The 55,858-nt window shown below is 62.3% G+C and carries 54 protein-coding genes (2 of these 54 only partly in view); 21 read left to right on the top strand and 33 right to left on the bottom strand.

Annotation, left to right across the window (positions count from 1 at the left end):
• The 13 genes from ACR0LD_RS14125 to ACR0LD_RS14065 form a co-directional block, all read right to left on the bottom strand.
• Positions 1-769 carry the 5' portion of a sulfite exporter TauE/SafE family protein gene (locus tag ACR0LD_RS14125; protein ID WP_170343309.1) on the bottom strand. The gene continues 152 nt to the left of window position 1, outside the view, so the window shows 769 of its 921 coding nt (coding positions 1-769); the start codon lies at positions 767-769; its stop codon lies off the left edge, out of view.
• Positions 770-890: 121 nt separating this feature from the next.
• Positions 891-1,814, bottom strand: coding sequence for a sulfite exporter TauE/SafE family protein (locus ACR0LD_RS14120; protein ID WP_170343308.1), 924 nt, complete (start codon positions 1,812-1,814; stop codon positions 891-893).
• Between the two features lie 90 nt (positions 1,815-1,904).
• Entirely contained in the window at positions 1,905-2,873 is a 969-nt protein-coding gene (locus ACR0LD_RS14115) for an ABC transporter permease (RefSeq protein ID WP_170367643.1), read from the bottom strand.
• Positions 2,873-3,967: an ABC transporter permease gene (locus tag ACR0LD_RS14110; RefSeq protein WP_480637529.1), complete on the bottom strand. Its 1,095-nt coding sequence runs from the start codon at positions 3,965-3,967 to the stop codon at positions 2,873-2,875. Before ACR0LD_RS14110 ends, ACR0LD_RS14115 begins: the two co-directional genes overlap by 1 nt.
• Position 3,968: 1 nt before the next feature.
• The gene (locus ACR0LD_RS14105) at positions 3,969-5,498 is read right to left on the bottom strand and encodes an ABC transporter ATP-binding protein (RefSeq protein ID WP_093963455.1); all 1,530 of its coding nucleotides are present in this window, start codon (positions 5,496-5,498) and stop codon (positions 3,969-3,971) included.
• A 112-nt stretch (positions 5,499-5,610) separates the two neighbouring features.
• Positions 5,611-6,609, bottom strand: coding sequence for a BMP family lipoprotein (locus tag ACR0LD_RS14100; RefSeq protein ID WP_093963454.1), 999 nt, complete (start codon positions 6,607-6,609; stop codon positions 5,611-5,613).
• A 159-nt stretch (positions 6,610-6,768) separates the two neighbouring features.
• Positions 6,769-7,182, bottom strand: a complete 414-nt coding sequence (gene rimI, locus ACR0LD_RS14095) for a ribosomal protein S18-alanine N-acetyltransferase (RefSeq protein WP_480637526.1) — start codon at positions 7,180-7,182, stop codon at positions 6,769-6,771.
• The gene (tsaB, locus tag ACR0LD_RS14090) at positions 7,179-7,769 is read right to left on the bottom strand and encodes a tRNA (adenosine(37)-N6)-threonylcarbamoyltransferase complex dimerization subunit type 1 TsaB (protein ID WP_170436108.1); all 591 of its coding nucleotides are present in this window, start codon (positions 7,767-7,769) and stop codon (positions 7,179-7,181) included. Before tsaB ends, rimI begins: the two co-directional genes overlap by 4 nt.
• Complete coding sequence (locus ACR0LD_RS14085) at positions 7,759-8,322, bottom strand: NifU family protein (RefSeq protein ID WP_093963451.1); 564 nt, start codon at positions 8,320-8,322, stop codon at positions 7,759-7,761. Before ACR0LD_RS14085 ends, tsaB begins: the two co-directional genes overlap by 11 nt.
• 68 nt (positions 8,323-8,390) lie before the next feature.
• On the bottom strand, positions 8,391-8,984 hold the full coding sequence (locus ACR0LD_RS14080) for a DsbA family protein (RefSeq protein ID WP_480637523.1): 594 nt from the start codon (positions 8,982-8,984) through the stop codon (positions 8,391-8,393).
• Complete coding sequence (locus tag ACR0LD_RS14075; RefSeq protein ID WP_170342153.1) at positions 8,984-9,439, bottom strand: universal stress protein; 456 nt, start codon at positions 9,437-9,439, stop codon at positions 8,984-8,986. Before ACR0LD_RS14075 ends, ACR0LD_RS14080 begins: the two co-directional genes overlap by 1 nt.
• Positions 9,440-9,514: 75 nt before the next feature.
• Positions 9,515-10,378 (bottom strand): branched-chain amino acid aminotransferase, encoded by an 864-nt coding sequence (locus ACR0LD_RS14070; protein ID WP_170342152.1) that lies wholly within the window; start codon positions 10,376-10,378, stop codon positions 9,515-9,517.
• Between the two features lie 58 nt (positions 10,379-10,436).
• Entirely contained in the window at positions 10,437-10,898 is a 462-nt protein-coding gene (locus tag ACR0LD_RS14065) for an Lrp/AsnC family transcriptional regulator (protein WP_480637521.1), read from the bottom strand.
• A 129-nt stretch (positions 10,899-11,027) separates the two neighbouring features.
• Here ACR0LD_RS14065 and ACR0LD_RS14060 point away from each other — a divergent pair, with 129 nt between their 5' ends.
• Positions 11,028-12,077 carry a Glu/Leu/Phe/Val family dehydrogenase gene (locus ACR0LD_RS14060; RefSeq protein ID WP_480637519.1) on the top strand — a complete coding sequence of 350 codons (1,050 nt, stop codon included), beginning with the start codon at positions 11,028-11,030 and terminating at the stop codon, positions 12,075-12,077.
• Positions 12,078-12,135: 58 nt separating this feature from the next.
• On the opposite strand, the gene trpS is transcribed toward ACR0LD_RS14060, so the two are convergent.
• Complete coding sequence (gene trpS, locus ACR0LD_RS14055) at positions 12,136-13,164, bottom strand: tryptophan--tRNA ligase (protein ID WP_480637517.1); 1,029 nt, start codon at positions 13,162-13,164, stop codon at positions 12,136-12,138.
• Between the two features lie 86 nt (positions 13,165-13,250).
• On the opposite strand from trpS, the gene ACR0LD_RS14050 reads away from it, so the two are divergent.
• Complete coding sequence (locus tag ACR0LD_RS14050; protein WP_170342144.1) at positions 13,251-13,937, top strand: rhomboid family intramembrane serine protease; 687 nt, start codon at positions 13,251-13,253, stop codon at positions 13,935-13,937.
• 5 nt (positions 13,938-13,942) lie between these two features.
• On the opposite strand, the gene murJ is transcribed toward ACR0LD_RS14050, so the two are convergent.
• From murJ to ACR0LD_RS14035, 3 genes are read right to left on the bottom strand one after another with little or no spacing between them, the layout of a single operon-like run.
• A complete protein-coding gene (murJ, locus tag ACR0LD_RS14045; protein WP_480637515.1) occupies positions 13,943-15,484 on the bottom strand; it encodes a murein biosynthesis integral membrane protein MurJ in 1,542 nt (513 codons plus the stop codon).
• Entirely contained in the window at positions 15,481-18,300 is a 2,820-nt protein-coding gene (locus ACR0LD_RS14040) for a [protein-PII] uridylyltransferase (RefSeq protein WP_170583116.1), read from the bottom strand. Before ACR0LD_RS14040 ends, murJ begins: the two co-directional genes overlap by 4 nt.
• Positions 18,260-19,420, bottom strand: a complete 1,161-nt coding sequence (locus tag ACR0LD_RS14035) for a penicillin-binding protein activator (RefSeq protein WP_480637513.1) — start codon at positions 19,418-19,420, stop codon at positions 18,260-18,262. Before ACR0LD_RS14035 ends, ACR0LD_RS14040 begins: the two co-directional genes overlap by 41 nt.
• A gap of 88 nt (positions 19,421-19,508) precedes the next feature.
• Between ACR0LD_RS14035 and rsmI the strand changes: the two genes are divergently transcribed.
• From rsmI to gshB, 3 genes are all read left to right on the top strand, one after another.
• The gene (gene rsmI, locus ACR0LD_RS14030; RefSeq protein ID WP_170360185.1) at positions 19,509-20,366 is read left to right on the top strand and encodes a 16S rRNA (cytidine(1402)-2'-O)-methyltransferase; all 858 of its coding nucleotides are present in this window, start codon (positions 19,509-19,511) and stop codon (positions 20,364-20,366) included.
• Position 20,367: 1 nt separating this feature from the next.
• Positions 20,368-20,739, top strand: coding sequence for a YraN family protein (locus tag ACR0LD_RS14025; RefSeq protein ID WP_480637511.1), 372 nt, complete (start codon positions 20,368-20,370; stop codon positions 20,737-20,739).
• A 61-nt stretch (positions 20,740-20,800) separates the two neighbouring features.
• Positions 20,801-21,733: a glutathione synthase gene (gshB, locus tag ACR0LD_RS14020; RefSeq protein ID WP_170360189.1), complete on the top strand. Its 933-nt coding sequence runs from the start codon at positions 20,801-20,803 to the stop codon at positions 21,731-21,733.
• Here the strand turns inward: gshB and ACR0LD_RS14015 are convergent.
• The 4 genes from ACR0LD_RS14015 to cobU form a co-directional block, all read right to left on the bottom strand.
• Positions 21,730-23,244 carry a YifB family Mg chelatase-like AAA ATPase gene (locus ACR0LD_RS14015; RefSeq protein ID WP_480637509.1) on the bottom strand — a complete coding sequence of 505 codons (1,515 nt, stop codon included), beginning with the start codon at positions 23,242-23,244 and terminating at the stop codon, positions 21,730-21,732. The genes gshB and ACR0LD_RS14015 overlap by 4 nt on opposite strands.
• Positions 23,245-23,308: 64 nt before the next feature.
• The gene (locus ACR0LD_RS14010; RefSeq protein WP_480637507.1) at positions 23,309-24,187 is read right to left on the bottom strand and encodes a glutathione S-transferase; all 879 of its coding nucleotides are present in this window, start codon (positions 24,185-24,187) and stop codon (positions 23,309-23,311) included.
• Between the two features lie 58 nt (positions 24,188-24,245).
• Positions 24,246-24,824, bottom strand: a complete 579-nt coding sequence (locus tag ACR0LD_RS14005; RefSeq protein WP_170440305.1) for a histidine phosphatase family protein — start codon at positions 24,822-24,824, stop codon at positions 24,246-24,248.
• Entirely contained in the window at positions 24,821-25,342 is a 522-nt protein-coding gene (gene cobU / locus ACR0LD_RS14000; RefSeq protein WP_170360197.1) for a bifunctional adenosylcobinamide kinase/adenosylcobinamide-phosphate guanylyltransferase, read from the bottom strand. Before cobU ends, ACR0LD_RS14005 begins: the two co-directional genes overlap by 4 nt.
• A gap of 101 nt (positions 25,343-25,443) precedes the next feature.
• Between cobU and ACR0LD_RS13995 the strand changes: the two genes are divergently transcribed.
• The 6 genes from ACR0LD_RS13995 (at position 25,444) to ACR0LD_RS13970 (ending at position 32,020) form a co-directional block, all read left to right on the top strand.
• Positions 25,444-26,322 (top strand): RNA polymerase factor sigma-32, encoded by an 879-nt coding sequence (locus ACR0LD_RS13995; protein ID WP_093963433.1) that lies wholly within the window; start codon positions 25,444-25,446, stop codon positions 26,320-26,322.
• The gene (locus ACR0LD_RS13990) at positions 26,319-27,143 is read left to right on the top strand and encodes a ChaN family lipoprotein (RefSeq protein WP_480637505.1); all 825 of its coding nucleotides are present in this window, start codon (positions 26,319-26,321) and stop codon (positions 27,141-27,143) included. Before ACR0LD_RS13995 ends, ACR0LD_RS13990 begins: the two co-directional genes overlap by 4 nt.
• 64 nt (positions 27,144-27,207) lie before the next feature.
• Positions 27,208-28,404 (top strand): bifunctional phosphopantothenoylcysteine decarboxylase/phosphopantothenate--cysteine ligase CoaBC, encoded by a 1,197-nt coding sequence (gene coaBC, locus ACR0LD_RS13985; protein WP_170342599.1) that lies wholly within the window; start codon positions 27,208-27,210, stop codon positions 28,402-28,404.
• Positions 28,405-28,443: 39 nt separating this feature from the next.
• Complete coding sequence (dut, locus tag ACR0LD_RS13980) at positions 28,444-28,899, top strand: dUTP diphosphatase (RefSeq protein ID WP_170342597.1); 456 nt, start codon at positions 28,444-28,446, stop codon at positions 28,897-28,899.
• The gene (locus ACR0LD_RS13975) at positions 28,899-29,945 is read left to right on the top strand and encodes a HesA/MoeB/ThiF family protein (protein WP_480637503.1); all 1,047 of its coding nucleotides are present in this window, start codon (positions 28,899-28,901) and stop codon (positions 29,943-29,945) included. Before dut ends, ACR0LD_RS13975 begins: the two co-directional genes overlap by 1 nt.
• A 59-nt stretch (positions 29,946-30,004) precedes the next feature.
• Positions 30,005-32,020, top strand: coding sequence for a M3 family metallopeptidase (locus ACR0LD_RS13970; protein WP_480637501.1), 2,016 nt, complete (start codon positions 30,005-30,007; stop codon positions 32,018-32,020).
• Positions 32,021-32,067: 47 nt separating this feature from the next.
• On the opposite strand, the gene ACR0LD_RS13965 is transcribed toward ACR0LD_RS13970, so the two are convergent.
• The 6 genes from ACR0LD_RS13965 to ACR0LD_RS13940 all read right to left on the bottom strand — a co-directional run bounded on the left by ACR0LD_RS13965 (position 32,068) and on the right by ACR0LD_RS13940 (position 38,634).
• Positions 32,068-33,000, bottom strand: coding sequence for a 2-hydroxyacid dehydrogenase (locus tag ACR0LD_RS13965; RefSeq protein ID WP_480637499.1), 933 nt, complete (start codon positions 32,998-33,000; stop codon positions 32,068-32,070).
• 15 nt (positions 33,001-33,015) lie between these two features.
• Complete coding sequence (rodA, locus tag ACR0LD_RS13960) at positions 33,016-34,155, bottom strand: rod shape-determining protein RodA (protein WP_170343283.1); 1,140 nt, start codon at positions 34,153-34,155, stop codon at positions 33,016-33,018.
• Positions 34,152-36,098, bottom strand: a complete 1,947-nt coding sequence (mrdA, locus tag ACR0LD_RS13955; RefSeq protein ID WP_480637498.1) for a penicillin-binding protein 2 — start codon at positions 36,096-36,098, stop codon at positions 34,152-34,154. The genes rodA and mrdA overlap by 4 nt, the downstream gene beginning before the upstream one ends.
• Complete coding sequence (locus ACR0LD_RS13950; protein WP_170342115.1) at positions 36,095-36,631, bottom strand: rod shape-determining protein MreD; 537 nt, start codon at positions 36,629-36,631, stop codon at positions 36,095-36,097. Before ACR0LD_RS13950 ends, mrdA begins: the two co-directional genes overlap by 4 nt.
• Positions 36,624-37,526, bottom strand: coding sequence for a rod shape-determining protein MreC (mreC, locus tag ACR0LD_RS13945; RefSeq protein ID WP_480637496.1), 903 nt, complete (start codon positions 37,524-37,526; stop codon positions 36,624-36,626). The genes ACR0LD_RS13950 and mreC overlap by 8 nt, the downstream gene beginning before the upstream one ends.
• A 61-nt stretch (positions 37,527-37,587) precedes the next feature.
• A complete protein-coding gene (locus ACR0LD_RS13940) occupies positions 37,588-38,634 on the bottom strand; it encodes a rod shape-determining protein (protein WP_093963423.1) in 1,047 nt (348 codons plus the stop codon).
• Between the two features lie 156 nt (positions 38,635-38,790).
• On the opposite strand from ACR0LD_RS13940, the gene ACR0LD_RS13935 reads away from it, so the two are divergent.
• Positions 38,791-39,576, top strand: coding sequence for a 23S rRNA (adenine(2030)-N(6))-methyltransferase RlmJ (locus ACR0LD_RS13935; RefSeq protein ID WP_480637494.1), 786 nt, complete (start codon positions 38,791-38,793; stop codon positions 39,574-39,576).
• A gap of 170 nt (positions 39,577-39,746) precedes the next feature.
• Here the strand turns inward: ACR0LD_RS13935 and ACR0LD_RS13930 are convergent, their stop codons facing one another.
• The gene (locus ACR0LD_RS13930; RefSeq protein ID WP_480637492.1) at positions 39,747-41,318 is read right to left on the bottom strand and encodes a 2-isopropylmalate synthase; all 1,572 of its coding nucleotides are present in this window, start codon (positions 41,316-41,318) and stop codon (positions 39,747-39,749) included.
• Between the two features lie 287 nt (positions 41,319-41,605).
• Between ACR0LD_RS13930 and ACR0LD_RS13925 the strand changes: the two genes are divergently transcribed.
• On the top strand, positions 41,606-42,271 hold the full coding sequence (locus ACR0LD_RS13925) for an SDR family NAD(P)-dependent oxidoreductase (RefSeq protein ID WP_480637490.1): 666 nt from the start codon (positions 41,606-41,608) through the stop codon (positions 42,269-42,271).
• A 4-nt stretch (positions 42,272-42,275) separates the two neighbouring features.
• Here the strand turns inward: ACR0LD_RS13925 and ACR0LD_RS13920 are convergent, their stop codons facing one another.
• Positions 42,276-43,748: an MORN repeat-containing protein gene (locus ACR0LD_RS13920; protein WP_480637488.1), complete on the bottom strand. Its 1,473-nt coding sequence runs from the start codon at positions 43,746-43,748 to the stop codon at positions 42,276-42,278.
• Positions 43,749-43,904: 156 nt separating this feature from the next.
• Here ACR0LD_RS13920 and ACR0LD_RS13915 point away from each other — a divergent pair, with 156 nt between their 5' ends.
• The 3 genes from ACR0LD_RS13915 to ACR0LD_RS13905 all read left to right on the top strand — a co-directional run bounded on the left by ACR0LD_RS13915 (position 43,905) and on the right by ACR0LD_RS13905 (position 47,615).
• Entirely contained in the window at positions 43,905-45,563 is a 1,659-nt protein-coding gene (locus ACR0LD_RS13915) for an NAD+ synthase (protein WP_170438447.1), read from the top strand.
• Between the two features lie 300 nt (positions 45,564-45,863).
• The gene (locus ACR0LD_RS13910; RefSeq protein ID WP_170343276.1) at positions 45,864-46,139 is read left to right on the top strand and encodes a hypothetical protein; all 276 of its coding nucleotides are present in this window, start codon (positions 45,864-45,866) and stop codon (positions 46,137-46,139) included.
• Positions 46,140-46,283: 144 nt separating this feature from the next.
• Entirely contained in the window at positions 46,284-47,615 is a 1,332-nt protein-coding gene (locus ACR0LD_RS13905) for an NAD(P)/FAD-dependent oxidoreductase (RefSeq protein WP_480637486.1), read from the top strand.
• On the opposite strand, the gene ACR0LD_RS13900 is transcribed toward ACR0LD_RS13905, so the two are convergent.
• Complete coding sequence (locus ACR0LD_RS13900; protein ID WP_093963417.1) at positions 47,616-48,548, bottom strand: MBL fold metallo-hydrolase; 933 nt, start codon at positions 48,546-48,548, stop codon at positions 47,616-47,618. It lies immediately after the preceding gene.
• Positions 48,549-48,663: 115 nt separating this feature from the next.
• Between ACR0LD_RS13900 and ACR0LD_RS13895 the strand changes: the two genes are divergently transcribed.
• Together ACR0LD_RS13895 and gltX are read left to right on the top strand one after the other, a co-directional pair.
• The gene (locus tag ACR0LD_RS13895) at positions 48,664-49,098 is read left to right on the top strand and encodes a DUF1801 domain-containing protein (RefSeq protein ID WP_480637484.1); all 435 of its coding nucleotides are present in this window, start codon (positions 48,664-48,666) and stop codon (positions 49,096-49,098) included.
• A 74-nt stretch (positions 49,099-49,172) separates the two neighbouring features.
• Complete coding sequence (gene gltX / locus ACR0LD_RS13890) at positions 49,173-50,498, top strand: glutamate--tRNA ligase (protein ID WP_170406631.1); 1,326 nt, start codon at positions 49,173-49,175, stop codon at positions 50,496-50,498.
• Positions 50,499-50,569: 71 nt separating this feature from the next.
• Here the strand turns inward: gltX and ACR0LD_RS13885 are convergent, their stop codons facing one another.
• The gene (locus tag ACR0LD_RS13885) at positions 50,570-51,139 is read right to left on the bottom strand and encodes a gamma-glutamylcyclotransferase family protein (RefSeq protein ID WP_480637482.1); all 570 of its coding nucleotides are present in this window, start codon (positions 51,137-51,139) and stop codon (positions 50,570-50,572) included.
• 97 nt (positions 51,140-51,236) lie between these two features.
• Here ACR0LD_RS13885 and ACR0LD_RS13880 point away from each other — a divergent pair, with 97 nt between their 5' ends.
• Positions 51,237-51,683 (top strand): RrF2 family transcriptional regulator, encoded by a 447-nt coding sequence (locus ACR0LD_RS13880; RefSeq protein WP_170360231.1) that lies wholly within the window; start codon positions 51,237-51,239, stop codon positions 51,681-51,683.
• Between the two features lie 2 nt (positions 51,684-51,685).
• On the opposite strand, the gene ACR0LD_RS13875 is transcribed toward ACR0LD_RS13880, so the two are convergent.
• Positions 51,686-54,211, bottom strand: a complete 2,526-nt coding sequence (locus ACR0LD_RS13875; protein WP_480637480.1) for an ABC transporter permease — start codon at positions 54,209-54,211, stop codon at positions 51,686-51,688.
• The gene (locus ACR0LD_RS13870) at positions 54,208-54,903 is read right to left on the bottom strand and encodes an ABC transporter ATP-binding protein (protein ID WP_480637478.1); all 696 of its coding nucleotides are present in this window, start codon (positions 54,901-54,903) and stop codon (positions 54,208-54,210) included. Before ACR0LD_RS13870 ends, ACR0LD_RS13875 begins: the two co-directional genes overlap by 4 nt.
• A 49-nt stretch (positions 54,904-54,952) precedes the next feature.
• Between ACR0LD_RS13870 and ACR0LD_RS13865 the strand changes: the two genes are divergently transcribed.
• Together ACR0LD_RS13865 and ACR0LD_RS13860 are read left to right on the top strand one after the other, a co-directional pair.
• Complete coding sequence (locus ACR0LD_RS13865) at positions 54,953-55,594, top strand: arylesterase (RefSeq protein WP_480637477.1); 642 nt, start codon at positions 54,953-54,955, stop codon at positions 55,592-55,594.
• A gap of 3 nt (positions 55,595-55,597) precedes the next feature.
• A protein-coding gene (locus ACR0LD_RS13860; RefSeq protein ID WP_480637475.1) for an SOS response-associated peptidase crosses the window boundary here: on the top strand, positions 55,598-55,858 show its start. 354 nt of this gene lie beyond the right edge of the window; 261 of the gene's 615 nt are visible here — the first part of the coding sequence; it begins with the start codon at positions 55,598-55,600; its stop codon lies beyond the right edge, outside the window.

Here is a 55,858-nt window from a genome sequence, read left to right as displayed (position 1 = left end):
GAGCCCCGATCACCCCGCCAACCAACAGTAGGACAGCCAGCACGATATCGACCGTAAAGTTGGTCGTGGCGTGCAGCATGGTGGTGAAGCCAGTGACGAAAATAATCTGGAAAAGGGATGTCCCCACAACCACTTTGGTTGGCATTCCCAGCAGATAGATCATGGCGGGCACCATGATGAACCCGCCGCCCACACCCATGATCGCCGACAACACGCCGACGAACAGCCCAACAAGCACCGGCGGAATGACCGAGATATACAGCCCCGAGGTCCGGAACCGCATCTTGAACGGCAGGGCGTGGATCCACCCCCTCTGGCGCCGTTTGACAGGGACCCCACCGGCCTTGCGGGACCTGCGCAGCGCATTGAGGCTTTCAAAGAACATCAGCCCGCCAATGACGCCCAGAAAGACGACATAGCAGAGCTTGACCAGCAGATCGACCTGACCCAGGCTTTTGAGATAGTTGAAGAAGACAACGCCTACGGCAGCGCCGATCAGACCACCTACAAGAAGGACCGTGCCCATCTTCAGGTCGACCGTCTTTCTTCGGAAATGCGCCAGCACCCCCGAGAATGACGAGGCAACGATCTGGTTCGCCTCGGTTGCCACGGCAACGGCGGGTGGGATGCCGATAAAGAACAGCAGCGGGGTCATCAAAAAGCCGCCACCGACACCGAACATGCCGGACAGGATTCCCACCATGCCGCCGAGGCCAAGCAGCAGAAAGGCGTTTACGGAAACTTCGGCGATAGGCAGGTAGATATGCATGTGGTCTAGCCGATCCGTACTGCGGTGGACTGGTAAAAACGATCAAAGGCAGGCGCGCTGCGTTGGGCGAAGGAACGGACTGGCGAGTACATGGCGGTTTCGAAGGAAAAACTGGTCACGATCAAACCCCCGCCAATTCAGAAAGCGAATAGAATTCTGTCGGAGCCACGATCAGTTCCAGCCCGACTTTTCCGGCCACGATCATGACCAGTACCGCCAGCAAAACCCGCAGCTGCTCAGCCTTCAGCCGGGCGCCGACCATGCTGCCGAACTGGGCCCCAACGACACCTCCGATCAACAGGAACAAGGCCAGCACGATGTCCACGCTAAAGTTGGTCGAAGCGTGGATCATCGTCGTAAACCCGGCCACGAAAATGATCTGAAACAGCGAGGTTCCGATCACCACCTTTGTCGGCATTCCCAGGATATAGATCATTGCCGGAACCATGATGAACCCGCCGCCAACGCCCATGATGGCCGACAGGATTCCGACGCCAAAGCCGACCAGGATGGGTGGAATGACCGAGATGTACAGGTTTGACTCGCGGAACCGCATTTTGAACGGCAGTGCATGAACCCAGGTGCGTTGGCGGCGTGCGGTCGGTGCGGTGCCGCCCGCTGCCCGTGACCGGCGAATTGCACGCAGGCTCTCAATGAACATCAAGGTGCCGATGAGGCCTAGAAACACGACGTAACACAGCTGGACCGCCAGATCGACCTGCCCCAAATGCTTGAGATAATTGAAGACGAGCATTCCCAGCGTCGCGCCCAGCAGGCCGCCGCCCAGCAGAACCGATCCCATCTTCAGGTCTACGGTCCTGCGCTTGAGATGTGCCATCAGCCCGGAAAACGAGGATGCCACCACCTGGTTGGCCGATGTCGCCACGGCGACTGCAGGTGGAATGCCAATCAGAAACAGCAGTGGCGTGATCAGAAAGCCGCCTCCCACTCCGAACATGCCGGACAGAACGCCCACGGAAACACCAATCGCCAGCAGGACAAACGGGCTAACGGATACTTCGGCTATGGGAAGGTAGACGTGCATACCCTCTTAGAGCGCTTGCGGCATGCAAAATCAACTCTACATGCCGCTTTGCAGCAAACAGGACTGAAAAGCAGTCCTGAACTGGCCTTATCAACGCTCTTTCACATAAGGCTCGCCACCGGCCCTTGGCGGGACCGCTTTGCCGACGAAACCTGCCAGGATCACCACGGTCAGGATATAGGGCAGCGCGTCCATGACCTGAACGGGGATTATGATGCCGCCCAGGTCGATATTCTGGAACCGCAGAGCGACAGCCTGCAGCAGCCCGAACAGTAAACACGCCCACATGGCGTGCCATGGCCGCCACTTGGCAAAGATCAGTGCGGCCAGAGCGATGAAGCCCCGGCCGGCCGTCATGTCTTTGACGAACCCTGCCTGCAACGCAGTAGCCAAATAGGCCCCGGCGATGCCACACAGCACGCCACAGATGGCGACGGCCGCGTAGCGAAGCCCCACCACCGAGACGCCCGCAGTGTCCACTGCCGCCGGGTTTTCACCCACGGCGCGCAGGCGCAGGCCAAAGCGGGTGCGGAACAGCACCCACCAGGTGGCGGGCACCATCAGGAACGCCACGTAAACAAGAATCGAGTGGCCTGAGAGCAGTTCGGCGTAGATGGGACCGATGATCGGCACACCGCTCAAAGCTTCTGCGAAGGGGAAGTTGATCGGCTCAAACCGGCCACCCCCGAACAACGACGGAGTGCGGCCGCCTTGCTGGAACCAGTCCTGGGCCACCAGCACTGTCAAGCCGGCAGCCAGGAAGTTGATGGCGACACCGGAAATCAGCTGGTTCCCCCGGAACGTGATCGAGGCAAGCCCGTGCAGGCCAGACAGCACCAAGGACGATGCGATGCCGGCCAGCAGGCCCAGCCATACCGACCCGGTGACGGCGGCAACGGCGGCCGAGAAGAATGCGGCCATCAGCATCTTGCCTTCCAGGCCGATGTCGAAAATGCCAGCGCGTTCCGAATACAAGCCGGCCAGACAGGCCAGAAGCAGCGGCGTGGCCAGGCGAATGGTCGAGTCCAGAACCTGGACGATCGTCAGGAACAACTCCATCAGTTCGCCTCCTTCCGCAGAGCCAGGAACAGCTTTTCAAGCGGCATGCGCACCATGTTGTCCAGCGCTCCGGTGAACAGGATTACCAGCGCCTGGATCACCACGATCAGCTCGCGCGGGATCGACGTCCACAGGGCCAGTTCCGCGCCCCCCTGATAGAGGAAACCAAACAGGATGGCCGCCAGGAACACGCCGAACGGGTGCGAGCGGCCCATCAGGGCCACCGCGATGCCGATAAAACCCGCGCCCTCGGTCGAGTTAAGAACCAGCCGCTCGGCCTCACCCATGACGTTGTTGATAGCCATCAGGCCCGCCAAAGCGCCCGAGATCAGCATCGCCACGATGGTGATACGCACAGGCGAGATACCGGCATAGACCGCACCGGTTTCCGAATGCCCATAGGCCCGGATTTCATAGCCCAGGCGGGTGCGCCAGATCAGCGCCCAGACGACGATGCAGGCGATGACCGCGATGATCAGCGAGATGTTGGCCGGAGCCGCCTTGGAGAAGGTGATCCCGATCGGGGCCAGCATCTCGTGCAGGGTGGGCAGATGTACCGCCTCGGCAAAGCGGGCGGTGGCCGGGTCTTGCGAGCCGGCCGGTCGCATTACGTTGACCAGCATGTAGTTCAGCAGCGCCGCGGCGATGAAGTTGAACATGATCGTGGTGATCACGATATGGCTGCCGCGCTTGGCCTGCAGATAGGCCGGTATCGCAGCCCAGGCCGCGCCGAACAGCATGCCGGCGGCCATCGCAGCCAGCAGAGCGATGCTCCAATGCGGCCAAGGCACATAGAGGCACACCATGGCAACGCCCAGTCCGCCCAACATGGCCTGACCCTCGCCGCCGATGTTGAACAGACGTGCGTGGAAGGCCACCGCAACCGCCAGACCGGTGAACATGAAGTTGGTGGCATAATACAGGGTATAACCCCAGCCATAGGTCGACCCCAGCGCGCCGGTGACCATCAGGTTCACCGCCTCGACCGGGTTTTCGCCAATGGCCAGAATGACCAGTGTCGACAGGATTGCGGCCAGGACCAGACTGATGAGCGGGATCAGAATGACGTCGGCCCATTTGGGCATCTTATCCATGTTACGCGGCCTCCCCCGCAACACCGGCCATCAACAGGCCCAGTTCTTTTTCATCCGTTTCATGGGGCAGGCGCTCGCCCATGATATGTCCGTCGAACATCACTGCAATCCGGTCGGACAGAGAGAAGATCTCTTCCAACTCGACCGAGACCAGCAGGATCGCCTTGCCCTGATCGCGCAGGGCGACGATCTGCTTGTGAATGAACTCGATCGCGCCGATGTCCACGCCGCGGGTCGGCTGGCCCACCAAAAGCAAATCGGGGTTCCGCTCGATTTCGCGAGCAACCACGATCTTCTGCTGGTTTCCACCCGAAAAGTTCTTGGCCGACAGCCAGCCATTGGGCGGACGCACGTCGAATTTCTCGATCTTGCGTTCTGTGTCGGCGCGCAGGGCGGCGTTGTTCATGAAAATCCCGCGTTGGTAGGCAGGGTCGCGGTGATAGCCGAAGGCAACGTTTTCCCAGGCGTGGAAGTCCATGATCAGACCTTCGCGCTGCCGGTCTTCGGGCACATGCGCGATGCCTTGGGCGCGGCGCGCCTGACCGTCGGCCTCGGGTCCGCTGAGCGCCAGAGGCGTACCATTCAATTTGATCACGCCTGATCCCGGGCGCATGCCGCCCAACACTTCGAGCAACTCGGACTGCCCGTTTCCGGCGACGCCTGCGATGCCCACGATCTCGCCCGCGCGGACGGTCAGGTCGATACCCTTGACGCGCTCGACACCCGCCGAATCCGTCACCCGCAGGTTCTCGATTTCAAGGATGGGCTTGCCGGGTTTGGCCGGCACCTTGTCGACACGCAGCAGAACCTTGCGCCCGACCATCAGCTCGGCCAACTCCTCGGGGTTGGTCTCGGCGGTCTTGACCGTGGCGGTCATCTGGCCGCGGCGCATCACCGACACGGTGTCGGTGGCTTCCATGATCTCGCGCAGCTTGTGGGTGATCAGGATGATGGTCTTGCCTTCGGCGCGCAGCCGGTCGAGGATGCGAAACAGCTGGTCGGCCTCGGCCGGGGTCAGCACCCCGGTGGGTTCGTCCAGAATCAGGATTTCCGCCTTCCGGTACAGCGCCTTGAGGATTTCGACCCGCTGCTGCATGCCCACGCCGATCTCGTCGATGCGCTTGTCGGGGTCCACGAACAGCTCGTATTCTTCCTCGAGCTCTTTCAGCTCTTTCCGAGCCTTGGCCAGCGAGGGGGCCAGCAGCCCGCCATCTTCGGCGCCCAGAACGATGTTTTCCAGAACGGTGAAATTCTCGACCAGCTTGAAATGCTGAAAGACCATGCCGATACCCGCGGCGATCGCGGCCTGGCTATCGGGGATGTCGGTCTTTTTGCCGTTGATCCAGATTTCACCTTTGTCGGCCTTGTAGAAGCCGTACAGAATGCTCATCAGCGTGGATTTGCCCGCACCGTTTTCACCGATGATCCCGTGGATCGTGCCGGGGGCGACGCTGATCGAGATGTCCTTGTTCGCTTGAACTGGCCCAAAGGCTTTGGAAATCCCTTTGAGCTCGATGGCGGGGACTGTCATGTCTTGTCCTCGATTGCCGTAGAAGCTGCGCTGATTTCGCGATCATTCTGTCGTGGCGAAACAGCGGCATGAGTGGATGCGGGACGGGAGGTCTCCCCCGCCCCGCGCGATATCAGAACTGCAGTGCCGGGCAGCTGTCGTTCTCGTAGTAGCTGACGACGGTGACATTGCCGTCGATGATGTCGCGGCGCGCCTTTTCGACGGCGGCCTTCATCTCGTCGCTCACCAGCGAGGCGTTGTTTTCATCCATGGCAACGCCGACACCGTCCTGTGCCAGACCCATGGTGAACTTGCCGGTCTCGACATCTTCGCCTGCTTTCATGGCGTCATAAACGGCCACGTCCACGCGCTTGAGCATCGAGGTCAGAACCTTGCCTGGGTGCAGGTGGTTCTGGTTGCTGTCCACGCCGATCGACAGGATGCCTTCGTCAGCCGCGGTCTGCAGAACACCGACGCCGGTACCGCCTGCGGCAGCGTAGATCACGTCAGCGCCTTGGCTGATCTGAGCTTTGGTCAGCTCCGAACCCTTCACCGGGTCGTTCCAAGCGGCCGGGGTGGTGCCGGTCATGTTGGCTACGACGTTGATGTCAGGGTTCACGGCCTTCGCGCCCTGGGCGTAGCCGCAGCCAAAGTGCCGGATCAGCGGAATGTCCATGCCACCGATGAATCCGACCGTACCCGACTTGGATGCCATCGCGGCCATCATGCCGACCAGGTACGAACCTTCATGCTCGGCGAACGAGACCTGGCGGATGTTAGGCGCGTCCAGCCAGCTGACGTCGACGGCAACGAACTTGGTGTCGGGATAGTCAGGTGCGACGGCGGCCAGCGGATCAGCCATGGCAAAGCCCATGGTGATGATCGGGTTTGCACCGGCTTCAGCGAAGCGACGCAGGGCTTGTTCGCGCTGCGCTTCCGACTGCAGCTCGATTTCGCGATAGGATTTGCCGGTTTGGTCGGCCCAGCGCTTGGCGCCGTTATGGGCTGCTTCGTTGAACGATTTGTCGAACTTGCCGCCCAGATCGAAGATGATCGCCGGTTCGGCCAGCGCCGCACCTGCGGTCAGTGCAAACGCGGCGGCCGCGCCCATCAAGGATTTCATCAGGGTCATCATATACTCCCGTTGTTTTTTATGGCTTCGGGGCAGGGGCTTTTGCCCAGCCCCGCTCAGAGCGAGCAGAACTGCTGTGATAGCGGCAATTAAGGCCGTCTGAAACAGCCATGGTCAACCGCTTTTTGACCATTTGGTCTCAGAAATGCCCGGCTTTCGTCAGGGTAGCGCGCGCTCCATCAAGATTGCATCTACTTTGTCAGCCTTGCTGCGCCGGTAATATCCCGGCCGAAGACCGCAGCGCGCATAGCCGCAACTTTGGTAGAGTGCAATGGCGGCCGCGTTGTCCGATGCCACCTCAAGAAACGCCCGGCGCGCACCCAGATCGTGAGCCTTGTCATGCCAAGCCTGCATGCAGGCGCGGCCCAGACCCTGCCGCTGATGATCGGGATGCGTCGCGATGGTCAGCAGCTCAGCCTCGTCGCCGATGACTTGGACCAGGGCAAATGCTGTTTTGTTTCCAACGACATGGGTGAAGCGGCTGGCAAGCAGATCAGCGAATTCATCAGCAGTCCAGGGGCGGGACTGGGTGAAAGCCGCGCCGTGGGTCTCGGCCATTTCCTGTGGGGTCATGGGTCCAGCAAAGGCGGCGGCGTATCGCGCGACGGGGCGGCGTCTGCGGCACGAACGTACAGGGGGGCCGGGGGACCTGACACAAGGTCAACACGTTCGGATGCAATCCGGGCGATGGCCCGGACGACTGCATTCGCATCGTCGCACAAAAACAGGGCGCCAAGTGATTCTGCCTGTTCCTGCGTCATCAGCTGCGGCGTCCCGTCGGGCGCTAGCAGGTAAACATGTTCCCGGGGGGCTGGAATGGCTGGGGTCCGCCCTTCAGGTGCCAAAGCCGCAAGGGCTTCAAGGCCCGAAACGCCGATTGCCGGTTTGTTCAATCCAAGCGCCAGCCCTCGGGCGGCGGAGACCGAGATGCGAATTCCAGTGAAATTGCCCGGACCCGTCCCGACACCGATCGCGTCGATATCCGCCCAAGAAACCCCGCCTTCTGCCAGGATGTCCTGAAGCAAAGGCATCAGGCGTTCCGCCTGGCCGCGGGTCATGGTTTCGGCGCGGCTCACGACGATGTCTGGCCCGCGCAGCAAAGCGGCCGCGCAATGCGCGGCCGATGTGTCAAATGCCAGAATTGTCTGATCAGACGGCAACAGGGCGAACCTCGGTCACCTCGGGGATGTAATGGCGGAGCAGGTTCTCGATCCCCATTTTCAGGGTCAGCGTCGAGGATGGGCAGCCTGCGCAGGCCCCTTGCATATGCAGGTAGACGACGCCGCGGTCAAAGCCGTGGAAGGTGATGTCACCGCCGTCCTGCGCCACGGCGGGGCGCACGCGGCTGTCCAGCAATTCCTTGATCTGGTTGACGATTTCCGAGTCCTCACCCGAATGTTCAGCATGGCCGGACGCGGTTTCCACCCCGGCCCCCATCACCGGCTGGCCGGACTGGTAGTGCTCCATCACAGCGCCCAGGATGGCGGGTTTGATGTGGTCCCACTGCACGCCGTCGTCTTTGGTGACGGTTACGAAGTCATTGCCGAAGAAAACTCCGGTCACACCGCTGACCGCAAAGATGCGCTGCGCCAGCGGCGAGTTCTGCGCGGCTTCGGCGGTCGGGAAATCCGCTGTACCGGCCTCGAGCACGGTCTGACCGGGCAGGAATTTCAGCGTGGCCGGGTTGGGTGTGGATTCGGTCTGGATGAACATGGCGCGCTCCGTATCAGTTGGCTCTGATATGCGCGTCAGCGGCCGGGAAGTCAAGATTTGGAACGGTTCTAAATCGCTGCAGCCTGTCGGATGGCCATGTCCAGTCGGTCATCGCCCCAGTAAAGCTCCTCATCCACAACAAAACTGGGGGCGCCGAAGATCCCCAGCGATTTGGCGCGGGCAACCTGGTCAAACAGAGCACTCTTGATGTCAGAGTCTGCGGTTCGGTCGATCATGTCCTCGGGGAGGCCGGCGGCGGACAGGGCGCTGCGCAGGACTGGCTCTACCGAAATGTTCAGGCCTTGGCCAAACTGCGCGGCAAAAACGGCGCAGGAGAATGCAGCGCGCGCTTCACGTTGAGGGATGGCGAGCGCAAGGCGTGCGGCCTTCAGGCTGTTTTGCGGAAACTCGGCAGGTCGGGTCAGGGGCAGGCCATGCTGCCGGCAAAGCCGTTCCATGTCGCGCCACATGTACCGCCCCTTGGCTGGATAGATGTTGAACGGTGAGGTTTCCCACCCCTGCTCGGCAAAAATGGGACCCAGAAGGAATGGCTGCCAGTCCACCTGCACGCCGCAGGCTGCCGCGTCCCGTTCGACCCGCATGGCGCTGAGGTAGGAATAGGTCGAGGCGAAATCGAACCAGAAGTGCAGGGTGGCGGGCATCAGGTGATCTCTTCGAGCTTCTCCTTGCTCAGGTCGCCCGGAACGATGGTAATCGGAATCGGCAAGCTGCCGGAATTCCGCGTCAACTGAGTGACCAGTGGACCGGGGCCCTTCTTGTCAGTACCTGCACCCAGAACAAGGACGCCGATTTCGGGATCCGAGCGGACATGCTCGATGATCTGCGGAACTGGTTCACCCTCGCGGATCGCCAGTTCAGGCTCGATCCCCTGCTTGTCGCGCATCCATTTGGCAAACACCTCGAAATGCGCATGGATACGTTCGCGGGCTTCTTCCCGCATCACTTCGGCCACGCCGATCCAGTGGTTGAACTCGTCCGGAGGAATGACCGAGAGGATGGTCACCCCCCCGCCGGTATGCGCAGCACGCATCGCGGCGAAACGCATGGCGTTCAGGCACTCGCGGCTATCGTCAAGAACTACAAGGAACTTGCGCATGAATGTCCTCTTCGGTTTTCGGGATCATGCCCGAGCATTCGGTGTCTGGCAACTCGGGCCGCGAGGGACCGTCGCTTATTGGTTGCTGGCTGCCCAGTCCCAGTAGAGCGCGCGCGTGCGGCGCGTGATAGGGCCAATCTGATATTGCGTGTCGTCCAGTGCGGTCACGGGCGTGACCTTGTTCATGTTGCCGGACATGAACACTTCGTCCGCGTCGTGGAAATCGTCGAAGGTCAGAACAGTTTCGTGAACCGTCACACCGTCGCGCCGCAGATTGTCGATGTGCCGCGCACGGGTGATGCCTGCAAGGAAGGTGCCGTTCGGTGCCGGAGTAAACACCTCGCCATCCTTGGCCATGAAGATGTTGGCCGTTGCGGTTTCTGCCACGTTGCCCATGGCATCGGTCACCAATGCGTTTGAGAACCCCTTGGATCGTGCTTCCGCCAGCATTCGGGCGTTGTTTGGATAAAGGCACCCGGCCTTGGCGTTGACTACCGCGCTTTCCAGAACCGGGCGGCGGAAGCGGGTGGTCGTCAGCGTGACCGAGGCCGCCTCGGGCGCCATCGGGATTTCTTCGAGGCAGATGGCAAAGCCTGTGCTGTCACCCTGCGGCACGATCGCCGTCGCGTCTCCGTCGATCCCCCAGTACATAGGGCGAATGTAGACGGCGGCCTCGGTCGGGTAAGCTTCAAGACCTTCGCGGATCAGTTCGACCATCTGTTCGGTGGTCACGGTCGGAGTGAGCATCAGCGCCTCGGCCGAGCGGTTCACCCGGTCGCAATGCGCGGCCAGATCCGGGGTCATGCCATCAAATCGGCGGGCTCCGTCAAACACTGACGAACCCAACCAGGCCCCGTGGTCCGCAGCCCGCATGATCGGGGCATCGCTATCGTGCCATTTGCCATCGAAATAAGTGCGGATATTCTTGCCGACTGCCATTGTGCCCTCCGTCAATTCCGCCGAACCGTAGGAGCGCGCGCGCCTGAGGTCCAGCAGATTATCCCGTCGCCATAGGCAACACGTCGCGCTTGACCATTGCGCGCAGAGCGAAGTTGGAGCGCAGGTTGCGGATGCCGGGAATCTGCATCAGCCGGTTTTCCAGAAACGCGTCAAAGGCGGTCAGGTCACGCGCCACGACACGCAGCAGGATGTCGCGCGAGCCGGTCATTAGGTAACACTCCATCACCTCATCGCATCGCAGGATGGCGCGTTCGAAGGCGTCGATGGCGTGGCGGTCCTGTTTCTCCAGTTCGACCGACACGAAAATCGTGACGCCAAAGCCCAGCTTCTCAGGGTCGACCTGGGCCGAATATCCGGTGATCACCCCGTCGCGGCGCAGGCGGTCCAGCCGCCGCGCGCAGGGTGTGGGCGACAGGCCCACCTTTTCGGCCAGGTCCAGAACGGTCATGCGCCCGTCCTGCTGCAGCGCGCGCACGATCTTGCGGTCGATCTGGTCCATGGAGAGAATCCCTAATATGATCGGATCAGATTACTATTATCTCCAAGAGAGATAAGTTGACCAGCATGTATTGGCGAAAATCGCTCGGTCGGATGTGGCAGAATCCATCTGTCTTTCCGGAGGAGCAAAATGGAAATAACCACGATTGACGCGCCAGATCACGAGCGTGTGGTCGAATTCAAAGACGCCGCCAGCGGGCTTTCGGGCTTTGTGGCAATCCACTCCACGCAGTTGGGGCCTGCAGCGGGCGGCGTGCGGATGCGCACCTATGGCCACCCGTCCGAGGCGCTGGACGATGCGCTACGCCTGTCGCGGGGCATGACCTACAAGAACGCGGCGGCCGATCTGCCGCTGGGCGGGGGCAAGGCCGTGATCATCGGCGACCCGAACGCGGACAAGACGCCTCGGTTGCTGCAGGCCTTCGGGCGCGTGGTTCAAAGCCTTGGTGGCCGGTACTGGACGGCCGAGGACATGGGGATGACCCCGGCCGACATGGCCCAGATCGGCACCGAAACCGAATATGTCGCCGGTCTGCCCGACGGCCCGTTCGCCAGCGGCGACCCGTCGCCGGTCACCGCCCGCGGGATCTTCAACGCCATCCGCATCACCGCGCGGCATCGGTTCGGGTCCGGGGATCTGAGCGGCAAGACCGTCTCGGTGCAGGGGCTGGGCCATGTGGGCGAACATCTGTGTGCGTTGTTGCATGACGCAGGGGCAAAACTGGTGATCACCGACATCGATGCGGGCCAGACCGCCCGGCTGGGGGACCGGTTCGCAGCGCAGGCCGTCGCGCCCGATGCGATCTATGCGGCCGAGGCGGATATTTTCGCGCCCTGCGCCATCGGCGGCATCCTGAACGAAACCAGCATTCCGCTTCTGAAGGTCAGCGCGGTGGCCGGAGGGGCCAACAACCAGTTGGCAACTGATGCTGACGCGCAGCGCCTGCATGACCGCGGCATCCTCTATGCTCCGGATTTCGTGGCCAATGGCGGCGGGATCGTGAACGTCGCAACCGAGATCCTGAAGATCAGGGATCGCGAAGCCTGGGTCGGTCAGCGGCTCGAGGCGCTGGAGCGGACGATGGACCGCATCCTGACCCGCGCCAAGGTCGATGGCGTCAGCCCTCGTGCGGTGGCCGAATCCATCGTTGAGGAAAAACTGCACCCGCAGGCCGCCTGACCTGCAACGGAAAACGCCGCCCCGGATCAGGGGCGGCGCTGCAGTTTCTGTCTGGTGCTCAGGCGCGGCCGGCGCCCACCATCCCCACGATTTCGTAGGTGCGGCTGAGGATCGGAGCCGCGATTTCCCGCGCCCGTTCCGCGCCACGGTCCAGGATTCTGTCGATCTCGGCCTGATCGCCCATCAGCCGCGCCATTTCGGTCGAGATCGGCGACAGCCTTGCGACTGCCAGATCGGCCAGCATCGGCTTGAAGTCACCGAACTGCTTGCCCCCGACCTCGGCCAGAACCTGCTCGACCGTCTGATCGCTGAGCGCGGCATAGATGTTGACCAGGTTGCGCGCCTCGGGGCGGCCTTCCAGCCCGTCCACCTCCGAGGGCAGGGCATCGGGGTCGGTCTTGGCCTTGCGGATCTTCTTGGCGATGGTGTCGGCATCGTCGGTCATGTTGATCCGGCTCATGTCGGACGGATCCGACTTGGACATCTTCTTGGCCCCGTCGCGCAGGCTCATCACGCGCGTCGCCGCGCCCTCGATCACCGGTTCGGTGATCGGGAAGAAATCGACGCCATAGTCGTGGTTGAACTTGATGGCGATGTCGCGGGTCAGCTCAAGATGCTGTTTCTGGTCGTCGCCCACCGGCACATGGGTCGCGTGGTAGACCAGAATGTCGGCGGCCATCAGCGAGGGATAGGCGAACAGACCCAGCGAGGCGTTCTGCTGGTTCTTGCCGGCCTTGTCCTTCCACTGGGTCATGCGCTGCATCCAGCCCATGCGCGCGACACAGTTGAAGATCCAGGCCAGTTGCGCGTGCTCGGGCACCTGGGACTGGTTGAACAGGATCGACTGTTCGGGGTCGATGCCGGCGGCGATGAAGCCCGCGCACAGCTCGCGCGTGGAATGCGCCAGTTCCTTGGGGTCCTGCCAGACGGTGATCGCGTGAAGGTCGACCATGCAGTACACGGTCTCCATCTCCGGCCCCTGCATATCCACAAAACGCTTGAGCGCACCAAGGTAGTTGCCAAGATGCAGGTTTCCCGAGGGCTGAATGCCGGAAAACACGCGCGGCGTGAACTTGGTCTCGGTCATGGAAGGGAACTCCCGTCTGGAAAAATAAGCCTCCGTCGCTTACCCATGAGGCAAAGGGACGTCAACAGCCGCGAAAGGCCCGCCCAATGAGCAGCGAGCATTACACACCCCCCGTGAACCCCCTGCCACCCGTGGTGGTAGCGCTGGTCTTGTTCATCATGGGGATCGAACTGGCCTTCACACTCGGCACGCGCGGCCTGGTCGGCGGACCGGGCGCGGTGGGCTGGCGGCTGGAGGCGATCCAGCGCTATTCCTTCTCGGCCGACATCTTCGACTGGATGGTGATGAACGGGCGTTGGCCGGTCGAGCATGTGATCCGGTTCTTCACCTACCCCTTCGTGTCAGGCAGCTTTACCCAAGCGCTTTTTGTCTGCGTCTTCGTTTTGGCGATGGGCAAGATGGTGGGCGAGGTCTTTGGCGGTTTTGCGATGCTGGTGATCTTCGTGTTGTCCGGCGTGGGCGGGGCGTTGGCCTATGCGGTGCTGCTGGACCCGCGCTATCCGCTGGTCGGGGGCTTCCCGCCGGTCTATGGCCTGATCGGCGCCTTCACCTGGCTGCTGTGGCGCAGGCTGTCGCTGGTCGGAGAGAACCAGGCGCGGGCGTTCCAGTTGATCGCGGTGCTGATGGGCATCCAACTTCTGTTCGGGCTGATCTTCGGCGGTACCTCGGATTGGGTGGCCGACCTGGGTGGCTTCGCGACCGGGTTCGGGCTGTCGTTCTTCGTGGCACCGGGCGGATGGGCGCGGCTGGTGGGCCGTATCCGGCGGGATTGAGGCGGTCAGGATCTCCGCAGGGCGGACCGGAACTCGGACAGACGGAATGCGCCCAGCAGGTGGCCCAGAAGGAAGTAAGACAGTGCCGCGACCACGATCAGGCCCAGCAAGGCCAGATAGCGCCAGCCCGGAACCTCGAACGTCCAACCGAACAGCTGCATCGATGCGATCAGCACCACGCCCATTCCTATTGAGGCGGCCAATATCCTGGGCGCGCGGCGCTTGAATCGGTCGTCGAAACGGGCCTCGTCGCCCATGCGCCGGGCTCCCAGTGCCAACAGCGCCACCATGCCCCACCCGGCGGCCGAGGCCGCGATGGCCGGGGCGATCCAGCCGACGATCGGGAACAGCCCAAAGGCCAGCACGGCGTTGATGACCATCGCCACACCGGCATAGCGGAAGGGCGCGCGGGTATCCTCGCGCGCGAAGAACAGCGGTTGCAGCAGTTTTTGCAGCATGAAGGCCGGTAGGCCGATGCCATAAACCGCCACGGCCAGCGCGGTGGCAGCCGTGTCTTCGGGGGTGAACTGTCCGCGTTCGAACAGGACCGAGACCAGCGGCACCGGGATGAGCACGAAGGCCACGGTGGCCGGAATGGTCAGCAACAGGGTGAACTCGCCGGCGCGGGAAAAGGCGTTGCGCGCACCGTCGCCGTCCCCCGCGCGCAGGCGGCGCGACAGGTCGGGTAACAGCACGATGCCCACGGCGATGCCGACCACGCCCAGCGGCAGCTGATACAGCCGGTCGGCGGCAAAGAGCCAGCTGATGGCCTTTTCGGTCTTTGACGCGACCAGCTGCCCGACAACGAGATTGACCTGCGTCACCCCCATGGCAAGTGCCGCCGGTACCGCGATCCGAACCATGTTGCGCATTTCAGGGCTGAGCTTCGGTCGGCCGAACCGGATGCGAATTCCGGCGCGTTCGGTGGCGACCCAAACCAGCGCCAGTTGAGCGACCCCGGCAATGGGTATGACGGCGATGAGCCAACGGATGACCTCGCCTCCGGTTGCCGCGCCTACGATCAGTGCCGTGCAGGCGAAGATGTTCAGCAGGACCGGAGCCGCTGCAGCGGCGGCGAATCGACCGGTGGCATTGAGAACCCCGGAAAACAGCGCGGCCAGAGACATGAACAGGATGTAGGGAAAGACGACATACCCGTAGCCGACCGCCAGATCGAAACGTTCGTCGCCATAAAACCCTTCGGCCGTCAGCCAGACCAGCCCCGGCATGAACACCATGGCCAGCCCGACCAGCGCCAGAACGGCCGCCGCCAGCAGGTTGAACGCATCCTGCGCAAACCCCTGCGCGTCTTCGCCGCCTTCCAGCCGTTTCGAGAACATCGGAACGAAGGCTGCGTTGAAAGCGCCCTCGGCGAAGAACCGGCGGAACATGTTGGGCAGGCGGAAGGCTGCGACGAAAGCATCCATTACCGGCCCCGGCCCGATATAGGCTGTCAGCAGGATTTCCCGCAGAAAGCCCAGAATACGGCTGGCAAGGGTCCAGAACCCGACCGTGAACAGGCCCGAGAACAGGCGGATCTGCTTCATGAGGCCGCCCGCTCGGCGCCTTCGGTGATCGCGGTGCGCAGCTTGGCTTCCAGCGTCCTCTGCTTGGCCTCCGAGTGGTATTTGAGCCCGAACATGTCCTTGACGTAGAACGTATCCACCACCTGCTCGCCATAGGTCGCGATCACGGCATTGGCGATATAGACATTGGCGGCGGCAAGGGTCCGGGCCAGATCGTAGAGCAGGCCGGGCCGGTCGCGGGTGTCGACTTCGATGATCGTGTAGATCTCGGACCCTTCATTGTCGAAGGTGATGTGCGTCGGGACGTTGAACGCCTTTTCCCGCTTCTTGATCTTGTCGCGGGACTTGAGTGCCTCGCGGGCCACCACCTCGCCCTTGAGGGTGCGCTGAATCATCTGGGTCAGGCGCGGCAGACGCGACAGTTCGAACGGGTGGCCGTCAGCGTCCTGAATCCAGAACGCGTCAGTCACGTAGCCGTCCTTGGTGGTATAGCTGCGGGCATCGACCACGTTTGCGCCCACAAGCGCCAGCGCACCGGCAATCCGGGAAAAGATACCGGGGTGGTCGGCCATGGCAAAGCAGGCCCGCGTCGCATCCCGGTCTTCGTCAGGGTGCAGCCGGATTTCCATCGCCGCCGGATCCGCGCTTTTTTCCAGCGCGCGCAGCATTTCGGCGAACTCGACATGGGTCGAGAGGTTGAGTCCCTGCCAATACGGATCGTAGTGCCGACCGGTTTCCGTTTTGAGGTCGGCCTTGGACCAGGCTGACAACGCGTCACGCAGCGCTTTCTTGGCCTCGGCGCCACGATTGGCACGGTTGAGGTCCTCCATGCCGGTTTCCAGCGCGCGCTTGGTTTCCGCGTGCAAGGCCCGTAGCAGGGTGGCCTTCCAGTTGTTCCAGGTGTTCGGCCCAACGCCGCGGATGTCGCAGACTGTCAGGACCGTCAACAGATCCAGCCGTTTGACGGTCTGAACCGCCTTGGCGAAGTCGCGCACCGTGCGCGGGTCCGAGATGTCACGCTTCTGCGCCATGTCCGACATCAGCAGGTGATACCGCACCAGCCATTCGACGGTTTCGCATTCTTTCTTGTTCAACCCCAGCCGAGGCGCGACCGTCCGTGCGATCTTTGCCCCCAGGATCGAGTGATCCTCGGGGCGGCCCTTGGCGATGTCGTGCAACAGCAGAGCGACGTAAAGCACACGCCGGTTCACTCCGCCCTCGAGGATCGACGAGGCCAGCGGCAGCGCTTCGACAAGTTCGCCCCGTTCGATCTGCGCCAGGTTGATGATACACTGGATCGTGTGCTCGTCCACCGTGTAGCTGTGGTACATATTGAACTGCATCATCGCCACGATGGGCTCGAACTCGGGGATGAAGGCCGACAGAACGCCCAACTCGTTCATGCGGCGCAGCGCGCGTTCGGGATTGCCGTGTTTCAGCATCAGATCCAGAAAGATGCGCCTCGCCTCTTTGTCGTTGCGCATTTCGTCATCGATCAGGTGCAGGTTGGCCGTGACCAGCCGCATCGCATCGGGATGGATCAGCATACCCGTGCGCAGACCTTCCTCGAACAGACGCAGTAGATTCAGCTTGTCGGACAAAAAGCTTTTGGGGTCGGCCACGTCCAGCCGGCCATGAACAACCCTATAGCCCGGCTTGACCCGTGGCTTGCGGCTGAAGATGCGTTCCAGCAACGGCGCGTTCTTCATATGTGACGCTTCAAGCTTGGTCAGGAAGATCCGTGTCAGTTCTCCCACCTTCGTGGCTTCTCGGAAGTACCGCTGCATGAAGATTTCGACGGCCCGGCGGCCCGCTCGGTCTTCGTAACCCATGCGGTCGGCCACCTCGACCTGCAGATCAAAGGTCAGCTGTTCGGTTGCGCGCCGTGTCACCAGATGAAGATGCGAACGTACGGCCCAAAGGAAGTCTTCGGCCTGAACGAACGTGTTGAATTCGTCCTGGGTGAATAGCCCCAGTGGGACAAGTTCAGCCACGTCGTGAACGCCGTATATGTATTTGGCGATCCAATACAGGGACTGCAGGTCACGAAGGCCGCCTTTGCCTTCTTTCACGTTCGGTTCGACCATGTAACGCTCGCCCTGCTTGTGGTGGCGTTCGTCGCGTTCATGCAGTTTGGCTTCGATGAATTCGCGTTCGGTTCCTTTGAACAGCTCGGATTTCAGCCGGCTTTCCAGCTCATCGGCCAGGTCCCGATCACCGGCCAGATAGCGCTGTTCCAGCATCGCTGTCCGGATCGTGAAATCCTCGTCTCCAAGACGCAGGCAATCACGGATCGTGCGCGAGGAATGCCCGACTTTCAGCCGTAGATCCCACAGGATGTACAGCATCGACTCGATCACGCTCTCGGCCCAGGCGGTGATCTTGTAGGGAGTCAGAAACAGCAGATCGACATCCGAAAACGGCGCCATCTCGCCGCGCCCATAGCCGCCCACGGCCAAAACCGCCATCTTCTCGCCCTGGGTCGGGTTGGCCAATGGATGCAGATGCTGTCCGGCCACAGTCATCGCGGCGCAGACCAGCCCATCGGTCAGATAGGTGTAGGATCGCGTCAAAGGCCGGGCGTCGAAGGGCCGGGCGGCGAATGCCTCTTCGATGGCCTGACGCCCGGATTTCTGAGCGTCCCGCAGGATCCGGACGGCCTCGTTTCGGGCTGCGGCCGTTTCCGGAATGTCTTTCAGGGCCTTCGACAGCAGCGCGTTGACCTTTTCGCCATCGAAGATTTCGCTGGCGTCGCAGATCAATGCGCCAGCCGGCGCGGGGATCGTCACAAGCTGATCAGAAACCGGCGCCAGAGAAGCTTTGCGGGGCAGGGTCAATCACAACTACCTGTTTGTTCTGGATCGTGGCCACGGCCAGACCTCGTTCATTCGTACCGTTCGGGCGCAGACGGAAAATACCGCCAACACCCTGGAACCCGGCATTCTGGGTCAGGGCCGCGGCGGAGAGGGCATTGGACTTCCCTTGGCTGGCCAGAGCGCCGATGGCGGCGATGCCGTCATAGGCCAGGCCGCTGATCGGATGCGGTGCCTCGCCATAGGTCGCGTTGTACCGCACGCGATAGGCCTGGGCCTTGGCAGGGTCAGGCAAGGCAAACCATCCGCCCTGCACTCCCGGCAGTTCCAGCGTCTGGGCCGGAATGTCCCAGCGTGTCAGGCCAATATATTGCACGGTTGCCGGTGAGACACCGGCCTCGGGCAGCAACTGGCTGAAAAGCGGCAGCGCGCCGGCGGTCGTGGCGGTCAAAAAGAGCGAATCCGCCGCCGTCGAGTCCACAGTTGCCTTGATCGCAGGAATGGCGTCGATCACGCCCTGCTGAGATCGATCAAAACCGACCACACCCGCATTCGCCACACGGCTGTTGCCAAGTGCGTTCGAGATTGCCGCCTGGCCCAATTGGCCTGCCGCATCGTTGCTGTGCACGATGACGGTGCTTTTCTTTCCCTGTTTGCCGGCGTAGCTGACAAGCCGGTTGGCCGTGTTGTCGAAGGTCGGGCCAAGGACAAACACGTTTCCGCCGGCAATGCTGGTATTGTTCGAGAAGGACAGAACGTTCACGTTCTTGCTCAGAACCGCAAGGCCGGCAGCATTTGCAGCCTGCGCGTAGACCGGCCCCAGAATGACCTTTGCGCCGTCGGCAACGGCCTGTTGTGCAACTGCGGCTGCCGTGTTCGGATTGCCGGCAGTGTCATAGACGCGAAGATCGATCTTGACGTTGTTCAGATCTGCCATGGCCAGCCGTGCAGCGTTCTCAAGGCTTTGCGCCAACGCGGCGTCGCCCGATTTGGGCACCAGCAGGGCAACGGGGATCGGCTCTGACGTGTCTATCGACGGTCCGCGCCCGGTGGCGCCGGGTTCGCAGGCGGCCAAAAATGCCGCCGTGGTCAGGCCGATGGCGAATTTCGCCAGTTTGCGAACGGGCTTGCAAACGGTAAACATCTAAATGAAAACTCCCTGATCCGGCGGCAAAGAACGCTGCTGTTCTATCACGCCGCGATAATAAACGTCACGCTGCGAGGGTCCAGCTTTGAATTTCCAAAAGGTAAGATTGGCTGGGGGGCTGTATTTTGTTGCCACTCCGATCGGAACGGCGCGCGACATTACGCTCAGGGCGCTGGACGTTCTGGCCTCGGCTGATGTGATCGCGGCGGAAGATACACGCAGCCTGCGCAGATTGATGGAGATTCACGGTGTACCCCTCGAAGGGCGGCGCATCCTGGCCTATCACGACCACAGCGGCACGGCTGCGCGTGAAAAACTGATTGCCGAACTGTCCCAAGGCAAGTCCGTGGCCTACGCGTCCGAGGCCGGCATGCCCCTGATCGCCGACCCGGGTTATGATCTGGGCAAGAAGGCGGCCGAGGCCGGGTTCAGCGTGACCTGCGCCCCTGGAGCGTCAGCCGTCGTTACGGCGCTGACCCTGGCGGGCTTGCCGACGGACGCCTTCTTTTTCGCCGGATTCCTGCCGAATGCGTCCGGCGCCCGCCGAACACGGATCGAGGCGTTGCGGGATGTTCCCGGGACGCTGGTGTTTTACGAATCTCCCAAGCGTTTGGGGGCGTGCCTGTCGGATCTGGCGCAGGTTCTGGGTGGCGAGCGTCAGGCCGCGGTCTGTCGTGAACTGACCAAGAAGTTCGAAGAAATCCGGCGGGCTAGCCTTGCAGAGCTGTCCGAACAGTATCGAGATGCCACCGTGAAGGGCGAGATCGTCTTGCTGGTGGACCGTGCCCATTCACAAGCCGTTAACGATTCAGATGTAGAAGAGGCGCTGCGACAGGCTCTGGAAACGCACTCGGTGCGGGATGCGGCGGATCTGGTGTCCAGGATGTATGATTTACCACGGCGGCCGATCTACCAGAAGGCCCTGAAGATAGGAAAGGGATGATATGGCGCGACGGTCGGTCCAGGGCTCGGTTTCCTATCACGCCGGGCAGGCGGCCGAGAACAGCGTCGCTGCCGATTACGAGAGCCGAGGGTTCAAGGTCTGTCACAGGCGTTGGCGCGGCGCGGGTGGCGAGATCGACCTGATCGTCCGAGATGCACAGGGCCTTGTGTTCGTCGAGGTCAAGAAAAGCCAAACCTTTGGCAGCGCCGCCGCCCGGATCAGCAAGCGTCAGATCGGCCGCATATGCGCCTCGGCGGCGCAGTATTTGGCCCAGGAACCGGGCGGGCAGCTGACCGATGTCCGGTTCGACGCGGCTCTGGTGGATGCAACGGGCGCAGTGCAAATCGTCGAAAACGCCTTTGGTCAGGGCTGATCGCCATTGAACACCTGTCCCCGCTGGGCCATGTATCTGGCGTGACTACGAGGGACACGCCATGAAAATCGCCTTTCAGATGGACCCGATCGGGGCCGTGGACATCAATGCCGACAGCTCGTTCCGGCTGGCCGAAGAAGCCCAGGCCCGTGGGCACCAACTGTTTTACTACGGACCCGATCAGCTGGCCTATCAAGAGGGGCGCATCACCGCCCGCGGTCACGACATGACGGTGCAGCGGGTTGCGGACCAGCCGGCGGTTCTGGGGCCTGAGCGCGAGGTTGATCTGGCGGATTTCGATGTCGTCTGGCTGCGGCAGGACCCTCCGTTCGACATGCACTATATCACGTCGACGCACCTGCTGGATCGGTTGCGCGGTCAGGCGCTGGTGGTGAATGATCCGTTCTGGGTGCGCAACTACCCGGAAAAACTGCTGGTTTTGGATTTTCCCGACCTGACGCCGCCCACCACGATCGCCCGCGATCTGCAGACCATCAAGGCGTTCAAGGAAAAGCACGGCGATATCATCCTCAAGCCGCTCTATGGCAATGGCGGGGCCGGCGTGTTCCGGCTGGATGCCGATGACCGCAACCTGACTTCATTGCACGAGTTGTTCACCGGTTTCTCGCGCGAGCCGCTGATCGTTCAGAAATTCCTGCCGGATGTGCGCAACGGCGACAAGCGGGTGATCCTGGTCGATGGCGAACCGGTCGGCGCGATCAACCGCGTTCCGGCCGAGGGTGAGACCCGGTCGAACATGCATGTGGGTGGCCGTCCCGAAAAGATCGGGCTGACCGACCGCGATCTTGAGATATGCGCGGCCATCGGTCCGCTGCTGAAGGAAAAGGGCCAGATCTTTGTAGGTATCGACGTGATCGGCGACTATCTGACCGAAATCAACGTGACCTCGCCCACCGGAATCCAGGAATTGGAGCGGTTCAACGGAACCAATATCGCCGAAAAGATCTGGCAGGCGATCGAGGCCAAGGTCTAGGCCGCAACCCGGGCGCTGATCCTATAGCTCAGCGCCTCGGCCACGTGGGGGCGACGCACATCGGGCGCGCCCTCCAGATCGGCAATGGTGCGGGCCACGCGCAGAATGCGGTGGTAGGCCCGTGCCGACAGGCCGAACCGCTCGGCCGCCTTGACCAGCAGGTCCTTGCCCTCGGCGTCAGGTGCGGCGACCTCTTCCAGCAGATTGCCCTCGATATCGGCGTTCTGGCGAATCCCGGGCGTGTCCTGAAAGCGCCGGGCCTGAACAACGCGCGCCTGTTGCACCCGCGCGGCGACGGTGGCCGAGCTGTCTCCGGATGGCGGCAGGTCGAGGTCGGTAAAGCCCACGGGCGGCACCTCGATCCGTAGATCGAACCGGTCCATCAACGGCCCCGATATGCGGCCCAGATAGTCCTCGCCGCAGATCGGCGCGCGCGAGCAGGCGCGGGACGGATCGCTGAGATATCCGCACTTGCAGGGGTTCGCCGCCGCCACCAGCATGAACCGGCAGGGGTATTTCACATGGGCGTTGGCGCGGGCGACCATGACCTCGCCGGTCTCGATTGGCTGGCGCAGGGTTTCGAGAACCGTTCGCGGAAACTCGGGGAATTCGTCCATGAACAGCACGCCGTTGTGGGCCAGGGAAATCTCGCCAGGTTTCGCGCCCTTTCCGCCGCCCACGATCGCCGCCATCGACGCCGTGTGATGCGGTTCGCGGAACGGGCGGGTCCGGCTGATGCCGCCTTCGTCCAGCATGCCGCACAGCGATTGGATCATCGAGGTCTCGAGGGCCTCGGTGGGCGTCAACGGCGGCAATATGCCGGGCAGGCGGGCGGCGAGCATGGATTTGCCTGACCCCGGCGTGCCGATCATGATCATGTGGTGACGGCCGGCCGCTGCGATTTCCAGCGCGCGTTTTGCCCGTTCCTGCCCTTTGACGTCGCGCAGATCGCGGGTCGAGGGCTCCAACCTGACCTCACCGGGTTGCGCGACCGGCAGGGGCGCCTGGCCGGTGAAATGGCGCACGACGTCGGCCAGGGACGCGGCCCCGATCACCTGGGTCGCGTCGACCCAGGCCGCCTCGGCACCTGACGCGCGCGGACACAGCAGCGTGCGGCCCTCGGCCGCGGCGGTCATTGCGGCGGGCAGGGCGCCGGCCACGGGCACCAATGAGCCGTCCAGCGAAAGTTCGCCCAGAGCCATGGTGCCTTCGGCGGCGTCGGCGGGCAGGATGTCTATCGCACAGAGCAGGGCCAGCGCGATCGGCAGGTCGAAATGGCTGCCTTCTTTGGGCAGGTCGGCGGGCGACAGGTTGATCGTGATGCGTTTGGAGGGCAGCGCAATGGCCATCGCGCCAAGCGCGCTGCGCACGCGTTCGCGGGCCTCGGACACGGCCTTGTCCGGCAGGCCGACGATCGAAAAGGCGGGCAGCCCGGGGGAAACGGCGCATTGCACCTCGACCGGGCGGGCCTCGACCCCCTGAAAGGCAACGGTATGAGCGCGGGCGACCATGGCGATCCTGTTCTTGGTTAACAGGACCTTGCTGCCATGGCGCCGGTTTAGGAATGGTTAACGGTCACACTGCCTGCCGGATCATTTGCGTGAATTTCGGCCATGCGCCGGGGTCGGCCACGGTTTTGTCGCGGCAGAAGGTGTTGCAGAAGCCCCATCGATTTCCATCCAGCTCTAGAAATGCGGTCACCGGCTTGCCGGAATAAGGGCAGAGGTCATTGACCGATGACGCCGCCTCAACTGCGCGGGCCGTCGAGGTTCCGCCGATCGGCCAGGGCTCGGCGTCGAGCGGCTGGTCATAGGGGAACGGGTCGTAGTCGACCGTCAGCCCCATCGCGCGCCATTGCCGAACCGCCGGGTCTGAAAACAATTCCATGCAATAGTCGTGGTTCTGCACGGACACGGGCAGACCGTAGCCGATGATCCGGGCTGCGACCGGCGTATAGAACACATCGGCCAGGGAATAGCTGCCGAACAATGGGCCGGTCTCCGTGCCTGAGATTTTGCGCGCATGCGCCCACAGGGTCTCGATCCGGGTCAGATCGGCGCGGGTTTCGTTGGTCGGCTCGAACCCTTTCCAGCGGTGTTTGAGTTGCATGGGGCAGGCCGACCGCAGCGCGTGGAACCCGGCGACCATCTCGGCACACAGCCAACGGGCGGTTGCGCGGGCGGCGGCGTTCCGCGGCCAAAGCCCCGCATCGGGGTGGCGTTCGGCGAGCGTCTCGGCCATGGCGAGGCTTTCACCGACCACCGTGCCGTCGGGCAGGCGCAGCGCGGGGACCAGACGGGCCGGGACCAGCGGCTGCATGTCCCGGGCCATCGTGCCCGAATACAGGCCGATCATGTGGGTCGTGTAGGGCAGGCCGAATTTTTCCAGTATCAGCCAGCCGCGCATGGACCAGCTGGAAAACAGGCGGTCCCCGATGAAAAGGTCATAGGTCATGGCCCGAGGATGGCCGAACTTCTGGAATCAGTAAAACGCCGATTTGTGCGTGTTGCGTTCACGGAAGATGATTGATCCGGCCGGCCGACCAAGTTCTGCCGTCAAAGGCCAGCTCGGTCACCGACAGGTTGTCGATGCGATGGGCAAAGGTCCGTTGCGCGTCCAGGTCAAGGGCGCGCTGTACCTGGGTCAGGATTACGCCGAAATGGGCCACGATCACCAGATCGGCGCCTGTATGCATACCGATCAACCCGTCGATCGCCGCGTCGACCCGCGCGCGGACCGCGTTCCAGCTTTCGCCGTTGGGCGGGCGCACGTCGCCGGGGCTGTCCCAATAGGCAAAGGCCAGTTCGGGGTCTTCGGCCTCGATCTCGGCGAATGCGCGCATCTCCCACGTGCCGAAATGGATCTCGCGCAGGTCGGGATGGTGCGGCAGCCGGCGACGCGTGCCCTGAATGGCCGTGGCCGTATCCGCGGCGCGCGACAGGTCCGACGAAATGACCAGCGCATCCTGCGGCAGGTGGTCATGCAGGCGCGCGAGGGCCGCGTGGTCGCTCAGGTCGGCGGGAATATCGGACCAGCCCACCATCGTTTTGGCATGGGTCGGGCCGTGGCGGACAAGGTGCAACCGGGTCACGGCAACTGGCCTTTCAAAACCTGCGGTAGTCCCGCGATGACCTGAACCACAAGGCCGGCTTGGGCGGCGAGGGCGATGTTCAACCGCCCCTGCGCCTCGCGGAACTTGCGGGCCAGCGCATTGTCGGGGACGATACCGTGCCCCACTTCGTTCGAGACGATAATGACCTGCGCGGGGCAGGTCCGTAGCGCGGCCAGAAGGGCGGCCTGTTCCTGTTCAAGATCGCTGTCGGCCAGCAGGTGATTGCTGAGCCACATCGTGGCGCAATCGATAAGACAGACCTGATCCCGGCTCAGCCCCGCCAGCGCCGGGCGCAGATCCATCGGGGCTTCGATCGTGGCCCAGCCGTCGCCTCTTTGGTCCACATGGCGCCTGATTTTTAGGCGCATCTCATCATCAAACACTTGTGATGTTGCCAGGTAGACGCGGGTTTTACCTGTTGAAACAACGAGTTGCTCGGCAAATGCAGATTTTCCCGATGCCGCGCCACCCAGGACAAAGGTTAAATCGGGATGCATTTTTTACTACCTTTACAGTGATCCACCCGGTGCGCCCTTGCGTATCGACCATACGTCGGCAAGGCAAGACCGGCGGCGCCTACGACAGATGGGAGAGCTGCATGGCACTGGATAACCCGAACGACTTCTCGATGTCCCGGCAGGCTATGAAAGCCGAATTGCTGGATGCGGAAACCGAATTGCGCCTGGCCTATGCCTGGCGAGACGAGCGCGACGAACAGGCCCTTCACCGGTTGATAACGGCCTATATGCGTCTGGCCATTTCAATGGCGGCCAAGTTCAAACGCTACGGCGCGCCGATGAATGACCTGATCCAAGAGGCCGGGCTGGGCCTGATGAAGGCCGCTGACAAATTCGACCCGGATCGCGGAGTCCGCTTTTCTACCTATGCGGTGTGGTGGATCAAGGCCAGCATTCAGGATTACGTGATGCGCAACTGGTCTATGGTACGGACCGGTTCGACATCGTCCCAGAAATCCCTTTTCTTCAACATGCGTCGCGTGCAGGCCCGGTTGGAGCGCGAAGCCGCGACCGATGGCGTTGAATTGGACCGCCATCAACTGCACCAGATGATTGCGGCCGAGATCGGTGTACCGCTGCGCGATGTGGAAATGATGCACGGCCGGTTGGCCGGCTCAGACTTTTCCCTGAACGCCGTTCAATCGGCTGACGAGGATGGTCGCGAGTGGATCGACGCGTTGGAGGATGATCGCGAGCAAGCTGCGGAAACTGTCGAGAACAGCCACGATACCCGCCAATTGCGCGAATGGTTGATCACGGCGATGCAGGCGCTCAACGATCGGGAACGGTTCATCGTGCGCGAGCGCAAGCTGCGTGAGCCGGCGCGCACATTGGAGAGCCTGGGTCAGGAACTGGGTTTGTCCAAGGAACGCGTGCGACAGCTTGAGGCAGCGGCGTTCGTGAAGATGCGCAAGAACCTTGAAGCTCAATCGCGCGAGGTGCAACACTTCTTCGCATGAGACATCTTGCGATTCTGACGACGGCCGTGCTGTCGCTGACACTTTTGACCCGGCCAGTTCTGGCCGGGGAGCTTATCCCCGACGATATTTTGGCGCAGATGAAGGACGCCGATGTCGTGATCCTTGGTGAGGTTCACGACAACCCCCTACACCACCTGGTCCAGACCGAAGCGATTGCGGACATTGACCCGTCTGCAATGGTCTGGGAAATGGTGACCGAGGAAGGCGCTCAGAGACTGGCGCAGACTGCCGCCTCGAACCCCGAGGAGTTGTCACGTATCCTGAGATGGGCCGAAACGGGATGGCCGCCGCTCAGCATGTATTACCCTGTTTTCCAAGCATCAGAGGCCCCGGTATACGGAGCGATGGTGCCGCGCGCGGCTGCGCGAGCTGCGATGGAACGCGGTGCCGCAACGACCCTGGGCGCGGATGCGGCGCGATATGGGTTGAACATTCCGTTGGCGCCCGAGGATCAGGCGGCGCGCGAGGCCGAGCAATTGGCAGCGCATTGCAACGCAGTTCCCGCCGAGGCCTTGCCGCAACTGGTGGCGATCCAGCGTCTGCGCGATGCTGTTCTGACCCGGGCCATTCTGCGTGCAATTGATGAAACCGGCGGTCCGGTGGCGGTGATTACCGGAAACGGGCACGCGCGCAAGGATCAGGGCATTCCGACCTTTCTGTCGCGCCTGCGTCCGGGCCTGAAGGTCTTTGTTCTCGGTCAGGCCGAAGACGGTGTCGTGACCGGTGAATTTGACGCGGTGATTGACAGCCCCGCGGCCGAACGCGAAGACCCTTGCAAGGCCTTCGAGTCCCAGAATTAAGCGCTGGAACTCGGGGCATGGGTTGCATAGTGTCGAGGCCGAGCACGACCGGGAAGGGCTGAACATGCTGGCATCCAAACGGATCCTCCTGATCCTTGGCGGTGGGATCGCGGCCTACAAATCGCTGGATCTGATCCGAAGGTTGAAGGAGCGCGGGGCGGCGGTGACCCCGGTCCTGACCCGCGCTGCCGAGGAATTCGTGACCCCCTTGTCCGTGTCTGCACTTGCCGGTGAAAAAGCTTATCGTGATCTGTTCGACCTGACGGACGAGGCCGAGATGGGACATATCCAGCTGTCACGTTCGGCTGATCTGATCGTCGTGGCCCCGGCGACTGCGGATTTGATGGGAAAGATGGCCGGGGGTCTGGCCAATGATCTGGCATCGACCCTGTTGATGGCCACGGATACCCCTGTTTTATGTGCGCCGGCGATGAACGTGCGGATGTGGAACCATCCGGCAACTCGCCGGAACCACAAGCAGTTGATCGCGGACGGCGTCCGGTTTGTCGGACCCAATGACGGTGACATGGCTTGTGGCGAGTTCGGCCCCGGCCGCATGTCAGAACCTCTCGAAATCGTGGCGGCGGTCGAGTCTGCCTTGTCGGATGGCCCACTGAAGGGTAAGCGGATTCTCGTGACGTCGGGGCCGACGCATGAGCCGATTGATCCGGTTCGGTACATCGCAAACCGATCCTCGGGGGCGCAGGGGACGGCGATTGCCAACGCTTTGGCGGCCCTGGGGGCCGAAGTCGTTTTCGTAACCGGCCCCGCGGATGTGCCACCACCCCAGGGCGTCCAGGTTGTGCAGGTTGAGACTGCGCAACAAATGTCGGATGCGGTGGACGCGGCTCTGCCGGTGGATGCGGGCGTGTTTGCCGCAGCCGTGGCCGATTGGCGGGTAGACGGGGCATCAGACCGCAAGTTGAAGAAAAGCCGCGACGGAATGCCTGCACTGCAATTTGCCGAAAACCCGGACATCCTCAAACGGATTTCGCATCTGGAGACCGGCCGACCTAGCTTGGTCGTGGGTTTCGCCGCAGAGACGGATGATGTGATCGCCCACGCAACCGCCAAGCGGGCGCGCAAAGGGTGCGATTGGATTCTGGCCAATGATGTCAGTCCGGTGACCGGCATCATGGGTGGGGCCGAAAATGCGGTCGTGCTGATATCGGATGCGGGTGCCGAGGAGTGGCCGCGCATGGGCAAGGACGCAGTGGCCGTACGGCTGGCGGAAAAGATCGCGGCCGCGCTGGCGCTGTGATGCGGTTGTTTGACAGAAGATGAAGGTTGGGATGCGCTGATGGTGGCAATCCGGGTGATCCGAGAAGACGGGGCCGATCCGGCCATTGCATTGCCGTCCTATGAAACGGCCGGGGCAGCCGGCGCGGATGTGCGGGCCAACCTGCCTGATCGAGGATCGATCACCCTTCAACCCGGTGAGCGCGCCTTGGTTCCGACCGGCCTGCGGGTAGAGATTCCGGATGGATATGAGATCCAGGTGCGTCCGCGCTCGGGACTTGCGTTGAAACACGGGATCACGCTGCCGAACGCACCGGGCACGATCGACAGCGACTATCGCGGTCCCTTGGGGGTGATCGTGCTGAATGCGGGTCAGGAAGCCTTTGAAATCGGACATGGCGACAGAATTGCGCAGCTTGTCGTGGCCCCGGTGATCCAGGCGCGGTTCGAGATGGCGGACAGCCTGCAGGAATCGCAGCGCGGTTCCGGTGGGTTCGGATCCACGGGGCGCGCCTGATGGTTCTGGTACTGGCACTGGCAGCGGGGCTGTGGGGGCTTGGCTACCTCGCTGGTGCCTCGCGTACTGCCCGTTGGGTGTCGGTTTTGGTGTTGCTGGCAGGTGTGGTTCTGTCTCATCTGGTTTTGCCCGACGGGAACCCACTGCGCGAGGCCACAGGCGGCTCGGCCGCGATGTGGCTGATCCTGGGTGGCTTCGTTCTGCTGGCCATGGGTTATGGCGCTGTGGTGAAAGCCCTGAGGCGCCGGGCCAATCCACCGTCGGATATTCGACCGCACAGCCCATCTGACCAGTTCAGCGAAGCCGAACTGGAGCGCTATGCCCGTCACATCGTCCTGCGCGAGCTTGGTGGACCCGGGCAGAAACGGATGAAGACCGCTCGTGTATTGGTGATCGGGGCAGGTGGATTGGGCGCACCGGCGCTGCAGTACCTTGCCGCCGCCGGCGTGGGCACGATTGGCGTCATTGATGATGACGTGGTCGAGAATGCCAATCTGCAGCGGCAGGTCATCCATCGGGATGCCGATATCGGAATGCCCAAAGTCTTTTCTGCGCAGCAAGCAATGGAGGCGCAGAACCCCAATGTCATCGTTCGCCCCTATCACCGCCGCCTGACGGACGACATCGCGGCCGACCTGTTCGCGGATTATGACCTTATCCTCGACGGCACCGACAATTTCGAAACCCGGTATCTGGCAAATCGCACAGCGGTGGCTTTGGGCAAGCCCCTGATCTCAGGCGCGCTGTCCCAATGGGAAGGTCAACTGAGCGTGTTTGACCCCGCCAACAACGCCCCTTGCTACCAATGCATTTTTCCCGAAGCGCCTGCGCCGGGTCTTGCGCCTTCCTGCGCCGAGGCTGGGGTGGTCGGACCACTGCCGGGCGTGGTGGGGGCGATGATGGCGGTCGAGGCGGTCAAGGTAGTCACGGGTGCAGGTCAGGCCTTGCGTGGCGAGATGCTGATCTATGACGCGCTTTATGGCGAAAGCCGCAAGATCACCCTGTCCCGGCGGGACGATTGCCCGGTTTGCGGTCAACCCGTTTGATCGCGGCCACTGGACGATCTTGCCCTGCATTCCTAGCTTGACGCTTGAAGGAGACCCCAATGACCAATCCGATCCTGTCCGACTGGACGATCCCGTTCGAAATCGCGCCCTTTGCCGAAATCTCGGATGACGATTTTGCCCCGGCACTGGAAGCTGCTCTGCAGGCCCATGCCGACGAGATCGACACCATCGCGACGAATACTCAGCCCGCGAGTTTTGCCAACACGATCGAAGCGCTGGAAGCGGCGGGCGAGGCCTTGAACAAGGTTCTGTCGGTGTTCTTCACGGTCGCTGGCGCAGACAGCAACCCGGAGCGCGAGGCGTTGCAACGGGAGTTTTCGCCCAAGCTTGCAGCGCATTTTGCCGCAATTTCCTCGAACAAGGCGCTGTTCCAGCGTGTGGACGACCTTTGGGCGAAACGAGATGCGCTGGATCTGACCGAGGAACAGGATCGGGTTTTGATGCTCACCCATCGCGGGTTCGTCCGCTCGGGTGCGGCGCTGCACGGGGCGGAAGATGCCCGGATGCAGGAGATCAAGGCGCGTCTGGCGTCATTGGGCACCGCGTTCACGCAAAACCTGCTGGCGGACGAGCGTGGCTGGTTCATGGAGCTGACTGAAGATGACCTGGCGGGACTGCCGGGTTTCGTGGTTGATGCGGCACACGCGGCCGGTCGGGAAAAAGGGGCCAAGGGGCCGGTTGTCACGCTGTCGCGGTCTCTGATCGTGCCGTTCCTGCAGTTCTCGCCACGTCGCGACCTGCGCGAAAAGGCTTACCGCGCCTGGGCGTCACGCGGGGCAAACGGAGGCGAGACCGACAACCGAGCGATTGCCGCCGAAATCCTTCAGCTACGCGAGGAACGGGCCAAACTGCTGGGCTATGACAGCTTTGCGGCCTTCAAGCTCGAGACCGAGATGGCCCGAACCCCCGAACGGGTGCGCGACTTGCTGATGCAGGTCTGGGCACCCGCCAAGGCCCGGGCCGAGGCCGACGCGGAGATCCTGACGCGGATGATGCAGGAGGACGGCGCCAACGGTCCGCTCGAACCCTGGGACTGGCGGTACTATGCCGCAAAACGGCGCAAGGCCGAGCATGATCTGGATGAGGCAGAACTCAAACCCTACCTGCAGCTGGAGCGCATGATCGAGGCTGCCTTTACCTGCGCCAACCGCTTGTTCGGGTTGGAGTTCGCGCCGTTGGACGTGCCGCTGTACCATCCGGATTGCCGAGCCTGGGAGGTGACCCGGCGTGGCAAACACGTTGCCGTATTCATCGGAGACTATTTTGCGCGTGGATCGAAACGGTCGGGTGCGTGGTGCAGCGCGATGCGGGTGCAGGCCAAGTTTCCCAAGGTCCAGACGCCAATCGTCATCAATGTTTGCAACTTCGCCAAGGGCGATCCGGCGCTGCTGTCATATGACGACGCACGGACCCTGTTTCATGAATTCGGGCACGCACTGCACCAGATGCTGTCGGATGTGACCTATGACAGCATCTCGGGGACCAGTGTTGCGCGGGATTTCGTGGAGCTGCCCAGCCAACTGTATGAGCATTGGCTGGAAGTACCGGAGGTTCTGGCCGAGTTCGCAACTCATGCCGAAACTGGAGCTCCGATGCCACCGCAACTGCTGGACAAAGTTCTGGGTGCCGCCAATTTCGATCAGGGTTTTCAGACGGTCGAATATGTCGCCTCGGCGCTGGTCGACCTGGCCTTTCACGACGGTCCGGCCCCGGCGGACCCCATGGCGAAGCAGGCTGAGGTTCTGGCCGAGATCGGGATGCCGCTTGCCATCGGTATGCGCCACGCGACGCCGCATTTCGCTCATGTATTTGCGGGTGATGGCTACAGCTCGGGTTACTACAGCTACATGTGGTCCGAAGTGATGGATGCCGACGCATTTGCTGCCTTCGAAGAGGCAGGAGGCGCGTTTGATCCCGAGCGGGCGCAGGCTCTGGAGGACAACATTCTGTCCAAAGGAGGCTCGAAGGAGGCCGAAGATCTCTATATGGCGTTCCGAGGCCGGTTGCCGGGTGTCGAAGCCCTGCTGAAAGGTCGGGGACTGGTGGACGCGTAGCGGTCGAATAGCGCTCGGCAAGACGGGGGCAGCGGCCCCCGATGGCCTTAGTACCCGAGTGCGCGGTCGACGAGATGCAGCAGCGGCCGTCCGGATTCGCTGCGTTGGATGTTTTCGCAAATCACCTGCGCAGCCGTTTCGGGCCGGGTTTCCGACGCGATATGCGGCGTGACAGTCACATTTGGATGCGCCCAGTACGGATGATCGGGGGGCAGCGGCTCGGCGCGGAACACATCCAGCGTGGCATGCCCCACTTGGCCGGTGTTCAGCGCCAGCAACAGCGCTTCGTCGTCAATCAGCGGGCCTCGGCCGGGGTTCAGTATGCGCGCACCTTTTGGCAGAAGTGCCAGAGTGTCCGCGTTCAGAGTGTTCTCCGTGGCTACCGTTTCTGGCAGCAGCAGGACGAGTATCTCGGCCTGGCTCAGGGCCACGCGCAGCCCGTCTGGTCCGTGCAGGCACGTGACACCAGACACGTCCTTGGCCGAACGGCTCCACCCTGTCACGTTGAAGCTCAACGCCGCCAGCGCCTGTGCCGCAGCCTGCCCCAGGGCGCCAAGTCCCAGAACGCAGACCGATCGCTGTGTGGCAAGCGGAGGCGGATCCGGGGCCCATTCCCCATCCTGGACCGTGATGTGTCGATCCATGCCCAGATGGTAGCGCAGAACGTGCCCCACGACCCATTCGGTCATGCCCTGGGTAAGACCGTGATCGACCATCCGGGCCAACGGCACGGTCAGCGTGTCGTTCGAGGCTATCTTCTCGACACCGGCCCATAGGCTGAGCACGGCCTTTGCGCGCGTGTAGGACGTGAAATCAAGCAGCCCGCCATTGGGTGCATAGACGATGTAATCCACCTGATCGGGCGGCAGGTCGGTGGCGATAGTGGCTTTGATCCCCGCATCGGCCAGCCCGATGTTCAGCAAGGGCTCGTAAACCGGCCAAAGTGTCGGGCGGGCGGAAAACAGGACGTTCACGGACATGGTCGGCCTTTCGGATCAACGAGGACGGTGAATATGCGCGCTTTGCACGATGCCGAAGGCGGCCATCAGAACCAACATGGCCGAGCCCCCATAGCTGACCATCGGCAACGGAACACCGACCACCGGCGCCAGCCCCATGACCATCGACATGTTGACGGCGAAGAACAGGAAGAAGTTCAGCGAAATGCCCAGTGTCACCAACGATGAGTACCTGTCCTTGGTCGACAGCGCCGTGACGAGGCAGAAGATCAGGATCAGTCCGTAAAGCAGCAACAAGGTTGTGCCCCCGACAAAACCGAACTCTTCGGCCAGTGTCGTGAAGATGAAGTCGGTGTGCTTTTCGGGCAGGAAGTTCAGGCGTGACTGGGTGCCTTGCATGAAGCCTCGACCGTTCCAGCCGCCGGATCCCAGGGCAATCTTGGACTGGGTGATGTGATACCCCGCGCCCAACGGATCGGTCGAGGGGTCAAGGAATGTGTCGATGCGCCGGAACTGATAGTCCTTAAGCAACTGCCAATCGGTGCCACGGCTTTTGAACACCGTTGAAACCAAGCCGACACCCGCCGCGATGACCGCTGCGAAATAGGCCCAATGCACGCCCGCCAGAAACATCAGGCCTCCTCCGGCCGCCAACAGCAGGATTGCGGTTCCCAGATCGGGCTGGCGCAGCACCATGAAGGTCGGGATCAGGATCAGGACAACCGGGATCAAGACCCAAAGCGGGCGCGAGGTTTTGTAGGAGGGAAGCCAATCGTAGTAGGCCGCCAGCAACATGACCAAAGTCACCTTTGCCAGTTCGGAGGGCTGCAGGCGCATGAACCCCAGGTCGATCCAGCGTTGCGCGCCCATGCCGATGGTGCCGAACAGTTCGACGAACAGCAGAAGCCCCAAAGAAACAAGATAGGCGACGACGGACATGTTGCGCCAGAACCAGATCGGAACCAATGCGACGATGAACATGACCGTCAGGCCCAGGCCAAACCGTTCCATCTGTGGTTCCGCCCACGGCGACCACGAGCCGCCGGCCACCGAATACAGCATCAGAAAACCGGCACTTGCGACGCTGATCAGCAAAAGCGTCAGCGGCCAGTTCATGTACAGAACCTTGCGGATCCCCGTCGGCGTGGTCTTGACCGCATATTCAAGATAGCTCATGCGCGGTCCTTTTCGTCAGGGCGCGCTTTCGGGCGGCGATCACCTTCCAGACGTTTCTGCTGTTCCTTGATGCGGTCGCGGTCGGCCACGGGATATGCTTCCAGCGGCGGGGTGCCGTTGTACAGAGCCTGCAGCATCACGTCCCGGGCCACGGGGGCTGCAGCCTTCGAACCGCCGCCGCCATGTTCGACCACGACGGCCACCGCATATTTCGGATTGTCGTAAGGGGCAAAGCTGACATACAGCGCGTGGTCCCGCCGTTCCCAGGGCAGGTCTTCGTTGCGGATGACCCCGGCGGCCCGTTCGGCCTTGGTGATGTTGCGCACCTGGCTGGTGCCCGTCTTGCCGGCCATGCGGAATTCGTCTGCGATGATCCGGCTGCGATAAGCGGTGCCGCGACGGTCGTTCGAGACCTTGTACATCGCGTTGCGCACCTGTTCCAAGTTGGCCGGATTGACGTCCAGCGGCTCGCCCGCGCCCGTAGGCTGTTCGACCCCGTCGACACTGCGGATCAGACGCGGTGTCACCGATCGGCCGGTCGCGATGCGTGCAGTCATGACGGCCAGTTGCATCGGCGAGGCCAACATGAAGCCCTGCCCAATCGAGGCATTTGCCGTGTCGCCGACCAGCCAGTCCTGTCCGTGGGTGGTCTGTTTCCATTCCTGGTTCGGCGCAAGGCCAGCCGCCACGGCGGACATCGGCAGGTCGTGTTTGATGCCGAGGCCGAATTTGCGCGCCATGTCCGAAATCTTGTCGATCCCGACCCGCAGGGCGACGTCGTAATAGTAGACGTCGCAACTGCGCTTCAACGAGGTCTCCAGATCGACCATCCCGTGTCCGCCGCGCTTCCAGCAGTGGAATCGACGGCTGCCCACCTTCAGGTAGCCGGGACAATAGACGGTGTTGCCCGGACCGACGACGCCGGCCTCGAGCGCGGCCAGCGCGGTGATCATCTTGAAGGTCGAACCGGGCGGGTAGGTGCCCTGAACCGTCTTGTTGGCCAGCGGGCGGTGGTTGTCCTGGGTCAGAGCCTGGTAATCCGCGACCGATATCCCTCGCACGAACAGATTGGGGTCGAAGCTGGGGGTCGAGCTGATGGCCCGCAGATCGCCCGTCTCACAGTCGATCACGACCACGGCGGCGCTTTCTCCGGCCAGCCGGGCCTGTGCGTATTCCTGCAGGTCGGCGTCGATGGTCAATTGCAGGTCGGCGCCGGGCTGGCCCTCGCGGCGGTCAAGTTCCCGCATCACCCGGCCGGTCGCGTTGACCTCGACGCGCTTGGCGCCCGTCTTGCCGCGCAGCAGGTCTTCCTTCTTGGCCTCAAGCCCGACCTTGCCGATCTGAAAGCGCGGGATCATCAGAACCGGCTCGGGGTCTTCCATCTTGCTCAGGTCATAGTCGCTGACAGGTCCGACATACCCGACCACATGGGCGAAATCCTCGTAGCGGGGATATTGGCGGGTCAGTCCGACTTCGGGCGTGACGCCGGGAAGGGCGGGGGCATTGATCGCCACCTTCGAGATATCTTCCCAGGTGACCTGGTCGGCCAGCGTAACCGGCAGAAACGGCGCTGTACGTTTCATCTCGGCTTTGGCCCGCTCGATCTCGTCTTCGTTCAGCGGAATCAGTTGTGACAGTTTGGCAATGACCTTGTCGACGTCGCCCGCATCCTCGCGCACGATCACGATGCGGTAGGACGGCGCATTCTGCCCGATGATCTGACCATTGCGGTCATAAATGCGCCCTCGGGTTGGCGGAATGAGCCGGATGTTGATGCGGTTTTCTTCGGCCAACAGGCGATATTGGTCGGCCTGATCGACCTGCATGTAACGCATGCGGGCCGCCAGGCCGCCGACGAATGCGAATTGCATGCCACCCAGCACCAGCGCGCGCCGGGTCAGCCTTTTGTATGCGGCACCTTGTGTTTTGGGTGTGCGTTTCATGAGCGTGTTCCCACAGTGGCAACATCTACCGCAGATGGCCTGCGGACGCCAAATATGGTTTGGCTGAATGCAACGACAAGCGGGTAGGCGAGGACCGTGAAGACCACTTGGACAAATACCGGGCCAATGCTGGCCTGACTGACGGACAGCAGCGCCAAAACTGTCCGGTTGAAGGCAAAGATTGCCGCGATGACGACGCCCACCGTCGTCCACTCGCCCACGAATCCGACGTCGCGCATTCCGGGGCCTGCCGATCGCAGATAGGCAGAACCGATGACGACGGATGCCGCCAGCAGTCCCGGCGGCCGTTGCAGCAACAGGTCGGCCATCAGCATGACCGCAGCTATGCTGAGTGTCGGTACATATTCCGGCCGCCTGAGGACCCATGCAAAGGTCAGGCAGATCAGGAAGTCAGGAAAGGGCAGACGACCCGGTTGCGTGTTCAGAGGCAACAGGTGAAAGAACATCACCGTCAGAGCGAGGAACAGGTACAGGCCCCGCATCAGCCATAGACGTGACGCGGCGCTATCCATCGGCGGCCTCCTCGGTCGGGAGAAGAGCCTCGGGGCGCTGAGGTCCGACGATGCCGCCCGGGTCTCGGATCGGGGCGGCCGAGTGGTAGCGCAGGACGCGTAGGAATTCCAAACGCTCGAAATCCGCGGACAGTCGGACGCGCAGACGCCCCCCTGGATCGGCGGCGATCTGGCCGATCAGAAGGCCCGCAGGAAATACGCCGCCGTCGCCTGAGGTCACCACACGGTCGCCGGGTCGCACCAGTTCACGGCTTTCAAGAAACTCGACGGCTGGGGCAGGGGTATTGTCACCGGTAATCAGCGCGGTCTGGCCCGAGGGCTGGATCGTGGCGGGAATCGCGCTCGAGGCGTCGGTCAACAGGATGACCCGCGCGGTATCCGGGCCAACGCCAGAAATCCGGCCCACCAGCCCGATGCCGTCCATTGCGGCCCAGCCGTCGACGATCCCGTCACGCTCGCCGACGTTCAGCAAGACAGATTGCCGAAATGGCGAGCCGCTGTCGGCCATGACGACCCCGGTAATATAAGTCAGACGCGGATCCAGTCGAACGTTGTTCAGGTCCAGAAGCCGCGCGTTTTCCTGCTCCAGCTGCAGGGCCGCCTCTTTCCAGGCGCGCATGCGGCGCAGTTCACTGCGCAGTTCCTGGTTCTGCTCGCTCAGCCTTTGGTAGCTTTGGAAATCCCGTACGAGGTTAATCGCGGCCGTGACCGGAACCATCGCCCATTCCATCGAGGGCACAACGGCATCCACCACTTGGGCCCGGAACCTTTCGACCCGCGGGCTGTCGATGCGCCAAACCAGGAATATGCCCAGCAGGCACAGAACAACGATCCCCATGAACAAGCGGCGCAGGGGGGTGGTGTAGTCGTCGCGCTGTGCTCGGTCTTTTGCCACAGGACTCCTTCCCGTGCTGCTCGTGCCCGATCTTGAACCCTCAGATCAGAGGGTGCGCGCCTTAGCTTTCGTAGTCAATCGCGTGGCGCAGCTGTTTTTCGTATTCCAGTGCCTTGCCGGTGCCCAAAGCCACACAATTCAGGCTTTCGTCAGCAATCGACACGGCCAATCCGGTCTGTTCGCGCAGGGCCAGGTCCAGATCACCCAGCAGCGCGCCGCCACCGGTCAGCATCACGCCCCGGTCCACGATGTCCGCGGCCAGATCCGGCGGGGTGGTTTCCAGCGCGGTCATCACCGCCTCGCAGATCTGCTGGACGGGTTCCGACAGCGCCTCGGCCACCTGGGCCTGGCTGATCTCGATTTCTTTGGGAACACCGTTCAGAAGGTCGCGCCCGCGGATGTGCATCGACTGCCCGCGCCCGTCATCGGGCATCCGGGCGGTGCCGATGGTGGTCTTGATCCGCTCGGCGGTGGATTCGCCCACCAGCAGGTTCTGCTGACGACGCAGGTACGAGATGATCGCCTCGTCCATGCGGTCGCCCCCCACGCGGACTGAGCGAGCATAGACGATGTCTCCCAGCGACAGGACAGCCACTTCGGTGGTTCCGCCGCCGATATCCACGACCATGTTGCCGGTGGGATCGGTGATCGGCATCCCGGCTCCGATGGCGGCGGCAATCGGCTCGGCGATCAGACCCGCGCGCCGCGCGCCTGCTGACAGAACCGATTGACGGATTGCGCGCTTTTCAACCGGCGTTGCCCCATGGGGAACGCAGACGATGATCTTGGGCTTCGAGAAGGTCGAACGCTTGTGCACCTTGCGGATGAAGTGCTTGATCATCTCCTCTGCGGTGTCGAAATCGGCGATCACCCCTTCGCGCATGGGGCGGATGGCCTCGATCGAGCCGGGGGTGCGGCCCAGCATCAGCTTGGCGTCCTCGCCCACGGCCAGAACCTTCTTGACCCCATCCTTGACATGGTAGGCAACAACCGAGGGTTCCGACAGGATCACGCCACGCCCCTTGACGTAGACCAGCGTGTTGGCCGTCCCGAGGTCGATGGCCATATCCGCTGTGAACAGGCCGCCCAAACTGTCAAAGATCCCCATATTCCCCTGATCCTGTCTGTCAGATGTTTTCTACTGCCCGCGACTCGACGGTTCCGGGACGGATGACTTATAGGGTGCCATGACGCCCGGTTAAAGGCCTGATTCCGCGTAAATCAGCACCTTTCCGCCTCTTTGACAGGGACTTTAGAAGGCAACATGCTCTCATATCAACACATTTACCACGCGGGAAATCTGGCGGACGTGCAAAAGCACGCTTTGTTGGCATGGATGCTGGACTACATGACCCGCAAGGACAAGCCGATCAGCTATCTAGAGACCCATTCGGGGCGTGGTCTGTACCACCTCGATGCGGCCGAGGCCGTGCAGACCGGAGAGGCGGCGGCAGGGATCGGGCGCGCGCTGAGCAACGGGTGGTTTGCCGACGATCACCCGCTGGCACGCGCGTTGCACGCGGTCCAGGCGCAGTTTGGCGAAACGGCCTACCCGGGCTCGCCGATGATTACGGCAAGCCTGCTGCGTCCGCAGGACAGTCTGCATTTCGCCGAGCTTCATCCGCAGGAATACGCAGCGTTAATAAATGCGCTGACCGGGCGCGGTGCCAAGACCTACAGACAGGACGGGTTCGAGCTGGCTCAGTCGGTTCTGCCGCCCACGCCTCGGCGCGGGATGATGCTGATTGACCCTAGCTACGAGGTAAAGGCGGACTATGGCCGCCTGCCGGGGCTGATCGCCAAGTATCACCGCAAGTGGAACGTGGGTCTCATTACCCTGTGGTACCCGATACTGACGGACGATCGCCACGTTACTATGGTGTCGGCACTGAAAGGCTTGGATCTTCCCAAGACGTTCGTGCACGAAGTTCGGTTTCCGCCCGCGCGTGAGGGTCACCGGATGATCGGTTCGGGCATGTTCGTGGTCAACGCGCCCTTCGGGATCGAAGACGAAGCGGCGCGTCTTTCCGACCTGTTCGCAAAGATCTGACGGCGCTTCGGGGGCGCGAAGGCCTCCCGCCCCGTCTGACAGCATCAAAGATGCCGCCAAACGTGTTGGGCCCGGCACCGCGCCTTGGCGCGGTGCCGGGCCCAAGTCCGTCAGGCTGCGCGGCGAAGCCGGGCTGCCGCGGGCGCGGGAGCCCTGCCTGCCATGTCTGATCAGGTCAGATCCTTGTAGCTGATCTCGCGCGCATCCGCGCCCGGGCCGGCCTTTTCGCGGCGCATGATCAGACGGTTCAGCGCGCTGATATAGGCCTTGGCCGACGCCACCACGGTATCCGTGTTCGCGGATTGGCCCGTGGCGATCATGCCGTCTTCCTCCAGGCGTACGGAAACAGTGGCCTGTGCGTCGGTGCCCTCGGTGACGGCATGCACCTGGTAGAGCTGCAGATGCGCCTTGTTCGGGTGGATGGCCCGGATCGCCTTGAAGGTCGCGTCGACCGGTCCGTCGCCGTGCTCGGTGGCGATGACATCCTTGCCGTCGACCTCCAGTTCGACCGTCGCTTCGGCCTGACCGCCGGTGCCGCAGGTGACTTTCATCGAGACCAGCTGCAGGTGGTCGTTGGCCTCGTCATCTGCACTCATCAGCGCGATCAGGTCGTCGTCGAACACCTCTTTCTTGCGGTCGGCCAGATCCTTGAACCGCACGAAGATGTCCTTGAGCTGGTTGTCCCCGATCTCATAGCCGAGTGTCTCCAGTTTGTCGCGCAGCGCGGCCCGGCCGGAATGCTTGCCCAACGGAAGCGAGGTGCCTGAAAGGCCGATATCCTCGGGGCGCATGATCTCGAAATTCTCGCGGTTCTTCAGCATGCCATCCTGATGGATGCCGCTTTCATGTGCGAAGGCGTTCTTGCCGACGATAGCCTTGTTGAACTGCACCGGAAAGCCCGAAACCGTCGCCACCCGACGCGAGATGTGCATGATCTTGGTGGTGTCGATGCCCGTCTTCCACGGCATGATGTCGTTGCGGGTGCGCAGGGCCATCACGACCTCTTCCAGCGCAGTATTGCCCGCGCGTTCGCCCAGGCCGTTGATCGTGCATTCGATCTGCCGGGCCCCGCCTGCAACGGCGGCCAGAGAGTTGGCGGTCGCCATTCCAAGGTCGTTGTGGCAATGGGTGGCGAAAACCACTTCGTCCGCGCCCGGAACGGTTTCGATCAGACGTTTGATCAGGTCCGCGCTTTCAATCGGCGCGGTGTAGCCTACCGTATCGGGAATGTTGATCGTGGTCGCGCCGGCCTTGATCGCAATCTCGATCACGCGGCACAGGTAATCCCATTCGGTCCGGGTCGCATCCATCGGCGACCATTGCACGTCTTCGCAAAGATTGCGGGCGTGGCTGACGGTCTCGTGGATCTTTTCGGCCATCTCGTCCTGCGTCAGGTTCGGAATGGCGCGGTGCAGCGGCGAGGTGCCGATGAAGGTGTGGATCCGGTTCTTTTCGGCGTGTTTCACCGCCTCCCAGCAGCGGTCGATATCGGCGAAATTGGCGCGCGCCAGGCCGCAGATGCGGGCGTTCTTGGACCGCTGCGCGATTTCCGAAACGGCCTTGAAATCACCCTCAGAGGCGATCGGAAAGCCGGCCTCGATGATGTCGACGCCCATGTCATCCAGAAGCTCGGCGATTTCCAGCTTTTCGTCATGGGTCATGGTGGCGCCGGGGCTTTGCTCGCCGTCGCGCAAAGTGGTGTCAAAGATCAAGACGCGGTCTTGGTCGGTCACGTTGGTCATGGGAGTCACTTTCTTGTCTGTCCTAAAGCCATTGGCGCGCAGGCGTCCTCCTCTGAGCGGGCGCGCCGGATGGCACGCTCAGAGGCGGATTAGGATCAGTAGGCCAAGCAGAGCAGCGCCGGCGGAAGCGGCGAAAGCAAAAGGGATATCTGCGCGGTTGATCATGGGTCCGAGGTTATACACCCCGAACCGGGAATGAAAAGAAGGAAAATGCGCGGCCGTCTGATTTCGCGAAGGGATCGGAAACGGGGATTGATTGCGTGGGCAACTCCGCTAGCTGGAGGGTGATGAGAAATGCTTTGGTCATAGGTGCAAGCGGCGGGATAGGCCGGGCCGTCTGCAACGAGCTTCTGTCGCGGTCGGTCCATGTTGTTGGTCTGTCGCGGTCGGAAAACGGGCTGGATCTGATGCAGCCGGAACTGGTCGACGAGATGCTGGGCCGGATCAAGGGGCCGTTCGACCTTGTTCTGGTCGCGTCCGGCGCGCTCGAGATCGACGGGGCGGAACCGGAAAAGACCATTCGGGCGGTTTCGGCCAACGCCATGATGGATCAGTTCGCCCTGAACGCAGTGGGACCGGCGCTGGTTCTGAAACACGCGCATCGCCTGTTGCCGCGCAATGGCCGGGCGGTGTTTGCGGTGCTGTCGGCGCGCGTGGGCTCGATCGGGGACAACCGTCTGGGCGGCTGGGTCAGCTATCGCGCGGCCAAGGCGGCGGTGAACCAGATCGTGCACACGGCCGCAATTGAACTGGCCCGAACCCACAAGGATGCGATCTGCGTCGCCCTGCACCCCGGAACGGTCAAGACCCCGTTCACGCAGAAATACCTGGGCCGCCATCCCGCGGTCGAGCCGAGTGACGCCGCCCAAAACCTTCTGCGGGTTTTGGATGGTCTGACGGCTGATCAGACCGGCCAGTTCTTCGACTGGGCCGGCCAACCGGTTCCCTGGTAGCGGGCTATCCGTCCGATGGGGTGACTTCCGGGTCCTGTTCGGCCTCAGGCGCCTGCGGCTCGTTGCCCGATGGTTGTGCCGCGCCTGCTTCCGACAGAGCGCCGTTTTCCCACGTGCCGCTTTCCTCTTCGCCATTTGCATAGCGCATTGTTCCAGAGCCCTGGCGTTTGCCGTTCACGAAGTTGCCTTCATAGACATCGCCATTTGCATATGTCGCGACACCTGAGCCGGTGATTTTGCCTTCGGTCCACTGGCCGGAATACTTGAAGCCATTCGCCATCACGACCTCGCCCTCGCCATGGCGCTGACCGTTCTGGAAGTCACCTGTGTAGACCGTTCCATCCGCGTAGGTGGCGGTGCCCTTGCCTTGACGCACGCCGTCTACCCATTCGCCATCGTAGCGAGACCCGTCGGCACGGGTCAGAACGCCGGTGCCGTGCGTTCGGGCATTCTTGAACTGTCCTTTGTAGATCGTGCCGTTCGTGTAGGTCGCGGTGCCCTGACCTTCGATCACCCCCGCAACCCAGTCGCCGTCATAGGACGACCCGTCGGGATAGGTGATCCGGCCTTTGCCATCGGCGAGGTCCGCCTTGAAGTCACCGACATAGACCGAGCCGTCGGGATAGGTCAGTTCGCCCAACCCTTCGATCTGACCGTTTTTCCAATCTCCGGTGTAGACATAGCCGTCGGTGCCAGTGAACGTACCCTTGCCGTGTCGGCGGTCGTCGACGAAATCGCCTTCGTAGGTATCGCCGTTCGCGTAGGTCGCCTTTCCCTTGCCCTGCCGGCGCCCGTCCACCAGGGCGCCTTCGTAAACATCACCGTTGGCCTGTTTCAGTACGCCGGTTCCGGTGATCCGGTCCTCGGTCCATTCGCCGGAATAGATCATGCCGTCGGGCAAGGTCAGCGATCCGTTGCCCTGACGCTGGCCGGCAACGATATCGCCTTCGTATACCGCGCCGTCCGCATAGGTGATCTTGGCTTTGCCCTGGCGAACGCCGTCCACCCAGTCGCCATCATAGACATAGCCGCCGGAGTCGGTCATGACGCCCTTGCCGTCATGCTGGGCATTCTTGAAGCCACCTTCGTAACGCATTCCGTTCGCGTATTGCGCGATGCCGGTTCCGTTTATGGCGCCGTCGGTCCAGTCGCCCTCGTAGGTGCCGCCGTCGGCAAAGGTGATCTTGCCCTTGCCGTGCGGGCGACCTTTGACGAAATCGCCCTCGTAGACCGATCCATTGGCGTAACGTGCCACGCCCTTGCCCTGAATTTCTCCTTCGACCCACTCACCGGTGTATTCAAAGCCGTCGGGTAGGCGATAGGTGCCGGTTCCGTGACGCAGCCCGTTTTCAAAGGTGCCTTCGTAGACCCCGCCCACATCGTCATCTGCGGTGATGATCTGGCCCTGCTGCGCGGACGCGCTCTGTGCGGCGATGCCCATTGCGGCAACGGCAATCGTTGTACGAAAAGCGTTCATGGTAGTCCCTGCCTGCCCGATTGTCCCGTGGTGCATTGGTTCGTGCAAAACTATGACACTGATGAAGGTCGGGCAACGGGTTTTGCCGCATTGGCCTTTCACTTGCGGCCTGATCTGCTAAATGCCTTTTCAGGTGACGAGGGCAAGAGGGCAAAGATGGCCGACCATTTCCGCATCACGCTGGCGCAGCTGAACCCGACGGTGGGCGACATTGCAGGCAACGCCGCAAAAGCCCGTTCCGCATGGGAGCAGGGCCGCGCTGCGGGGGCCGATCTGGTGGCTCTGCCAGAGATGTTCGTCACCGGTTACAACACTCAGGACCTGGTTCTGAAGCCGTCGTTTCACATGGCTGCCATGGCGGCTGTGCAGCAGTTGGCGGAATCCTGCGCGGATGGTCCGGCGATGGCCATCGGTGGGCCTTGGGTCGAGGGTGGCAACCTCTACAACGCCTATCTGATCCTCAGCCGGGGGCGGATCGTCAGCAAGGTGTTGAAACACCATTTGCCCAACGAAACTGTGTTCGACGAGGTTCGGTTGTTCGACGCCGGGCCGTTGGGTGGCCCCTATGCGGTGGGCAACACACGCATCGGCAGTCCGATCTGCGAGGATGGTTGGCACGAGGATGTTGCCGAGACGTTGCAGGAGACGGGCGCCGAGTTTCTTCTGATCCCCAACGGATCACCCTATTTTCGCGACAAGCACGATGTGCGCCTGAACCAGATGGTGGCCCGTGTGGTCGAAACCGGGCTGCCGGTGATCTACCTCAACATGGTGGGCGGGCAGGATGATCAGGTTTTCGATGGCGGGACATTTGGCCTGAATCCCGGCGGCGAACTGGCCTTTCGAATGCCAGTCTTCGACGAGGCGGTGATGCAGATCGATCTGCGGCGCGGTGATGAAGGATGGGCCATCGTCCCCGCCGAAATCGCCGAGCAGCCTGACGCGTGGGAGCAGGACTATCGCGCCATGGTGCAGGCGTTGCGCGACTATATGGGCAAGACCGGATTTTCCAAAGCACTGCTGGGACTGTCCGGAGGGGTCGATTCCGCGCTTGTTGCGGCCATCGCGGTTGACGCTCTCGGGGCCGAAAATGTGCGTTGCGTGATGCTGCCGTCGGAATACACCAGCGCCGAGTCGCTGGAGGATGCCGAAGCCGTCGCCAAGGCGCTGGGTGTGCGATACGACTATGTTCCGATCAGCCAGTCCCGCGCCGCCGTCACCGAGACCCTGGCGCCGCTGTTTGATGGTCTTCAGGCCGACATTACCGAGGAGAACATCCAGTCCCGTCTGCGCGGTCTGCTGTTGATGGCGATGTCCAACAAGTTTGGCGAGATGCTGCTGACCACCGGCAACAAATCCGAAGTGGCGGTCGGGTATGCCACGATCTATGGCGACATGAATGGCGGCTACAACCCGATCAAGGATCTGTACAAGACCCGGGTGTTCGAAACCTGCCGCTGGCGCAATGCCAATCACCGCGACTGGATGAAAGGACCGGCCGGCGAGGTCATTCGCCCCTCGGTCATCGACAAACCACCCAGTGCCGAGCTGCGCGAGGATCAGAAGGACAGCGACAGCCTTCCCGATTACCCGGTCCTGGACGGCATTCTCGACATCCTGGTTGATCAGGATGGCTCGATCGCGGATTGTGTTGCAGCCGGGTACGACGAGGCTGATGCCCGCCGGGTCGAGCACCTGATCTATATCAGCGAATACAAACGCTTTCAGTCCGCGCCGGGCACGCGCCTGACACCTCGGGCCTTCTGGTTGGACCGGCGCTATCCGATCGTGAATCGTTGGCGCGATCCGAGCTGACGGAAACTGCGGCTGAGCGCCCCGTGCCCGGGTCCGGGTGTTTGTTTACAAATGGGCGGCAATGAGGGGGGTCTCATGCTAACTGTTCTGCAGGTGGGGCGGAATTGCTGACAGCGCTTGGCCGCATCCTTGTTTTTTGGACATTTTTTTGCCATAGTTTAGGACCGATCTTGCCACATATTTTGAAAGATCGGCGCGCGGGGGCCGGGCATTGATCTGTCGGCCGAAGCGCAGTTGAAGACCAAGTTTTCTGGTGACGCATCCATGGTGGGGTGCCGGTTATAAGGTTTAGGTGGTCCGATGGTTGATGGATATGACAAACCGCTGCATGCGCCGTTGAGGTACAAGACAATGGAGACACCGGCGCGCGAATTGGATGAGGCGCGTCTGGAAGCGGCAATCGCCGGTGTGTTGGCCGAGGCTGATGCAGAGAGCGAGGAGCCGTCCGAGGAGTTTTCAGCCAAACACCCGGAATTGCCCGAGCTTCAACCCGAAGAGACCGAGACAGAGACCCAAAACTCGGGTGTCGCAGCTTTGTTGCGTCAGAAATGGGCCGAGTTCTCGGGCGCGGCCTGAACCGGGTGCCGGTCTAATTGCATTGTGGCGTTTGCATCGACGCCACACAGCCGAACAAAGTGATGCTTTTTCCGTTATTCAGGATTGCCGGATGACGTTTGCCAAGGCTCGATGAAGCTCGTGTCTGACTAACAAGATCCGTTGATGCCCGGCCCCAAGCCCAACCCTGTAGAATCCGATCTTTGCCTGCCCAAATCCGTTGACGTCGTGATCGTCGGCGGAGGGATTATCGGTGTCTCAACCGCGCTGGAACTGGCGGAACGTGGCAATTCCGTCCTCTTGTGTGAAAAGGGCCAGATCGGCGCTGAACAGAGTTCACGGAATTGGGGCTGGGTTCGCCTGGGGCTGCGCGACCCGCGCGAAATACCGTTGATGACCGAATCGCTCAGGATCTGGCAATCGCTTGATGAGCGGATCGGGCGCAAAACCGGCTATGTGCAATCCGGCATTCTGTTCGGTGCGCGGACCGACCGGTCCGCAGCTGATATGGAACGCTGGTTGCGAAACCTCGAAGGCTACCAGACCGGCGCGCGCATGGTTTCCGGACCCGAGTTGGAACAGCACATGCCCGGCCTCAAGACCAAGCTGAAGGCCGCGCTTTTCACGCCGCAGGACGGGCGGGCCGAGCCGCAATGGGTTGCTCCGGCGTTGGCCGAGGCGGCGCGTGACCAAGGCGCGGTCATCATGACGAATTGCGCGGTACGCTGCCTCGACCTGCAAGCTGGTCGTGTTGCCGGGGTTTACACGGAACGGGGGCGGGTCGCTTGCGATCAAGTGGTTCTGGCCGGGGGGGCTTGGTCGCGGTTGTTTGCCGGTAACGAAGGAATCGCCCTGCCACAGCTGAAGGTGCTGAACACGGTTCTGCGGACCTCGCCTGTGGAACCAGGCCCGGAAACAGCTCTTTGGTCGGATGATTTTGCCATCCGCAAACGCGCCGACGGCGGGTACACGATCGCCTCGGGCCATGAAAACACGGTGGATATCGTGCCTGACAGTTTTCGGTTGGCCGCGAAATTCCTGCCGGCATTCGCGCAGGAATGGAAATCGCTCAGATTCCGCCTGTCGCACCGCTGGACCATTGAGGCGCGTCAGCGCAGGTCATGGACGCCCACCGACGTAACCCCGTTCGAACTCTGTCGGATACTGGACCCCGAGCCGTCGCAGAAGGCGCTCCGCAAGTCATGGGCCAAGGCTGGTCAGGCGCTTCCGGCACTGGTTGGTGCCGAAATCGTGCAGAGCTGGGCCGGGATGATCGATGTGACCCCGGATGCAATCCCGGTCATCTCGAACGTGCAGGAAATCCCGGGACTGGTGATCGCGACCGGATTTTCGGGACATGGATTTGGCATAGGCCCCGGTGCTGGCCGCCTGGTGACCGATCTGGTGATGAACACAGCGCCTTGTGTGGACCCGGCCGCCTTTCGACTGTCGCGGTTTTCGGACGGTACGAAAGTACGGCCGGACCCGGGGTATTGATCAACCCATCATCTGATAGCTGACAGGTACAAAGCGGAAGCCTTCGCCGCGCGGCTCGACATAGCCGGCGGCCGGGAAAGGCATGTGGTACCCGATCATCGGGACCTTGTCCGCGGCCAGCATACCCAACACGTTCCGACGCGATGCGGTGGCCGCTGCCTTGTCCATGTCAAACCGGACTTCCCATTCCGGATGCGCGAAGGACCAGACATAGTGATTGGCAAGATCGGCGGTCAGGATCAGCCGCTGACCGTTGCTTTCGAGATGATAGACCATGTGTCCGGGTGTATGCCCGAAGGCCGCCATTGCGGTCACGCCGGATGCGACCTCGCCACCGTCTTCGATGAACGACATCTTTTCGGCCATCGGAGTGACCTTGGCTGCCACAAGATCGCCGACGCGGTTGCCGGCCTCCTGTGCTGACCAGAAATCATACTCGGCCGCGGCGGTCACATAGCGTGCGTTCGGAAAGGTCGCGGCATCGTTGGTCGTCATGCCGCCAATGTGGTCGGGGTGCATGTGGGTCAGTACGACAACGTTGATCGCCTCGGGGCCAACGCCCGCATCGGCCAGAGCCTTCTGGATACCGCCTTGGCCCAATCCCGTGTCAAACAGGATCAGTTCGGATCCGGTATTGACGAGCGTTGGCGTGAAGAAGAACTGGGCAATGTCGGGCGAGATGAAATTGTCGGCCGATACCTTGGCAAACTCCTCGTCTGACGCGCCACCGCCGAAAATCTCTTGGGCGCCGTCTCGCGGCAAGCTGCCATCCAACAGGGTCGTGACCGTGAAATCGCCCAGTTGAAAGCTGCGGGCGACGGTCGAGTTGGCCTTGGTTTCGGCCCCGGCAGCCAGTGACTGTGTCGCGATAGATGCAAAAGGTAGCGCAGCGGCGGTGCCCAAAGCGGCCCGGCGGGTCAGTTTCATGGTCATTTCAAAGTCTCCCTGTCAGATTACGTGCGACGAATTAGAACGCTTTCGGATAATTGCCACTTTCCACTCTACCATATGGGCTGCGCGCTGGCCGAACGCATGTTAAATCTTGTTCATGTCCCGCTCAGAAAACAAAACCGTTCCGACCGATCAAAGCGTCCAGGAATTCTTGGCAGCGATCCTGCCGGCCGCGCGCGCCGCGGAGGCGCAGAGGCTGAACACCCTGTTTGAAACCGTCACCGGGTTTCGGCCGGTCATGTTGGGGCCATCCATCGTTGGATACGGGCGGTATGACTACCGCTACAAGTCCGGGCGGGAAGGCACGTTTCTGGCCACCGGGTTTTCCCCACGCAAGGCCGCGTTTTCGATCTATATCATGCCGGGCTACTCCGATTTCGGCAGTATTCTGGCGCGCCTGGGCAAGCACAAGACCGGCAAATCATGTCTGTACGTGAACAAGCTGTCGGACATTGACGAGGACGTGTTGGCCGAATTGATCCGCGCAGGGTTGGATGATCTGTCATCACGTTGGCCCATCAAGTCCGAGTAAACGGCAAGCATTCGCACCGCCTTCTGGACAAAAACGCGCTCATGTGACATGAGCCGCGCCAACAGGAGACATCCATGACAACCACCCGTTTTGCCCCTTCGCCCACCGGTTATATTCATGTGGGCAACCTGCGCACCGCGCTGATGAACTATCTGATCGCCCGCAAGGCCGGCGGCACGTTCATCCTGCGTATCGACGACACCGACCCCGAGCGGTCGAAGGAAGAATATGTTGATGCGATCAAGCAGGATCTCGAGTGGCTGGGTCTGCACTGGGATCGGGTCGAACGGCAGTCGGACCGGCTGGACCGCTATGCGGAAGCCGCCGACAAGCTGCGCGAGATCGGCCGGTTCTACGAAGCCTTTGAGACCCCGACCGAGCTGGACCTCAAGCGCAAGAAGCAGCTGAACATGGGCAAGCCGCCGGTCTATGACCGCGCCGCCCTGAACCTGTCGGAGGCTGAGAAAGAGGCGCTGCGGTCTGAACGCGGCAACGGCGTGTGGCGGTTCAAGCTGGATCATGAGCGCATCGAGTGGACGGACGGCATTCTGGGTGACGTGTCGATCGATGCGGCCTCGGTGTCGGATCCGGTGCTGATCCGCGGCGACGGGCAGGTGCTGTACACGCTGGCCTCGGTGGTGGACGACACCGAGATGGGCGTGACCGACGTGGTGCGCGGCGCCGACCACGTGACCAACACAGCGACCCAGATTCAGATCATCAAGGCGCTGGGCGGAACCGTCCCGCGTTTTGCCCATCACTCGTTGCTGACCGGCCCGCAGGGTGAGGCGCTGTCCAAGCGTCTTGGAACGCTGGCGCTGCGCGATCTCCGCGAACAAGGCGTGGAGCCGATGGCGCTGCTGAGCTTGATGGCGCGGTTGGGGTCTTCGGATCCGGTGGAGCTGCGCAGTGACATGGCCGAGTTGATCGAAGGTTTCGACGTGACCCGGTTCGGGTCGGCGCCGACCAAGTTCGACGTTCAGGACCTGTTTCCGCTGACGGCCCGATATCTGCAGACGCTGCCGCTCGAGAAGGTTGCCGACGCGGTGGCCGCGGCCGGTGTACCCGATGAACTGGCCGAGCCGTTCTGGATGATGGCGCGCGAGAACATCACGACGCTGAAAGACCTGAAAGGCTGGTGGGAGCTGTGCCGCGACGGGGCCGAGCCGCTGATCGACGACGAAGACCGCGAATTCGTCGCGCAGGCGATGGAACTGCTGCCCGAGGGGCCGTTTGACGGCGAGACCTGGGGCAAGTGGACGGCGGCCGTGAAAGAGGCGACCGGCCGCAAGGGCAAGGGCCTGTTCATGCCGTTGCGCAAGGCGCTGACCGGGATGGAGCGTGGCCCCGAGATGGCGACCTTTCTGCCGTTGCTGCAGGTCGTGCGGGCGCGAAAATAAGACACCGCGGGGCGGTGTCGCCTTTGATCTGAGCAAGAACCAGAGGCGGGTGCTGCAGGCGCCCGCCTTCTTCACGCGGTTTGAACGATCCGGGCCGAGACCCGGGACAGGTGCTCATCGACCAAGGCTGTTTCGTCGGGGTGAAGCTGTTGGTGGCGCGGATAACGCGGCGCGTTCCGGTCATTCAGGATCGGCGCGTCCCACCCGTCGGTCGTGGCGATGAAACGCTCGACACCCGGCAAGCCGAATGCGCGCAAATACCCCTGCACCACAACGTCTATATAGCTGAGCAAAACCGGGTGGCTGTGCGTCGGGTCCTTGCGGTGCTGTTCCGGAACCGCATAGACCGCAATCTCGACCTCTTTCTTCAGAGGATGAGTTATGGCGTGGGCGGCGCGGATCCGATCATAGGCCCACTCCCGTTCATCCAGTGCCGCCCAGTCGTTTTGGGGGACATGTGCGATCATGCCGTCAATCTCGCAGGCGGGATCCGGCACCGCGGTCAAGAAGGCGACCGGGCGCAGATCGGTATGCCGCCACGCCCGGCGCCAGCCCTTGAGTCGCGCCGGGCGCGGGTCGGGAAAGTCATGCGTGGCAAGGTTTACGAGGCTGCCATAGCCAAAGAAATAGGGCTCTGCCATGTCGCGTGCTGTCCTTCTTGACGATTGATGTATGTCAAACCGTTTTTTTGCGGTCTGTGCAATAAGGCTGCATCTTGAAATTCGGGGGGAGGATCTGATGCGGATCACCAAACGAACAAATATCGCCGTGCGGCTGTTGATGTATTGCGCTGCACATCCGGATCGGCTCGTGACGAAATCCGAGATTGCGGATGTCTGCAACATCTCGGAAAACCATCTGGCGCAAGTCATCAACCAGCTGGGTCAGCTGGGGTATCTGAGCACGCAGCGCGGTCGCAACGGTGGAATGACTCTGGGGCGGCCGGCGGACCAGATCCGGATCGGATCCGTCTTTCGCCATGTCGAGGGCAGTTTGCCGATCGCCGAGTGTTTTGCGGATGCCGACAACACCTGTCCGTTGACCGATGCCTGCCGCCTGCGTCTGGCGCTGCAGGACGCGGCCGAGGTCTTCTTTGCGTCGCTGGATGAAATATCGTTGGATGCTTTGGTTTGTGACAACGATCCGCTGCTGAAGATTCTGCAACCCGTTACCTGCGTGCGTTGAATTCAATCGCTGGCCCGCAGGACGCGGGCTGGGCTGACGGATAGGGGGCGGAGGGCGAAGAACAGCCCTGCCAGCAGCGTGACGGCCAGCCCGGCAGCGACGATACCCAATGCCGAAGGCCATATCACCGCAAAGCTGGTATCGAAAATGAATGTCGCCACCGCCGAGCCGCCAAGGATGCCGGCCAGCAGCGCCACGCAGCCGGCGGCCGCACCCAGAAGCGCCGAGCGCAAGCCAAAGCTGAGAAGTATCCGTCGGCGATCTGCGCCGATCGTCTTGAGGATTGCGGCCTCGTAGCGACGTGCGGGCTCTCCCGCGGCCGCTGCGCCGATCAGGACCAGAAAACCGGTCAGCAAAGAGACACCGGCGCCGTAGGAGGTGGCCGAGGCCAAACCGGCAAGCAGGCCCGAGACACGGTCGATCGCGTCCCGAACCCGGATCGCGGTGATGTTGGGGAACTGGGTCGCCAGGTCTTGAAGGATAGCTGCCTCGGCCTCTTCCTCGGCGTAAACCGTTGCAATGAAACTATGAGGCGCGCCGGCCAGTGCGGACGGATTCATCGACATGATGAATCCCATGCCCGCGTTCGAGAAATCCACCTCGCGCAGCGATGTTATGGTCGCGGTGATATCACGCCCGAGAATGTTCACAGTCAGTTCGTCACCAAGCTTGAGACCCATTTCCTCGGCCTCTTCCGCGGCGAAGCTGATCTGAGGCGGGCCTGAATAGTCCTCTGGCCACCATTCCCCGGCGGTGATGCGGGCGTTTTGTGGCGCGTTGTCCGAATAGGTCACGCCGCGATCGCCTTCCAGAACCCAATGATCGCCCGCAACCTGATGTGCTGGCTGGCCGTTGATCTGCGAGATGATTCCGCGCAGCATTGGTGCGCTTTCTACACGTGTGACACCGGGGTCGTTTTCAAGCCGGCTGCTGAAGCCGGGCATCTGGTCTTTTTGAATGTCCACGAAAAAGTACGACGGCGCCACGTCCGGCAGGTTCCCGGATATCGCATTGCGCAGAGTGCCGTCGATCTGTCCGACCGCAGCCAGAACCGACAGGCCCAATCCCAGAGACAGGACCACCGATGCGGCACCTTCACGGGGGTCGGAAATTGCGGCAAGTGCCCAACGCAACGCCGGGCGGCCACGGGCGCGTGTGGCGGCCCTTTTTGCCACATAGCGGATGCCTTGGGCCGACAGCGCCAACAGCACCAATGCGCCGACAAATCCACCTCCGGTCCAGAGGGTCAGCCAGGGGGATCCGCTGAACCAAGCGGCGGTGGCGATCAGTGTCGCCAGGGCAAGGCCCGTCGCCAACAGGTAAGCGGCGCGGGGCAACCTGCGGGCACTGCTCAGCGCATCGCGGAACAGGGTCGCTGCCCGGACGTCCTCCGCCCGGGCAAGGGGCCACAGGGTGAAAAGCAAGGCGGTCAGCAGGCCATACAATGCCGCCTCGAACAGCGGTTGCGGATAGACAGAGAAAACGGCCGGTACGGGAAGCCGGCTTTCAATCAGGGGTGCCAGGAGAATCGGGGCCAGCCCGCCAAGGGCTACACCAGCGGCGATCCCGACAACCGAAAGAACGCCGATCTGGATCAGATAGGTCTGAAAGATCGTGGCGCGGTCAGCGCCCAGCGTACGCAATGTGGCGATGGTTTCGGTCTTTCGCGCGAGATAGGCGCGTACGGCCGCGGACACGCCGATGCCGCCCACAGCCAGACCCGAGAGACCCACCAGCACCAGGAACGCGCCGAGGCGCGAGACGAATTCGGCAATTCCGGGTGCGCCGTTGCGCGCATCGGTCCAGCGCAGCCCTGAGCCTTGCAGAACGCTCTCGGCCTGTTGCGAGAGTTCTGCGAGGTCGGCCTCGACCGGCAGGTCCATACGGTATTTGGTCGAAAACAGCGTGCCGGGCTGCAATAGGCCCGAGTCTTTCAGATCGGCTGTGCGAACCAATGTGCGCGGGCCCAAGGTGAATCCATCTCCGGCCGCGTCGGGCTCGGATATCAAGGCGGCGGCCAGCACAAAGTCCTGCGTGCCCAGTGCAAGACTGTCGCCGATGTCCAGCCCCAGACGCTCGATCAGAACCGGGTCCATCACTGCCCCGGGAAGAGTGGCATTTCCGTCCAACGCCTCGGACAGCGAGATTTCGGGGTCCAGTTGGACGGTGCCGATCAGAGGATAGGCGTCATCGATGGCCTTGACCTGAGTAAGTCCGCGTTGCGGTGCGTCGCTGCGGGTCACGGCCATCGAGCGGAAATCGACGACTTCGGACACGCGATCGGCGTTCTGCTCCATCCATGCGGTTTCTGCTTCGTTTGCGAAGCGGTAGGTCAGCTCGATCTGGGCATCGCCGCCCAGCAAGGCTGCGCCCTCTTGCGCAAGGCCGGTCATGATTGCTTGCCGCACCGATCCAACCGCAGCAATGGCGGCAACCCCCAGGGTCAGACAGGCCAGAAAAACCCGAAAGCCGCGTAAGCCGCCCCTGAGTTCACGTCGGGCCAGGCGCGTCGCCAGGCGCAAGCTCATTCCGCTGCCTCTTGGCTGGCCTCTTCGGTGATGCGGCCGTCGCGCAATCGGACGACCCGGTCGCATCTGCGGGCCAGCGAGTAGCTGTGTGTGACCAGAACCAGCGTTGCCCCGTGCCGGTCACGCAGGCCGAACAGCAAATCAACGATGGCCGCGCCATTCGCCTCATCCAGATTGCCGGTCGGTTCGTCCGCCAACAGGATCCGAGGCCGCGGGGCCGAAGCGCGGGCCAGCGCGACCCGCTGTTGTTCGCCGCCCGACAGTTGCGCCGGGTAGTGATCACGCCGATGCGAAAGCCCCACCGCCGCCAATTCGGCCTCGGCCCGCTCGAAGGCATCGCGGTGACCGGCCAGTTCCAGCGGGGTGGCCACGTTTTCAAGCGCCGTCATCGTTGGGATCAGATGGAAATTCTGGAAAACGACGCCCATCGCATCACGACGAAAGCGGGCAAGCGCGTCCTCACTCATCAAGGTCAGGTCCTGCCCCAGTGCGGTGATGCGACCCGCGGTCGTCTGCTCCAGCCCACCCATCAGCATCAACAGCGAGGATTTGCCCGAACCGGATGGGCCGACGAGGCCCAGCGTCTCTCCCTCTTTGACGGTCAGATTGATGTCCCGCAAGATTTCAACGGGTCCGGCATTGCCATCCAGCGACAAAGCGGCATTTTGGAGTGTCAGAACGGGTTCAGTCATAAGTCTTTCCGAAAGGGGCAGTCATTTGGGATATGGAGCGGTCAGGAATTTGCGCAAGGCTCTGGCGGCGGGGCTGTTGTCGCTCTGCGGCATTGCTGCCACAGCCGAGCCGGTGGTCCTGGCCGCTCTCGGAGACTCGCTGACTCAAGGCTACGGCCTTGTTGAGGAGGATGGGTTCGTCCCTCAACTGAACCGGTGGCTGGATGCGCAAGGCGTCGAGGTGAAGATAATCAACGCCGGTGTTTCCGGGGACACAACGGCCGGTGGTGCGGCGCGTGTGGGCTGGACCCTGACACCAGAGGTGGACGGGATGATCGTGGCGCTGGGCGGAAACGACGTTCTTCGTGGGATCGACCCGGCGGTCTCGAAGTCGAATCTGGAAAAAATTCTGACCGAGGCGCAAACGGCCAAGGTTCCGGTTCTGCTGATCGGCATGCAGGCTCCGGGCAATTATGGCGCGGACTACAAACAGGCGTTTGATGCGATGTATCCGGATTTGGCCACCCAGTTCGGCACACTTTATTCCCCCAGCTTTTTTTCCGGGTTGCAGGCGGGTGGCGACCCCGGAGCCGTGCAGACCTACATGCAACCTGACGGGATCCACCCCAATGCGCGCGGCGTTGCGCTGATCGTGGATGATCTTGGACCTGCTGTCCTTGATCTGATCGCCGCCGCAAAACAGCGGCAGTAAACCGTGCCCGGGCGGTTCTTTCTGACGCGGCCGTTTTCCCAGATTTCCGAATTCCTGGGTCGAGAAACTGCTTGGCCGGATGAACAGCCGCGCCAGAACATACAGCCCGGTCAGGAAGTGATCGTTCTGACTGCTGAAGGCGTCGGGCCCATGCGGTGGGGCATGATCCCCGTAGGGCGCGTCAATGCCCGGGGGCGACCGGTCATGGAAACGATCATCAATGCGCGGTCGGAAACGGTTTTTGACAAATCTGCTTTCGAAGGT

Source organism: Ruegeria sp. BF8 (assembly GCF_056538625.1).
This window is presented reverse-complemented; position numbering and strand designations above follow the sequence as displayed.

Excerpts from the sequence above, each read along its gene's own strand:
- rimI (WP_480637526.1), bottom strand. The coding sequence starts at position 7,182 with ATGACCCCACAGGAAATGGCCGAGACCCACGGCGCGGCTTTCACCCAG.
- ACR0LD_RS14105 (WP_093963455.1), bottom strand. The coding sequence starts at position 5,498 with ATGACAGTCCCCGCCATCGAGCTCAAAGGGATTTCCAAAGCCTTTGGG.
- ACR0LD_RS14120 (WP_170343308.1), bottom strand. The coding sequence starts at position 1,814 with ATGCACGTCTACCTTCCCATAGCCGAAGTATCCGTTAGCCCGTTTGTC.
- ACR0LD_RS14085 (WP_093963451.1), bottom strand. The coding sequence starts at position 8,322 with ATGTTCATCCAGACCGAATCCACACCCAACCCGGCCACGCTGAAATTC.
- ACR0LD_RS13940 (WP_093963423.1), bottom strand. The coding sequence starts at position 38,634 with ATGGGGATCTTTGACAGTTTGGGCGGCCTGTTCACAGCGGATATGGCC.
- ACR0LD_RS13900 (WP_093963417.1), bottom strand. The coding sequence starts at position 48,548 with ATGACCATGAAACTGACCCGCCGGGCCGCTTTGGGCACCGCCGCTGCG.
- ACR0LD_RS13870 (WP_480637478.1), bottom strand. The coding sequence starts at position 54,903 with ATGACTGAACCCGTTCTGACACTCCAAAATGCCGCTTTGTCGCTGGAT.
- cobU (WP_170360197.1), bottom strand. The coding sequence starts at position 25,342 with ATGCATCCCGATTTAACCTTTGTCCTGGGTGGCGCGGCATCGGGAAAA.
- ACR0LD_RS13875 (WP_480637480.1), bottom strand. The coding sequence starts at position 54,211 with ATGAGCTTGCGCCTGGCGACGCGCCTGGCCCGACGTGAACTCAGGGGC.
- ACR0LD_RS13965 (WP_480637499.1), bottom strand. The coding sequence starts at position 33,000 with ATGTCCGTGAACGTCCTGTTTTCCGCCCGCCCGACACTTTGGCCGGTT.
- gshB (WP_170360189.1), top strand. The coding sequence starts at position 20,801 with ATGAAAATCGCCTTTCAGATGGACCCGATCGGGGCCGTGGACATCAAT.
- ACR0LD_RS13905 (WP_480637486.1), top strand. The coding sequence starts at position 46,284 with ATGCCCGGCCCCAAGCCCAACCCTGTAGAATCCGATCTTTGCCTGCCC.
- ACR0LD_RS14025 (WP_480637511.1), top strand. The coding sequence starts at position 20,368 with ATGGCGCGACGGTCGGTCCAGGGCTCGGTTTCCTATCACGCCGGGCAG.
- ACR0LD_RS13880 (WP_170360231.1), top strand. The coding sequence starts at position 51,237 with ATGCGGATCACCAAACGAACAAATATCGCCGTGCGGCTGTTGATGTAT.
- mrdA (WP_480637498.1), bottom strand. The coding sequence starts at position 36,098 with ATGAAACGCACACCCAAAACACAAGGTGCCGCATACAAAAGGCTGACC.
- ACR0LD_RS13950 (WP_170342115.1), bottom strand. The coding sequence starts at position 36,631 with ATGGATAGCGCCGCGTCACGTCTATGGCTGATGCGGGGCCTGTACCTG.
- ACR0LD_RS13920 (WP_480637488.1), bottom strand. The coding sequence starts at position 43,748 with ATGAACGCTTTTCGTACAACGATTGCCGTTGCCGCAATGGGCATCGCC.
- murJ (WP_480637515.1), bottom strand. The coding sequence starts at position 15,484 with ATGAAGCAGATCCGCCTGTTCTCGGGCCTGTTCACGGTCGGGTTCTGG.
- ACR0LD_RS14070 (WP_170342152.1), bottom strand. The coding sequence starts at position 10,378 with ATGGCAGTCGGCAAGAATATCCGCACTTATTTCGATGGCAAATGGCAC.
- ACR0LD_RS14075 (WP_170342153.1), bottom strand. The coding sequence starts at position 9,439 with ATGCGCAAGTTCCTTGTAGTTCTTGACGATAGCCGCGAGTGCCTGAAC.
- ACR0LD_RS13970 (WP_480637501.1), top strand. The coding sequence starts at position 30,005 with ATGACCAATCCGATCCTGTCCGACTGGACGATCCCGTTCGAAATCGCG.
- ACR0LD_RS13990 (WP_480637505.1), top strand. The coding sequence starts at position 26,319 with ATGAGACATCTTGCGATTCTGACGACGGCCGTGCTGTCGCTGACACTT.
- coaBC (WP_170342599.1), top strand. The coding sequence starts at position 27,208 with ATGCTGGCATCCAAACGGATCCTCCTGATCCTTGGCGGTGGGATCGCG.
- ACR0LD_RS14050 (WP_170342144.1), top strand. The coding sequence starts at position 13,251 with ATGAGCAGCGAGCATTACACACCCCCCGTGAACCCCCTGCCACCCGTG.
- ACR0LD_RS14015 (WP_480637509.1), bottom strand. The coding sequence starts at position 23,244 with ATGGTCGCCCGCGCTCATACCGTTGCCTTTCAGGGGGTCGAGGCCCGC.
- dut (WP_170342597.1), top strand. The coding sequence starts at position 28,444 with ATGGTGGCAATCCGGGTGATCCGAGAAGACGGGGCCGATCCGGCCATT.
- ACR0LD_RS14110 (WP_480637529.1), bottom strand. The coding sequence starts at position 3,967 with ATGGATAAGATGCCCAAATGGGCCGACGTCATTCTGATCCCGCTCATC.
- ACR0LD_RS14035 (WP_480637513.1), bottom strand. The coding sequence starts at position 19,420 with ATGTTTACCGTTTGCAAGCCCGTTCGCAAACTGGCGAAATTCGCCATC.
- ACR0LD_RS13895 (WP_480637484.1), top strand. The coding sequence starts at position 48,664 with ATGTCCCGCTCAGAAAACAAAACCGTTCCGACCGATCAAAGCGTCCAG.
- ACR0LD_RS13885 (WP_480637482.1), bottom strand. The coding sequence starts at position 51,139 with ATGGCAGAGCCCTATTTCTTTGGCTATGGCAGCCTCGTAAACCTTGCC.
- ACR0LD_RS13995 (WP_093963433.1), top strand. The coding sequence starts at position 25,444 with ATGGCACTGGATAACCCGAACGACTTCTCGATGTCCCGGCAGGCTATG.
- rodA (WP_170343283.1), bottom strand. The coding sequence starts at position 34,155 with ATGAGCTATCTTGAATATGCGGTCAAGACCACGCCGACGGGGATCCGC.
- ACR0LD_RS13935 (WP_480637494.1), top strand. The coding sequence starts at position 38,791 with ATGCTCTCATATCAACACATTTACCACGCGGGAAATCTGGCGGACGTG.
- ACR0LD_RS14060 (WP_480637519.1), top strand. The coding sequence starts at position 11,028 with ATGGAAATAACCACGATTGACGCGCCAGATCACGAGCGTGTGGTCGAA.
- ACR0LD_RS13910 (WP_170343276.1), top strand. The coding sequence starts at position 45,864 with ATGGTTGATGGATATGACAAACCGCTGCATGCGCCGTTGAGGTACAAG.
- ACR0LD_RS13925 (WP_480637490.1), top strand. The coding sequence starts at position 41,606 with ATGAGAAATGCTTTGGTCATAGGTGCAAGCGGCGGGATAGGCCGGGCC.
- ACR0LD_RS14065 (WP_480637521.1), bottom strand. The coding sequence starts at position 10,898 with ATGGACCAGATCGACCGCAAGATCGTGCGCGCGCTGCAGCAGGACGGG.
- ACR0LD_RS14080 (WP_480637523.1), bottom strand. The coding sequence starts at position 8,984 with ATGCCCGCCACCCTGCACTTCTGGTTCGATTTCGCCTCGACCTATTCC.
- trpS (WP_480637517.1), bottom strand. The coding sequence starts at position 13,164 with ATGACCGAGACCAAGTTCACGCCGCGCGTGTTTTCCGGCATTCAGCCC.
- ACR0LD_RS13915 (WP_170438447.1), top strand. The coding sequence starts at position 43,905 with ATGGCCGACCATTTCCGCATCACGCTGGCGCAGCTGAACCCGACGGTG.
- ACR0LD_RS14010 (WP_480637507.1), bottom strand. The coding sequence starts at position 24,187 with ATGACCTATGACCTTTTCATCGGGGACCGCCTGTTTTCCAGCTGGTCC.
- ACR0LD_RS13930 (WP_480637492.1), bottom strand. The coding sequence starts at position 41,318 with ATGACCAACGTGACCGACCAAGACCGCGTCTTGATCTTTGACACCACT.
- gltX (WP_170406631.1), top strand. The coding sequence starts at position 49,173 with ATGACAACCACCCGTTTTGCCCCTTCGCCCACCGGTTATATTCATGTG.
- ACR0LD_RS13975 (WP_480637503.1), top strand. The coding sequence starts at position 28,899 with ATGGTTCTGGTACTGGCACTGGCAGCGGGGCTGTGGGGGCTTGGCTAC.
- ACR0LD_RS14100 (WP_093963454.1), bottom strand. The coding sequence starts at position 6,609 with ATGACCCTGATGAAATCCTTGATGGGCGCGGCCGCCGCGTTTGCACTG.
- ACR0LD_RS14115 (WP_170367643.1), bottom strand. The coding sequence starts at position 2,873 with ATGGAGTTGTTCCTGACGATCGTCCAGGTTCTGGACTCGACCATTCGC.